This window comes from Amycolatopsis jejuensis, assembly GCF_000717335.1.
Taxonomy (GTDB): domain Bacteria; phylum Actinomycetota; class Actinomycetes; order Mycobacteriales; family Pseudonocardiaceae; genus Amycolatopsis; species Amycolatopsis jejuensis.
Genome location: NZ_JNYZ01000008.1, coordinates 57,672 through 114,526, shown reverse-complemented (window position 1 = coordinate 114,526; position 56,855 = coordinate 57,672). Strand labels below are relative to the sequence as shown.

Genomic DNA, 56,855 nt, shown 5'->3' with positions numbered 1-56,855 from the left:
CGACCGGCCGGGTGATCGTGGGGCTGGAGCGGGCGACCGGCGGCGCGGTGACGTTCGCCGGGCAGGACCTCGTCCGGCCGGGGCGCAAGGAACGCCGGGCGCTCAGCCGGGAGATCCAGCTGGTCTTCCAGGATCCGTTCGCGTCGATGGACCCGCGGATGCGCGTCGGGTCGATCCTGGCGGAACCGCTGGCGATCCAGGGCACGCTGTCGCGCCCGCAGCGGCTGGCCCGGATCGCCGGCATCCTCGACGAGGTCGGCTTGCCCGCCACCGCGGTACACCGCTACCCGCACGAGTTCTCCGGCGGCCAGCGGCAGCGGCTCTGCCTGGCGCGGGCACTGATCGTGGAGCCGCGGATGATCGTCGCGGACGAGCCGGTGTCCGCATTGGACGTTTCGGTGCAGGCGCAGGTGCTGAACATGATGAAGGACCTGCAGGACCGCCGGGGCCTCACGTACCTCTTCATCTCGCACGACTTGTCGGTGGTGCGCTACGTCGCGGACACGATCGGCGTGATGTACCTGGGAAAACTGGTCGAAACCGGCCCGGCGGAGGACGTATACCGGCATCCGGCGCACCCGTACACCCGCGGCCTGATCGACGCCGTCCCGATCGCCGACCCGGCCGCGGAGCGAGGCCGTGCCACGCCGGGTGTTTCGGGAGAGCTGCCGTCGGCGATCACGCCGCCGTCGGGGTGCCGGTTCCGGACGCGGTGTGCGTTGGCGCAGGAGGTTTGTGCGCGGGTGGAGCCGGAGCGGCGGGTGGTGGGGGTGGCGGGGCATGAGGTTGCGTGTCATTTCCCGTTGGAGGGTGTTCTGGCCGGGTAGGTCCGCGCGGAACTTCCGCCGGTGATCGCGGTGCGCGAGGCTGCTCAGGCCGGGTGGGTCCGGTGCAGTGCTCGGTTTCCGGGGGCTGCCGGGTTGCCGCTGCTGTGGGTTGTCTCAGGTCGTGCCGGAGCGGGTGTTGCCACTCCGGGTGTTTCGGGCGGTCACGCGGCCGCCGAGGGCCGGGTGCTGAACTTCCGGCGGTGATCGCGGTGCGCCGACGCTGCTCAGACCGGATAGGTCCGTGCGGCCGGGTCGGCGAGGCGGCGCCGGAGTTCCGCATCCAGAACTTCCGGATCGTAGACCCCCGCCGGGTCCTCCCGGGTGGCCATGTACGTGCGCGCGGCGGCGAAATCCAGCAGCCACTGCCCGTAGATCCGGTGCAGTTCCGCGATCGGGTCGGGATGGTCGTCGACGCGCAGCGACAGGTCCGGGTACTCCTCCTTGCCGTACACCAGGATTCCCGCCGATTGGCGGCCGCGCGCGTCGCCGCCGGCGTCCTGGCCTGCCTGCAGGGCGGCGAGCAGGCGCTCGGGGAACGGGCGGTCCTCGTCGAGGTACGCGGTGAGGGTCTGCTCGACCACCTGCGGCCCGGCCAGGACGTTTCCGGCCACCGACACACCGGGCCGCGTCGTGTGGCCGGACCACGGCCCGCATGCCGGACCGGTGTGTGCGGCGGTCTCCCCGGTAACGTCGACCACGTGTACCTGCCGGTGATCGCGTCCGTGGTCGGTGGCGCACAGGTCGCGGACGACGGCGGGCGCCGGGCGGTCCGCGAGCAGCCGCAGGCCGCGTGGTCCATAAGTCGGGTTGATCGTGGCCTGGGTGGCGACTGCGCCGACCCCGCTCGCCACGTTGAGGCACAGCCCGGCAGCGGCGACGAACCTCGTCGCCACCGCGGCGCCGAAGGCCCCGGTCGCCGGGTCACGCGCGATGATCGACCACGTCATGGTGCACCTTCCGGATCTGTGCGGTCCGTGAAGGGAACCATCAGGGAATCTGATTCCGTGATGGTTCCCTTCACGGACCGCGGGGGTAGCGGGGCAGGGTCAGGAACGGTCGGAGCGGACGACCTCGCCGCCCTTCATCACCCAATGCAGCGATCGCAGCGCCGACACGTCCTGGGTCGGGTCGGCGTCCATCGCGATCAGGTCCGCGTGCTTGCCTGCCTCCACCGTGCCGAGCGATTCGCCGGCACCCAGCCAGCGCGCCGGGACGATCGTCGCGGCGCGCAGGGCGTCCAGCGGGGTCAGCCCGAAAGCGGCCATGTACTCGAGTTCGCGCACCGTGGCGGTCGTCCCGTCGACCTCGTGGAACGGCGGCAGATCGCTGCCGAGCATCGTCTCCACCCCGGCGGCCAGCGCCAGCCGGTAGCTCTCCTCGTGCCGCGGCCCGGCGCCGAGGGACCGCTGCTGCATCCATTCCGGCACGCCCAGCTCGTCGAAGAATCCCTTGCAGCGCGTGACGATCAGCGTAGGTACAAGTGCCGTGCCGTGCGACGCCATCAGGCGTGCCACCGGTTCGGTGAGCTCGTAGCCGTGTTCGACGCAGTCGAGGCCGAGGCGCACCGCTTCCTCGATGATCGGCGCCGGACCGGCGTGCGCGGTCACCTTGCGGCCCCACGCATGCGCGGTTTCGACGACCGCGGCGATCTCGTCCGCGGTCAGCTGCGGGGTGTCGATGGCCTCGTGTTCCCCGGCGATCCCGCCGGAGATCATCACCTTCACCAGGTCGGCACCGGCGGCGATCTGCCTGCGGGTACCGCGGCGGAAATCGTCGGCGCCGTCGCATTCCAGCGTGTCGGTGCCCTCGTGCCCGTGGCCGCCGGAGCACACGAGGGCGCGGCCCGCGGTGAAGATCCGCGGACCGGGCAGCCAGCCGTCCTCGATCGCCTTGCGCAGCGCGAAATCGACGTGGTCCTTCTCGGCGACGCACCGCACGGTGGTGACCCCCGCGTGGAGCGTTTTGCGGGCGCCCCAAGCCATGTACAGCGCGAGCTCGGGTGCCGAAAGCCCGCTGACCGCGTCGCCGCCCGGCCCGGGCAGCGACAGCGACAGGTGGGTGTGCATGTTCAGCAGCCCGGCGGTCACGTAGCTGCCCTGCAGGTCGATTTCCCGTGCTCCGGCGGGCACTTCCGCCGCCCCGACGGCGGCGATCCGGCCGTCGCGGACGAGGATGCTCGTGTCCCGGTGCGGCTCTTCGGAAACCCCGTCTACGACGGTGCAGTGCGAAAGGACGGTGACGCTCATGACACTCCCTGGTCGGCGACGGTGTTCACTATAGACGAATAGTGTTTAGTATTGCTATAGTTGCGATCGACGATAAGAGGCGCGTCCTTCGCCTGAGGAGCTCGGAGAAGATCGCACGATGTTGAGCGAACGATTGCGCGAACTGCGCATGCGCCATGGGCTGACGCTCCGGGAACTCGCCGCGAAGGCCGAGGTGTCCCCGGCGCTGCTCAGCCAGCTGGAGAACGGGGTCACCGACCCGAGCCTGGCGACTTTGCGCAAGCTGGCCACGGTGTTCAAGGCCGAAGTGTCCACATTGTTCAGTGAGCCGAACGCGCCGCTGGTACACCTTTCCCGGCCCGGCGAGCGGATGCAGCTCACGGCGCCGACCGGCGAGATCACCTACGAGCGGCTCACGCCCGGCCGGGGCGACCTCGAGGTACTGCGCGCCACGATGCAGCCCGGCGACGTCAGCTCGGCCGAGCCGCGCGGGCACGAGTCCACCGAATGCATCGTGGTGCTGGAGGGCGAGGTCGTGGTGGAGGTCTCCGGGGAGCGCCACGTGCTGGCCACCGGCGAGGCGCTCACGTTCGATTCGCGGCTGGAGCACCGGTTCTGCAACGAGAGCCCGAAGGTGTCGGTGTACCTGCTCGCCGTCACCCCGCCGGTACCGTGAGCACGTCGGTCAGCCTCGGCTTCCAGACGGACAAGACCGCCGCGGACTACGCGCGGCTCGCGGTCAAGGCCGAACTGCTCGGCTTCGACGGCGTTTCGGTCTTCCACGACTTCGGGTTCCAGCCGTCGTTGTTCCCGCTCCTGGAAATGGCCCGGGTCACCGACCGGGTCCGGCTCGGCGCCGCCTGCCTCAACCCGTTCCTGGTGCACCCCCTCGAAATCGCCGGACAGGCAGCGGCGCTCGACCTGGCTTCGGGCGGGCGGGCGTACGTCGGGCTCACCCGGGGCGCCTGGCTCGACCGGGTCGGGGTGCGCCCGGCGCGTCCGCTGCGGGCGCTGGAGGAGAGCGTCGAGGTGATCCGGCGGCTCCTGCGCGGTGACGATTCCCCTTACCCCGGCGAGGTTTTCCCGTTGTCGGCGGGCACCGCACTGCAGTACCCGCGGGCCCGCGACGGGCTCGACGTGCTGCTGGGCACCTGGGGTCCGCGGGGTCTCGCGCTGGCCGCCCGGGTCGCCGACGAGGTGAAGCTCGGCGGATGCGCGAACCCGGACATGGTGCGGTACGCGCGCGGCGAACTGGATGCGGCCGGGGGAACGGCCGTCGGGCTGGTCGCCGGTGCGGTCACCGTGGTGCACGAGATCGGGGCGCTCGCGAGGGCGCGGGCGCGCACGGAGGTCGCGATGTACCTCGACGTGGTCGCGGCGCTGGACGTCACGGTGGAGGTGCCGGACGCGGTTCTGGTGCCGCTGCGGGCCGCGCTGGCGGCAGGCGACGCGGAGGCCGCCGGACGGCTGGTGCCGGACGACCTGCTGGACCGGTACGCCTTCGCCGGTACGCCGGAGGAGATCGCCGCGCGCGCGTCGACGCTGGTCGAGGCCGGGGCGAGCCGGATCGAATTCGGGACCCCGCACGGCCTTTCCGACGACGACGGCGTCGAACTGCTCGGCAAGCGGGTACTGCCCGCGGTCAAGGAAGCGAAGTAGCGACATGGCCGAGATGGAGTTGTACGACCTGCGCGTCACGGTCGAGCGGATCGAGGGCCGGTCGGTGTGCGGCCTTGCGGTGGGGGACTGGTTCGAACTGGTGAACAGCGCCGAGCTGCGCATTCCGGCGGGGAAGCACTTCTGTGTGTACGCCCTGCAGTCGGTGCTGCCGTTGCTGCCCGCGAAACAACGTCGGCTCCCGGACGCGGACTGGCTGGAGCGGGATTCGCTGGTCTGCTGCCCGGATCCGGAGGAACGGGTCGTGATGCGGATCGAGCGGATCGGCACGCGGGTCCTTGAGGCGGACGATCTTACCTGAGGTTTCGGGCGAGCAGGGTTTCCCGCAGGGGGCGTAGGCCGAGTGGGCCCAGTCGTAGTGCTTCGCGGTGGAATTCTCGTACCGTGATGCCCGGACGTCGCTCGGCTGTGGTGCGGATTTCCTGCCACAGTCGGGCGCCGATCCGGAAGGAGAGTGCCTGCGCGGGCCATCCGAAGTATCGCTCCACTTCGAACCGTGCCGGTTTCTCCGGCATCCCGGAAGCCGCCCGCAGCACCGCGACCGCGAGGTCCGGCGTCCACCGGTCGGCGTCGCCGAGTTGTCCTGGCGGGATCGGGAGATCCAGGTGCAATCCCAGGTCGAGCACGATGCGGGCGGCGCGCCAGCGTTGGCCGTACAGCATCCCGAGATGCTCGCCGGGAGTGCGCAGCAAACCCAGTTCCGCGCAGAGCCATTCTGCGTAATGCGCCCAGCCTTCGGCGTACCCGTGCACGTTCGCGAGCGCGCGCTGCCACGGGTGCAGCCCGGGTTCGGCGAGGGCGGTGGCGATCTGGAGATGGTGCCCGGGAATGCTTTCGTGGTGCACAGTGGTCACGTCACGCCAGATGTGCGTCGACTTCGCGGGCGACCAGACCACCCGCCCGGGCCGGGTGAAACCGGGATCCGGGGCGCTGTAGTACATCACCCCGGCCGACGCGTCGCTGATCCGGCATTCGGGACGCCGCGCCTGGGCGGGGAGATCGAAGAACACGCCGTCGGTGGCTTCGGCCGTTTCGGCGACGCGGCGGTCGAGCCAGTGCAGCAGTGCATCGTGGCCGGTGAGGGTCTGTGCCGGGTCCGCGTCGAGGGCAGCTGCGGCTTCTTCGATCGACGAAGCACCGATTTCCGTTGCCACTGCCTGCATTTCTTCGGTGATCCGGGTCAGCTCGTGCCAGCCGAACTCGTAGGTCTCGTCGAGGTCGACGTCGTCGCCCAGGAATGCGCGGGCGGTCACCGAATAGAGTTCCCGGCCCACGCCGTCACGTTCTCGTGCCCGGGGCGCCAGTTCTTCGCGCAGGAAGCGGGCGAACCCGGCGGTGGCCCGGGTGGCGTTGTCCGCAGCCGTTTCCAGGCCGGGCCGGGCGGCGGCGAGCCGGTGGTAATAGGCGTCCGGCCCGATCCAGGTTTCGCATTGGGCAGCCGCGCCGAGCACTTGACGGCGGGCGACGACGTGGTCGCTTTCCCGGAGCGTGGCGGCATAATCGGCCAGCGCGCGCGGTACCCGGTCCAGGTGGGCGGCGATCCGGTCCCAGTCGGCGTCGGTGCCGCGGGGGAGGTGGTCGAACACTGCGCGCACGGCGTGCACCGGCGTGGCGAGTGGGGCCAGGAGTGACCGCGTGAAGCCGGCTTCGTCGAGCGAGATCTCGCTTTCGAGCCGTTCCGCGAGCGCCGCCGTCAGAACCTCCTCGCCAGGCTGGACCACGGCGTGGGCGAGCGCGGTCGCCGCCCGGTCGTGCGCCGCCCGGCGGGCCGCGAAGTCCTCCGGCGCGAGCGCGGGCATGATCGACTCCGGCTCGGCCCCCATGGCGGCCGCTGCATCGGGTTCCACGGCCGCCAGGTCCTGCACCAGCTGGTCGGCGATCGCGGTGACGGTTCCCGGTGCAGCGCTCACGTACGAACCTCCCGTTGTGGTCACCGCGGCGAGTCTAGCTGTACTGAACTTGATTCGCCACTGATGAACACTGGGAGGTGGGTGCTGCGGGTCCTGGGTCATGCTACGGTCGCGGTATAGAAATACCGGTACGGAACGACGTGAGGCTTGCGTGATCGAACTGAAGACGCCTGCGGAGATCGACCGCATGCACGTGACCGGGCGGTTCGTCGCCGAGGTGCTCACCGCGGTCACGCGGATGGCCGACGTCGGGGTCAATCTGCTGGACCTCGAGCAGCACGCGCGCGGCATGATCAAGCGGCGCGGGGCGGAGTCATGTTACTGGGACTACTCGCCGTCCTTCGGCAAGGGGCCGTTCCGCAATGTCATCTGCCTCGCCGTGAACGACGCGGTGCTGCACGGGTTGCCGCACGACTACGTCCTGCGCGACGGGGACGTGCTCACCGCCGATTTCGCGGTCACCATCGACGGCTGGGCGGCCGATTCGGCGCACACGGTCGTCGTCGGGAATCCTGCCGAGGAAGACCTGCGGATCGTGCGCGCCACCGAGGAAGCGCTCGAGGCGGCGATCGACGTCGCGCGCCCCGGCAACCGGATGGGCGACATCTCGGCCGCGATCTACGACGTGGCCAGCGCATACGGGTACCCGGTGAACACCGAGTTCGGCGGGCACGGCATCGGCCGCACCATGCACGAGGACCTGCACGTGTCCAACAAGGGCAGGCCGGGCCGCGGGATGAAGCTCCGCCCTGGCCTGACGCTGGCGCTGGAGCCGTGGTTCGCCCGCACGACGGACCGGATCATCTACGACGACGACGGCTGGACGATCCGCTCCGCCGACGGCTCCCGCACCGCCCATTCGGAGCACACGATCGCGATCACCGAGGGCGACCCGGTGGTCCTCACCCGGCGCGAGGGGGAAATCCCGGCGACCGGACGGGGTCCGTCTACTTAGGACGCCCGGGTGCCGGGTCGCGCTGGTGGGGCGATCGTGAAGGAACCGGCCGCGGGTTGCCCGACAGTCCTGATACCCGTTCGGTATCGGGCCAACCCGATCGATCTTGGACGGGCGCGGCGAACGCGGCTTGGCTGGAAGCAGACCAGAAGTGCTTCCGAGGAGCCGTTCCCATGCCTGAATACCCTTACCCCGACCCGGATGTCCAGACCTCAGAGGTCCGCGAGCTCGCCCGCGACCTCGTCGTGATCCCGGACCGGCGCGTCCAGCTGGTGCCCAACATCGGCGTGATCGGCGGGTCCGAGGCGGTGCTGGTGGTCGACACCGGGATCGGCCGCGCGAATGCGGCGAAGGTGCTCGAATTCGCGGCCGAGTACGCGAAGGGGCGCAAGCTTTACCTGACGACCACGCATTTCCACCCCGAGCACGCCTTCGGTGCCGAGGTGTTCGCGGGCGAGGCGACGTACGTCGTCAACCGCGTGCAGGCCGACGACCTGGCCGCCAAGGGGCAGGGTTACCTGGCGATGTTCCGCGGCCTCGGCGAGCCGGTCGCGCGGGCGCTGGAGGGGGTCGAGCTGGCGACGCCGGACGTCGTGTACGACGGGGACCACCACGACCTCGACCTCGGCGGCCGCGTGGTCCGGCTGCGGCCCACCGGCCGCGCGCACACCAAGGGGGACCAAGTGATCACGGTCCCCGACGCGGACGTCCTCTTCACCGGCGACCTCGTCGAGCACAGCCAGTTCTCGTTCTTCCCGTGGTTCCCGCCGCACGACACCGACGCGTCCGGCACCGGCTGGATCTCGGTGATGGACCGGCTGTCCGCGGACCGCCCGAAGACGGTCGTGCCCGGCCACGGTGACGTCGCGGGCCCGGAGCTGCTCGCCGAGGTCCGCGACTACCTGACCGTGCTCCGCGACGAGACCTGGCGCCGCCGCGACTCGGCGCTGGACGACGAGACGATCGCCGCGGAGGTGGCCGAGGTGGTGACCAAGCTGCACCCGGACTGGGTAGGGCACGAGTGGATCGGCCGCGGGGTGGCCTGCCTGTGCTCGGAGCACCACACCTGACCCGCCTGCCCCGCCCACCCGGCTGGTGCGGGGCCGGGTTCGAAGTCCGTGAAGGGAACCATCACGGAATCAGATTCCCTCATGGTTCCCTTCACGGACATGGGGGCGGGGAGGGTTCGGGCCGTTGAGCGGCAGCTGTGCGCGGAAGCGTTCCGGCGGGGGCGGGGCGGTGGGCTGGGGAAGGTTCGCGTGGGTGGGTTCAGGTCGTCCACTCCGGGACCCGGCTCGGGTGCCAGCCCAGCGTGGCACGGGCACGGGTGTTCGCGGCGCCTCGCTGTGCGGTCATCTGGTGGGCCGCCGGCCAGCCCAGCATCCGCTCCACCATCGGCGCCGGGAGGACCCGCGGCGGCGGCCCACCCACCCGGGCGGCGAACGACGGTAGCCACGACGACGCCGGGACCGGGTGGTCGTCGGTGATGTGGAAGACCCCCGTCGCCGCACTTTCCACGGCCGCGGCGACGGCCTGGGCAGCATCCGAGACGTGCAGGAACGACGTCATCCCGGCACCGTCACCGGCCAGCGGATACCGGCCGCGGGTCAGGGCGGTCGCGAACGGGCCGTCGAGCGAGTACTGCGTTCCCGTGCCGTACAACGCGCCGTAGCGCAGGACGGTACCGCCGACCGACAACACCTGCCGTTCCAGATCGGCGACCGCCCCGACCGTCATCGCCCAGCCAGGATCGGGCGCGTCCAAGTACAGGGGGGCGTCCTCGTCGACCACCAGGGCACCGACCGGCGCATGGGCGAAAGCGATGCTCTGCGCGATCACCCGCCGCACACCAGCTTCCCGGGCCGCGGCGATCAGGGAAGCGGTGCCCTCCCTGCGCAACCGGGCCGTCGACTCGAAAGCCGTCGGGCTGCGCAGCGCGGACAGCTGATGCACCAGGATTTCCGGCCGCGCGGCCGCCACCGCGGCGCGGACGGCGGACGGGTCCAGGGCGTCGGCGGTCAGGACGGCATCGGCGTCCACCGAAGCCGGGTCGCGGACCAGGGCGGTCACGTGATGTCCGGCCGCCCGCAACACCGGTACCAAAGCACGGCCGACGACCCCCGTCGCTCCGGCCACTGCGATCCGCATCAGTCCCGGACCCGCATCAGCAACCGGCACGCGCGGTCGCCGTGGCGGAGGCAGCCGGTCGCGCGGTTCTCCGCCAGTTCGACGCCCAGTCCCTCCGACCAGCCCGCGTGGATGTCGGTGCACGGGCATTCGTAGCCGTCCAGCGAACCGGCCATCCGGACCATCGTCACGGCGAAGTTCTGCCGCATGGTCAGCTCGACGAGATCGTCGCCGAGCACCTCGACCCCGCCGTTGCGCAGTTCCTCCGGGAACATCCGGGACGCGCACGTGTCATACCGGTCCCGCAGCTCCTCGATCCCGGACGGCAAGCCGTGCTGCCGCGCCACCCGCTTCCCGACCTGCGTGGCGACGAACCGCAGCGCCTCGGCGTTGATCTCGTTCGCCACCTCGGGCCCGAACCGCTTCGCGACGCCCTGGTACCAGCGGGCGTCGTGCAGCCACCACTGCCGGTAGACCTCCATCGTCTCCGGATCGGTCACCGGACCTCCCCGCCGGCGACCCGGAACCGCTCCCGCAGCTCCCGTTTGAGCACCTTCCCGGTCGCGCCCTTGGTCACGTCCTCCGCATTCAGCCGCAACGCCTTGGCCACCAAGGGGAAACCATGCGCGGCGAGCACGTCGTTGACCCGCTGAGTCCAGTCGGCATCCCCATCGGCGACCTGGAGCAGCACGTACGCCTCGCCCTCGCCGGTGCCGTCCCAGCTGGCGTCGACGCCGTCCGGCGCCACCGCGACCACCGTGCAATCGTCCAGTTCGGACAGTTCACGCAGCAGCAGTTCCTCGGTCCGCGTGCTGAACACGATCCCCGCCGCCGTACGGACCGCGTCCGGCGCGCGGTCGAGGTGGTAGAAGTTGCCGTCCTCGTCCCGATAGGACAGATCGCCGGTGAGCCAGTACCCGCCCAGCCGCAGCCGGTGGAAGGCGAGCGAATCGTTCCAGTACCCCGGCGTGAGCGTCGGCGACCGGACACCGAGCCGCCCGATTTCCCCCGGCGGCAGCGGGCGGCCGTCCTCGGACAGCACCGCGGCCTCGGCGAAGCTGATCGGCTTGCCGATGCACCGCCCGTACGCCTCGCTGCCCAGGTGGTGTCCATTGTGGAACAGCGAGTACCCGGTCTCCGACGACCCCAGCCCGTCGGTGAACACCGACCCGGGTGCCCGGTGGCGCTTGAGATCCCGGCCCACAGTTTCGTGGCTGCCCTGCGCGATCAACGCGCGCACGTGTGCCTCGTGCGCGGCGTCACCCGTGTTGTACCAGGCTTCGATACTGGACATCTCCCGCTTGCTCAGGTCACTCGTGGCCATCTCGCCGTAGGTACCGGCGAACGCGAACACCGTGGTGGGCTTGAATTCCTCGATCGCGTCGAGTACGTCGGCGCCGCGCTGGCTGGACAGCATCCGCACCGGCGCCCGCAGCAGGAACCCGAACAGCATCACCGAAATGGCCGCATTGTGTGACCCGGGCAGCGCGACGAGCAGCCGCCCCATCCCCGCCCCGATGGACAGCCGAAGCCGGTACAACTGGGCGTACAGCAGGGTTTCGTGCGTGTGCGGCACGGCCTTCGGCATCCCGGTGGTACCCGAGGAATGCGAGATGATGATCGGGTCGGTGGCGTGATGGCGGTACGGGTACGTGCCCGGCAGCGGCTCCCGGTGGACGTCCGCCGCGGTCACGCAGAACCGCAGCCCCAGCTCGGCCAGATCGCCGTGATGCGTGTCGTCGGCGACTGCTCCGGCCACGCCTTGGCGGCGGATGTACTCCCGCGCGATCTCCGGCCGCAGATTCCCGTTGACGAACGACGGAATGGCGCCCAGCGACGTCAGCGCGAGGTAGTTCACGGCGAACTCGGTGCTGGAGAACGTCTGGATCGCCACCGGATCGCGCGGCCGCACCCCCTGCGCGTGGAACCAGCCCGCATAGGTCTCGACGATCTCGTGCAGCTCGCCGAGCGTGAGAACCTCCGGCCGCGTCCCGTCCGGCGCGAGCCAGGTCCCGCCGGTCCACAATGCGGGTTCGTCCAGCGGGTACCCGTATTCCTTGACCCGGTGCAGCACGTTGCCCGCGCCGAGCTCCCGGTCGGCCAGTATCCGGGCACGGTCTTCCTTGGTGATCATCGAAGGACTCCTGGGGTCAGGTCGAGCAGGCGGCGATGGTCGGCAAGCGGTTCGGCACCCCGGCTGACCAGCACTCCGGCGGCCCGATCTTCGGACGGCGGCGTGCTCCCCAGCTCGGCACAGACGGCCTCGACGCGGTCCCCGGCAGCCAGCTCCACGTTGATCAGCAACACGTGGTCCACGTCGCCGTCGTCGAGCAGCAGATCGGCGACGGAGAGCAGCTCGTCCGCGGAATCGTTGGCGGACAACGACATCAGCGGTCCGGTGAGAGAGAACTGCAGGCTCACGTGACCGAGAATCGCATTCGCGGTGGCCTGCATGAACAGCAGCGCGTTGTGCACGCGCCCGGCGACGAGCTGACGGCTGGCGACGTCCGCGGTGGTCGCGTCGCCGAATCGGCTGGCCAGCACGACAGCGGTGCGGGCACCGTCGAGGTCGCGGCCGCTGAGACACTGCCACGCGACCCGGTGCACGAGCGGGTTGAACTCGGACTCGATGAAGCCGGTCAGTGCAGGGGCGTCGTCGGTGTCGTGCGGCGTGGCGAGCCCCGAAGCCAGCACCTGCAAGCGGAGATCGGTCATCGGCGCTCCAGCAGCAACGCGGTGTTGGCGCCGCCGAAGGCCGCGTTCACGGTCAGCGCCCGCCACACGTCCGCGCGGCGCGCCTGATTGGGTACGACGTCGAGGTCGCACGCGGGATCCGGTTTCGTGTACCCGGCGGTGGGCGGCAGCACCCCGTCGAGCATGGCCATCAGCGTGATCACGAACTCGACGGCACCGGCTGCCTCCAGCAGATGCCCGGTCGCGCCTTTGGTGGAGCTGACCGGTACCGGGCGGTTGCCGAAAACCGTGCGCAGACCGGTGGTTTCGGCCGGGTCGTTGGCTTTGGTCGCGGTGCCGTGCGCGTTGACGTAGTCGACCCAGCGGCCGTCCGGGTCCCCGGCGCGGCGCAGCGCCTGCCGTGCCGCGGACGCCAGCCCGTGGGCCTGCGGGTGCGGCCGGGCGATGTGGTGCGCGTCGGCAGCCATCCCCCAGCCGATCACTGCGGCGAGCGGCCGGGCGCCCCGGCGCCGTGCGGTGTCGCCTGCCTCCAGCAGGATCGCCGCCACGCCGTCGCCGAGCAACAACCCGCTCCGGCCCGCGCTGAACGGCCGGACCACGCCGTCGCGCGAGAACGCCATGCCGGAGTCGAACTTCGCGAAGTTCTCTTCCTCCACCAGGTAAGCACCCGCGCAGACGGCCGAATCGAGCCGTCCGCTGGCGATGAGGCGGCACGCGTGCATGATCGCGACCGCGGACGCGACGCACGCGTTGGTGAACGCAAGCCGCGGCCCGCGCGCGCCGAGGTGCTCGGCGACCAGGTCGGCCAGCCGGACCGGCACCGTGTCGCCCGCCGCGGTCCCGGACCGCCAGAATCCCGTTACCCCGGTGAAGTCCCCGGCCGTGCCGAGCAGTACGGCGGTGTCCTCGCGATCGGGCAACCCGGCTGCCGCGTCGGCGGCACAGGCATTCAGCGCGTCCCGCAGCGAACCCGGCCCCGGGGTGCCGTCGGTTGCCGCTGCGGACGCGCGGAACGGCGCCGTGTCGAATCGCGTGACCGGCGAGAAGGCCGAACCGCCGCCGAATACGCCGTCCCGCGTCGCAACGCGACCGCCGAAAGCCGTGTGCACGGCGAAGCCGGTGACCACTACCTCACGGCTCATCGCGGCCCGCCTGCACGCCCTGCAGCCACTCGGTGATCCCGCGCACGGACGTGCATTCGGCGAATGCCTCGTCCGACGGCGGGACCACCAGCCCGTGCCGCTGTTCGACCAGGTGCAGCAGCCACACGAGGCTGAGCGAATCGAAGGTGAGCTCCGTGTCGTCGGTGAGCTCGGCCGGGAGATGCGCCACCAGTTTCTCGTCCTGCAGCAGGTCGCGCACGGCGCTCGTGGTGAGCTCTGCGGTCATGCGGAAGCCCCGCGCTGCACCAGGTCGGCCACCAGTTCCTGCAGCGTCATCGCCCCGAACGGCTCGATGCTCGTTTCCGGGAACTCGACGCCGAAGCGCTGCTCCAGCCGGATGGTCAGCTCGATGAGGCTGAGGGAGTCGAGGTCGATCCCGCCCGCGCCCATCGGGCTGTCGTCGCCGGCCGAGCCCTCGGGCACGGGATGGTTCATGTCCTTGGCCAGCGTGGTGAGGACGAACTCGCGGATCTCGGTTTCGAGGTTGACGGGCATGTTCGGGCCTTTCGTGGGGAGGTCAGCGGGCGGCGGCCGGTTCGGCGGCACGCAGCGCACCGGCGTGCCGGACGAGCTTGCCGTTGGACGTGCGGGGGAGCGCCGGGAGCACGTGCAGCAGCTTGGGATGTTTGAACGCGGCGAGCCGTTCCCGGCACCAGCGCAAGAGGTCCACTTTGGACGGTCCCGCCGCGGAAACCGAGACGTACGCCTCGATCGTGCCGGTGTGCACGACGACCGCCTCGGTGACCCCGGGGTGCTCGCGCAGCACGGCCTCGACTTCGAGAAGGTCGACCTTCAGTCCGCCGACCACCACGAGGGAATCACCGCGGCCCAGCAGCGAGACCGTGCCGTCGGCGGTGATTTCGGCGCGGTCGCGGGTACGCAGCCAGCTGTCGACATAGCGGTCGCCGCCGGACCCGTGCAGATACGGCGAACCGTCCGGCAGGTGCACTTCCAGCTCTCCGTCGGCGATCCGTACCTCGATGCCCGGCGCGGGCGGCCCCACCGACGGGCGGTGCGCAGGCGCGGTGTCCATCGCGATCACGCCCGTCTCGGTGGTGCCGTACGACTCGCCGATCCCGACGCCGAACCGTTCCCGGAAGGCTTCGGCGACCGCCGGGACCATCAGCTCGCCGCCGGACACCGCGACCCGCAGCTTCGGCAGCGGCGGCACCGACGCGGCCGTGGTGAGCAGCTCGTAGTGAAATGGCGTGCCGAAGATGGCCGCGACGTCGTTTTCCGCTGCGGTGGCCAGCATGTCGCGCGCCGACACCCGCGGGGCGAACACCACGGTGACGCCGTGCGCCAGCGCGTACAGGAGTCCCGCGATCAGGCCGAAACTGTGCGCGGTGGAACTGAGCAGCAGCACCCGTTCGCCCTGCACCGGCATCCCCGGGATGGCGGCGAACCGGGCGATCTCCGCAGCCACCGACTCCGGCGTCCGGCCGATCACCTTGGGCACGCCGGTGGACCCGGAGCTGAACTGCACGAGCCGGTGCGCGCTGTCCGCCGCCCGCCCGCCGGGAAGGCGAGCGGTGACCAGCTCGTACCGTTCCTGGAAGCCGAGCACCGATTTGCCCGCGACCCCGCCGCGCACCAGGAACTGCGGACGGCACAACCGGCGCAGCTGGTCGACTTCCGCGCCGGTGAGCCGATGGTCGACCAGCAGCACCTGCGCACCCACCCGCCACAGCGCGAGCAGCACTTCCACCTGCGTGCAGCTGGGCGGAATCTGCAGCAGGACCGTCGATCCTTCCCCGATGTCGTAGGCACGGAACACCGCCGCTTCCTCGGCGGAATCGGCGTCGAGCGCGGCCCGTGACACCGATCCGTGCGCGTGGACCAGGTACGGCAGATCGCCGGGCCGGGCCGCGAACAGCTCGCTGACCAGGTCTCCCATCCGGTGTGCGGCCATCAGCTTTCCTTGCAGAACTCACCGATGGGATGGCCGACGTGCCGCTGGTCGGTGGCGAGGTGCCCGAGCAGCTCGTCCCCGAGCTGGAGTTCGGTGACGTTGCGGACTTTCCCGCCGGGCCCGAGCACCCGCACGTGCCAGTCGTCCTGCACGGTGAGGCTGACCACCGTCCCGTCACCCGCGTGCGCGGTGATCATCAGCAGTGGCCGGGATTCCAGCTTCGCCCGCCCGACGAGCACGCGGCGGGTACGGCCCTCGGCGTTCACCGCGAGCACGGTGCCGCCGGAGCGCAGCTCGCTGAGGTAGTTGGTGTGGTTGTCCGGGCCGAGGACGTACGAGTGCAGCGCGCCCGCGTTGACCCGGAACGGCCGGGTCGGCATGTACGGCAGCGGATGGGTTTCACTGCAGCACAGGATGAATCCGGTGGAGAACGACCCGACGAGAATGCCTTCGTCCTCGGCGAAATGCGAGCACGTGTCGACGCAGACCCGGTCACCGAGGCCGAGATGCTCGATGCCGTCGACGGTCAGCGTGGTGAGCGGAACCTCCGGGGAGGCCGCTCCCAGGAGCCGCGCCAGCGCGAACACCTCGGCCGCGTTCGCCGGGGCCAGCAGGACGCCTTCGGACCCGCGTTCGAGCACGTCGAGCACGATCCCGGCCTCTTCGAGGTCCGCGCAGACGGTGACCAGGCTGCCCGGTGCCCGGTCGGCTGCGGCGAGCACGATCTCCAGCGGGATCTTGGTCGGATCGGCGAAGCGCACCACGGTGTACGGCAGTGCGACGGCGGCCGCGCACGCGAGCTGGAGCGTCCGGTCGTCGCGGACGTCGACCCAGCCCGCGGTCTCGTTCTCGGGAGACTGCGGCAGCCGGTCCAGCTCGCCCCGGTCGGCGATTTCTGTGACGGTGACCCGTCCCGGCACGCGTTCTTCGGTGCCGCTGCCCGGGACGAAGACGCCGGTGATGGTGGGCGGCAAGGTGGCGAGCACGGCCGCGTCGTCGGAAAGGACGCCCGCGAGCCTGCTGTGGATGGCGGCGTCGACCACCGCCTCGCGCTGCTCCGCCGGGGTGCTCCGAAGGTCGATCCAGGCGAATTTCATGCGGCACCACTCCGAACGGTCGGGTACGAGGTTCCGGCCGCGAGGACGGCCGGGTGGACGACATTCGCGAGCTGCGCGACGGCCTGCGCCGGCTCGGCGGCGGTGAAGACGCGGCGGCCGACGGCAAGACCCTGGCAGCCCGCCGCCATCAGGGCCGCGCCGTACTCCGCGAGGTCGGAGCCGTCGGACGGCCCGCCGGCGGCGAGCACCGGAATGGGCGAGCTGGCGACCACCTCGGCCATCTGCCCGGGGGAGCGGGTGACCGAGGTCTTGACCAGATCGGCGCCGAGATCCGCCGCGATGTTCACGAGGTGCGCGAGCAGCGCCGGATCGTGCGGATCGGCGATCCGCGGGCCACGCGGGTAGATCATCACCAGCAGCGGCATGTGCCACGTCTCGCACGAGCTCGCCACGACGCCGAGGTCGCTCAGCTGCCGTTGTTCGGTGTGCGATCCGATGTTCACGTGCACGCTGACCGCGTCCGCACCGAGCCGCACCGCGTCCTCGACGTCCCCGACCAGTACCTTGGCGTCGGCGTCGGCGGCGAGGGAGGTGCCCGCGCTGAGGTGGACGATCACCGCGCACTGCCCGAGCAGCGCCGGATCCAGTGCCCTGGCCCGGCCTTTGTGCACCACGACCGCGTCGGCACCCCCGGCGGCCAGTGCGCGGACCAGGCCGTCCCAGCGGTGCTGCGGGACCACCGGTCCGTCGGACACGCTGTGGTCCAATGGGACGAACAGATACCGGCCGTCGCCGGGCGGGGAAAGCCGCCGCAGCCGGAATGCTTTTCCTGCATTTCTCATGGAGGCTGGTTCACTTCCGCTCCGGGGCTTGCGGTTGGGTTCCCCCAGGCTGCCGTAACGCATCGCGGTGCGGCAGCGACAGTTTCCGATAACTCCGCGGTTATGCCCGGCTCTGAGAATTTCCTGATTTTTCCCGGCTAGCCTCGCCGCACGTGCCCGGAAACGTCAGGGAGGTCCCCAGTGCCGTCGTTGCAGATCACCGTCGCCATCGCCTGCCACGGCGGGCGCGGGCACACGGCGAGGCTGGCCGCGGCGGTCGGATCCGGGCTGGAAACCGTGCCGGACATCGAAGTCGTCCCCGTCCCGGTCACCGAGATGACCCCGGCGCAGTGGGGGAAACTGGACGAGGCGGCGGCGATCGTCTTCGGGGCGCCGACGTACATGGGCACGGCCTCGGCGGCATTCCACGCCTTCGCGGAAGCCAGCAGCCGTCGGCAGTTCGTGCGCCGGTGGCACGACAAACTCGCCGCCGGTTTCACGAACTCCGGTGCCAAAGCGGGCGACAAATCCGGAACGCTCGGCTATTTCGCGACCCTCGCCGCGCAACACGGAATGACCTGGGTGAACCTGGGTTTACCGGCGGGCTGGAACCGCGTTTCCGGCGCCGAATCCGACGTGAACCGGCTGGGCTTTTTCGCGGGCGCGGCCGCGCAGTCCAATGTGGACGAAAAACCCGAGGCCATGCACGAATCGGATCTGCGGACGGCGGAACACCTCGGCCGCCGGGTCGGGGAGCAGGTGCGGATCGTGGTGGCCGGACGGCTGGCCTTGGCGAACCGGGAAGCCGCCGCGCGGTGACCAGGTGATCACTGCCGTCACCACCGGGTCCCGCTGGGCGGTCGCCGTCGCGGTGGCCGGGCAGATGCTCGTCTTGCTGGACAACACGATCGTCAACATCGCGGTCGAATCCCTGGCCGACCCGGTCCGCGGCCTCGGTGCGAGCGCAACCGAGCTGACCTGGGCGGTGAGCTCGTACTCCCTGGTGTTCACCGCCGTCGCGCTGGTCGGCGGTGCCCTGACCGACCGGATCGGGCCGCGGGCCGCGCTGGTCAGCGGCCTGCTGGTGCTGGCGGGGTCGGCCACAGTCGCCGCATTCTCCGCCACTGCAACGGAACTCGTCGTGGCGCGGTGCTTCATGGGGGCGGGTGGCGCGCTGGTCACCCCGGCGACGCTGGCCGTCGTGACCCGCTGCAGCACCCCGGCCGGACGTTCGCGCGCGATCGCGGTGTGGGCGTCGTCCGGCGGGATTGCGGTCGCGCTCGGCCCGGTGCTGGGCGGGCTGCTGCTCGCGCGGTTCTGGTGGGGGTCGATCTTCCTGGTCAACCTGCCGGTGGCGGTGGCCTGCCTGATCGGGGTCGTGCTCGTGGTACCCGGGCGCGGCGGGCACGGGCAGCGGCCGCTCGATCCGCTCGGCCTGGTGATGTCCGGGGTAGGGCTGGCCGCGCTCGTGTACGGGATCGTCGAGGCGGGCGACGGCAGGTTCGGCTTCGACGTGCTCGCCGCGTTGGCGATCGGGGTGTTGCTGCTGATTGCTTTCGTGGTGCAGCAACGGTTCTCGGCCAAGCCGAGTCTCGACCTCAAGCTCTTCCGCCGGGCCGCGTTCGGCGGTGGCAGCGCCGTGTTGCTGCTGGCCTTCCTGTGCCTGGCCGGTCAGCTGTACTACTGCGCGTTCTACCTGCAGGGCGTGCGTGGGCTGTCGACCCTGGCCGCAGGCGGCGTGATGGTGGCTGCGGCGGCGGGGATCATTCCGGGCAATCAGATGTCTCCGGCGCTGGTCCGCCGTTTCGGCGCGCGGCTGACGGTCGCGGCCGCGCTCACCGCCACCGGGGCGACGTATGCGGCGTACCTGCTATTGGACCAGTCCACTGCCCTGGTGTGGTTCATCCTGCTCCTTTTCGTGCAGGGGCTGGGAATCGGGGTACTGCTGCCCGCTCTGACCGAACAGATGATGACGGCGCTGCCCGGGTCGATGGTGGGGGCCGGGGCGGCGGTCAACTCGGTGACCCGGCCGCTGGGCAGCACGCTGGGGGTCGCGGTACTCGGGTCGATCCTCGCCGCCGGGTACCGGCAGGGGGTTGCGGTGCCGGGATTGCCGCCGGACCAGCAGGATCGGGCCGCACAGTCGATTGCCGGGGCGAAGGCGCTCGGCCGTCCGGAGGTGGCCGCGCTCGCCGACCATGCCTATCTGCACGCCATGTCCGTCACCGCGGGCTGGACCGTGCTGCTCACCGCCGCTGGGGTCCTGATCACCGTTTTCGTGTTCCCCCGCCCCGGCTCACAGTGAGGTACCCGTGGATCTCGGACTGCACCACCTGCGGATCGTCGTCGTGGTCGCCGAAGCAGGCGCGATCAGCCGGGCGGCGACGCGGCTCAAGGTGGCCCAGTCCGGGCTCACCGCCCAGCTGCGCCGGATCGAGCAGGGCTTCGGCGCGCCGCTTTTCGACCGCAGCCGCGACGGGGTCGTCCCGACCGAGCTGGGCAGGCACGTGATCCTGCGGGCCGAGGAGCTGCTGCGCGGGTTCGCCGACCTCATGGCCACCGCGAAACTGCTGGTACCGGACGAGCAGGAGCATTCGGAACTGCGCCTCGGCGGCGGCGACAACCCGTGGGTCCCGGTGATCGCGACGGAGGTCCGCCGCCTGCTGCCCGACCGCGACCAGATCACCTACATCGAGGCCACCCCCGCCACCGTGGTGGACATGCTCCGCGACGGAAAGCTGGACGTCGCGGTCCTCACCGACTACCCCGACGTCCCCCCGGCCGGCCACGAGGAGTTCGACGGCCGCCTGCTGGGCGTGGAGCCGCTGGTGATCGGACTGGGCGCGGTACACCGATTCGCCGGCCGCGACGAGGTCGACCTGGCCGAACTCGCGGACGAGGACTGGGTAGCCCCACCGGACGCCGCCTCCGGCCTGCGGCTGAGCCTGCGCCTGGCCTGCGAGCGGGCGGGATTTTCCCCGCGGTTCCGCCATTTCGGCGCCGACCGCGCAACGGCGGAGGCACTCGTCGCGTCGAGCCACGCGGTGACGGTGCTGCATCGGACGGCGGCGCAACGCAAGGATGTCCGGTTGGTGCGGTTGGCGGATGAGCCGTTGTGGTCGCGTACGACGGTGGTGTGGCCTGCGGAGTCTCCGATGGCTTCGATCTCCGACGCGTTCCATCCGCGGCGGTTGTGATCACCCACGAAGGACACTGACCGTAATCGCCTAAATCACGGAATGTTCACTCACCTTCGTGAGGGTTGTCGTCCGGCGGGGACCGGGGCGGCCCCGCACACTGGCCACACCCGGCGGGCCGGTCAGCGCTGACGAGGTGGTGGGCATGACGAGCGTGGCAACGCAGCCACCGATCCTGCGCGAGCTCGCCGCGTGCCTGCTCGATCGCGTGCCCGAGCTGACCGACCGGCTGCACGAGGTCCTGCTCGCCAAGGACGACACCTACCGCACGACCGCAGCGGTCACTCCCGCCGAGCTGACCAGGTCGCTGCACGACAACCTCACCCGCTGCACCCAGTTCCTCGCGGACCGGGTCCCGCCGGGGGTGGATTTCCGGGACGCGGCCCGGCACACCGCGCGGCAGCGGGCGCAGGCCGGGTTTCCCCTCGAATCGCTGCTGCACGCTTACCGGCTCGGTACCGAGGTGCTGTGGGCGGCGCTGGTGGAGCAGGCCCGCAGTCGCCGCCCGGAGTCGATCGGGGAGCTGCTGGACAGCGCGGTGCTCGTCCTCGAACTGATCGACACGATGTCGCAGACCGCGAGTGCCGAGTACCGCGTGCAGGAGACCGCCGCGATGCGCCGCAGCATCGAGCGGCGGCAGGCGATGCTCGACGGTCTCCTCGACGGCCGCGGGGCGGACCCGGAGGTCGCGATCGAGGCGGGCACCCTGCTGGAACTGCCTGCGGACGGCCGGTTCGTGGTGGCGGTGGTGCGGCGCGACACGGCGTCGGCCGCGCCGCCCTGGCCGCCGCGGGATGCGCTCGCCGTGCACGGGTTCCGGTCGGAATGGTGCCCGCGCTCGGACCAGGACGTCGGGCTGGTTTTGCTGGGTGACGCGCCGGTCGAGCGGCTCACTGCGCGGCTGCGGGCCGTCGTCGATCGGCCTGCGGGGGTGTCCGCCGAGGTCGCCGGGCTGGCGGAGGTGGCGTCCGCGTTTAGGATGGCGCAGCTCGCGTCGGACACCGTCCCGGCGCAGCAGCCGCAGGTCGTGGCGTTCGAGGAGCGGCTGCCGGAGGTGCTGCTCGCCGCGAACCCGGCGGTGGCGCAGCAGATCCGGCGGCGCGCGTTCGGCGCGCTGCCGTCGCTCGCCGGTGACAAACAGGCCGTGCTCGTGGACACGCTGCGGTCGTGGTTCCGGCACGACGGGTCCGCGGCCGAGGTAGCCGCCGAACTGCACTGTCACCGCAACACGGTGCTGCACCGGATCGCCCGGATCGAGCAGCTGACCGGCCGCTCGGTGGCCGACGAGCGCGATGGGCTGCTGCTGCGTCTCGCCCTGCTGGTCCCCTGAACCACCGGCCGCCGGTTGGGCAGCTGCCCACCGAACTGGGCCGAATGGAGTAAGAACTGCCAATGTTCCGCGGCGGGCGGACGGGAATGCTTGGCGGACCCTCGTCCCGTACTGCTGGAGATGCCGTGACCGCACCCGAATCCGACCGCCGCACGTTCCTCGCCCGCATCGGCGTGCTCGGTGCCGCGCTGGCCGCCGGTGGGCTGGTCGGCCCGCTGGCGCGCGGCCAGGCACCGCTGGCCGGGGCGTCCACAGTGGATGATGTCGTCGGCCTGCTCCGGCCGGTGCTCGCGGAACTGGCGCGCGACACGCTGAACGGGCTGGTCGTGATGACGTGTCCCGGACCGGATGCGTACTCCCGCGCGCAGGGCACGCCGCGCCGCGAGCCCGGGGCGATGGAGGCGAAGGCGACTGATTTCATGATCGCGTCGCTGGACGATTTCGTGCCGTTCCCGGACCAGCTCGGCAAAGCTCTCGGCCAGGGCCTCGCCGCGGGGCTGAGCGGCACCGGCATTCCGCTCCCGCTCCCACCGGTGACGACCCTGGACGACGCCCTCGCCACCGTCCTGCGCAATGACGCGACGTTACCGCTGTCCTCGGTGGTCGCAATGCTGCTCAATCTCACCGCGACGCAGGTGAATCCGGCCGCGGTGAACGGCGTTTTCCTGTCGCCGTTCGCCCGGCTGTCCTACCGGGACAAATGCCGGGTGTTCGAACAGCTCGAAGGTCCGGACCCGGATCTGCTGGCCACGCTCGACGCGAACGTCCCGCCGCCGTTCACCGAAACGCTGTCCGGCGTGCTGCGGTTCCTCGCCGGTGCGCTGCTCGAATTCTCCGCCTACGGCAGCTACAACGAGTGGAGCGTCTACGACCCGCAGTCCAAGACCCTCCGCGCGCGCCCGGTCGGCTGGCAGCTCACCGGGTACCAGCCGGACGGCGTCGTGCACGGCTGGGACGAACTCAAGGGCTACTACCAGGGCCGGAAGAAGGTGGCGAACTGATGCGGGACGTGATCGTGGTCGGGGCGGGCGGCGGTGGCCCGGTCGTGGCGAAGGAGCTCGCGGCGAAGGGCCTCGACGTGCTGCTGCTGGAAGGTGGACCACGGCACGCCGACCTGGACAAGGAGTGGACGCACTACGAGAACGACGCCAACAACCCGCTCACCGGATTCCTCCGCTTCGGCCCCGCGGACCGGGCGAAACCCGCGTGGTACCGGGAAACGCCGCAGAATTCGTTCCTGTGGCAGCTGTCCGGCGTCGGCGGGACCACCCAGCACTACTTCGGCAACTGCCCGCGTGCGTACCCGGGTTCGTTCGCCGGATACGCGGGCGCGGACCGGAACGCTTACGACGTAGCGCATCCCTTTCCGTTCAGCTACGAGGAATTCGTGCCCTACTACGAGTGGGTCGAGGCGACGCTGCCGGTGCAGACCGCCGCGATGGGCACCAAGGAGGAAGTGTTCTTCCGCGGCTGCGAAAACCTCGGGCTGCCGGTGCAGACCGGCAAGACCACCACGCGGAACTCCTTCCGCCCGCAGGAAAACGCGATCCTGCAGCCGGGCGGGTTCGCGGGCAAGGTCGCCGGGAACGACCGTGAGCTGCGGCTGGCGTACCCGCAGTCGACCGGCTGCACGCTCTGCGGGTACTGCATCATCGGCTGCAGTCATCCGGTCAAGGCGCCGCGAAACCAGATCGCGAAGCGGTCCACCGACAACAGTTACGTGCCGATGGCGTTGACCGCCGACCGCTGGTCGCCCGGCGGCAAGCGGGTCGAACTGCGCACCGACGCGTTCGTCACGCAGGTGCACACCGAGCAGCGCAACGGAAAGACCACCGCGACCGGGGTGACCTGGCGGGTCGGCGCCACCGGCGAGAAGCACCGGGAGGACGCGAAGGTCGTCGTCCTTGCCGGTGGCTGCACGGAAAATCCGCGGCTGTGGCTCAACAGCGGGCTGCCGAACCCGAACGACTGGGTCGGCCGCGGGTACACCGACCACCACTTCGACTGGGTGTTCGGCACTTTCGACGAGTACACCGGGTCGAGCAAGGGGACCGGCTCGTCGGCGCGTTCGGACTGGCCGGGCCGCGGCGGCGTGATGAACGTCGGGATTCCGCCCGCGCTGCTGAGTTTCACGATGGCGATGTCCGACAGCGGAATCCGCGGTGCGTATGCGAACGGCCGTGGCCCCACCGGAACCTGGGACGGCCCGGCCGGGCGCGTGCTGGGCAACGAACTGAAAGACGTGATGACACACGGCATCGACCGGATGTTCGCGATGCTGATCATGACCGACGACGACGTCGAGGCCCAGAACCGCACCTCACTGTCCGCGCTGCCCGCCGACGAGCACGGGTCCATCGCGAAGCTGGAGATGCATCAGCGCAACCGCAGCGCGCGGACGGTGGCGAACCGCGAGTTCCTGGTACACCGCGCGGTCGAGATCGCCCGTGCGGCCGGGGCGGCGAAGGTGTACCGGATGGACTGGGCGCCGATCATCCTGCACGTCCAGTCGAGCATGCGGATGGGGCATTCGGAGACGAATTCGGTGCTGGACGAGAACGGCGCCGCGCGGTGGGTGGACGGGCTGTACATTGCCGACAACTCCGCGTTGCCGAACAGCGTGAGCGGGGCGAACCCGACGTTGAGCATGCAGGCGCTTTCGACGCGGACGGCGGAGAAGATCTTCACGTCCCGCTTCGGCGGCGACCCGTGGGTGGGGCGGGAGGCGCCGGTGGTGTCGACGGATCCGCGGGTGGGTGCTTGACGCGAGCGGTGACGGCGGCCTGGAAATGCGGGCAGGCGGCGAGGTCGTCGTGAGTACAGGCGAGGGCGCAGTCGAGCATCTCGAGGGACGCTTGCGCAGCGGCGATCCAGGCGGTGACCTCGGCCCGGCGCCGCTGCAGGAGCCCGGCGCGCTGCCCGGGTTCGCGGGCGGTGAGCAGTTCGCGGATGTCGCCGAGCGGGAAGCCGATCTCCTTGGCCTGCAGGATCACCGCGATCCGGATGAGGTCGTCCGCGCTGTACCGGCGCCGCGACGCGGCGGAACGGGCCGGGGCGAGCAGGCCGACCGACTCCCAGTGCCGTAGGACGTGCGTGGCCAGGCCGAAGCGGTCGGCCACCTCGCCGATGGTGAGCTCGGTTGACTTCATGTGCACATTAAGTCGCAGCATGGCGGGTATGTCCACTCTGCTCGACCGCCTCGACCTCGCCGACGCCCAGCCGGGCGCGGCCGAATTCCGCGCTGCCACTTACGATCTGCTCCGCCTCCGCGCCGGAGCGACGGTGGTGGACGTCGGCTGCGGCGCGGGCCGCGCGGCCGGGGAACTCACCGACCGCGGGGCCCGGGTCCTGGCCGTGGACCCCGATCCGGCCATGCTGTCGGCCGCCCGCCTGCGCCGCCCGGACGTCGATTTCCGCCCCGGCACGGCGGAATCGCTGCCCCTCGCGGACGGCGCCGTGGCCGGGTACCGGGCGGACAAGGTGTTCCATGAGGTCGCTGACCTGCCTGGCGCCGTCGCCGAGGCGTTTCGGGTGCTGATGCCGTCGGGCCGGATCGTGCTGTCCGGCCAGGACTGGGAGGCCTTCGTCATCGACTCGGACGCGCCAGGGCTGACCCGCCGGATCATTCGGGCCCGAGCCGAGCGGGTGACCAGCCCGCGCGCCGCCCGGTCCTTCCGGGCCCTGCTGGTGGACGGCGGGTTCACGGACGTCACGGCGTCGGTGCGGACGGCGGTGTTCACCGGGGAGGCGGCGCTGCCGATGGTGCGCGGGCTGGCTCAGCCGTCGGGGGCGGTCAGCGGCGGTGAGGTGGACGGGTGGATTGCGGAGCAGACCGCCCGCGCCAAGGCTGGCCGGTTGCTGGTGGCGGTTCCGGTGTTCGTTGCAGCCGCGACTCGTCCCGGGTAGGGGATGCCGGAGGTTTGGGCGAGTGCACGCCCGGGTTCGGGCGCATGCCGGTAATGCCTCCCGCGTGGCGTCGACCGGCCCGCACCGGAGCAGTTCACCACACCCGCCGCAACCGGCTCACGCAAGCAACGGCCCCAGCCGCCGCGCGTGTTCCTGTAAAGCTGTCAACAGAGCCTCGTCCAGCTGCGCGATCCGCGGCGGTGGACCGCACAGCGCCAGCCCCGCGACCAAGCGCCCCGCGGTGTCGCGGACCGGGACGGCCACGCAGCCGCGGTCCGGACGGAGTTCGCCGCACTGCCGGGCCACGCCGGTTTTCGCCGTTTCGGCCAGTGAGCGGTCAAGGCGGCCGGAGTCGATCAGGGTTTTCCCGGTGAACCCGCGCAGGTCGCGGACCAGCGCACGCCAGTCGGGTTGTTCGGCCAGCAGCAGTTTGCCCAGCGCGGATGCATGCGGGTACCGCGACAGGGTCGCCTCGTCGGTCGGCGGGTGGTCCGGATCGGGGTCGACCAGGGTGAGCCGTCCGGTGGTGAACGACGCCAGGTGCACGCCCCACCGGACCATGCCGCGCAGGTGCTCCACCACCGTCCGGGCGGCGGTGCACGGCAGGGTCGCCGCGGGTACCGTCAGGCGGCTGGCCCGGCGGCCGAGCGCGAAGCCGCGCAAGTCGGGCAGCCGCACCAGATATTCCTCCGCGACCAGCAGGTTCAGCAGCCGGTACGTGGTCGCGGGCGGCAGGTGCAAGGCCGCCGAGATCTCCTTCGCGGTGACCCCGGGACCGGCGGCGATCACCTCTTCGAGCACGGCCAGCGCACTGCGGACCGCCCGCGGCTGCCGTCCCGACAAGGGCGCCGACCCCCCGCTCGGCGTCATCAGCGGGCGTCCTGCGATGCGCCGAGCAGGTCGTCGCGGCTCGTTTCGTCGTAGATGCCCACCTCGGCGACCTGCGCGCGACGCCGCAGCAGCAGCCAGCCGAACCACGCCCCGGCGACCACCACCAGCCCGGCCCAGACCAGCAGCATCCGCCCGCTCACCCCGGACGTCACGAAGAATCCCAGCACCGCCACCAGCACCAGCGAGCTGATCGCCGCCGCGAGCACCGGGCCCGGCGTCAGCTCGCCGATCCGGCGCAGGAACACCGGCGCCGCCACGCAGACCAGCAGGTACGCCACGAAGTACCCGAACACCGCGGTGGTCAGCAGCACCTGCAGCACCTGCGCCGACGAGGGCCCGGACACCAGCAGCACCACCGCGATCACGCCCGCCGTCGGCATGGCGACCGCGATCGCGACGTACGGGGTGCGGAACTTCGGATGCGCCGAGCCGAACGTCCGCGGCAGCACGCCTTCGCGCCCCATCGAGAACAGCACCCGGACCAGCCCGGTCCCGGTCGCCAAGGCGCACGCGAAGAACGACATCGCAATCCCGACCTTGAGCAGCGCGGAAAGCCACGGCAGATGGGCCGCGACCGCCAGCGCTGCCACCGGTTCGCCCTGTCCGGCCAGACCGCCGGGCGTCGTCGCGAAACCGAGCTCCTGGACGTAACACGCGAAGAGGTACAGCACGCCCGAGCCGTACGCGGTCCACACGACCGCCCGCGGGACCGTCTGGAACGGCCGCCGCGCCTCCACCCCGAGCGCGGCGGCGGCTTCGAACCCGATGAACGCACCGAGCGCGGGCAGCACCCCGGACGCCACCCCGCGCAGCTCGAAGGGTGGCACGCCGAGCTGGGAAAACTGGCCGGTCCGGATCAGCAGCGCGACGAAAATGACCAGCATCATCGCAATCGACACCGCTTCCACCACGAAAACCACCCGTGTGGACAGCCGCACGCCACGGGCGATCAGCACCGTCGCCACCGCGGTCACCACGACCACGAGCGGCAGCGTCACCGGCCATCCCGGCGGCAGCAGCGCGGCCAGATAAGCGGCCGCCCCGGTGAACGCGGCGGCGGTGAGCGCGCCGTACCCCAGCAGCAGCGCACCGCCGGACGCGAGCCCGGCCGAAGGGCCGAGGCCCTTCGCGGTGATGCTGTACAGCGAACCGGCGGCGGCCATCCGCCGGGTGAACTGGCCGATGCAGGTACCCACGAGCAGCGCGAGCACGGTGGCCACGACGAACGACCAGAACGCGGCCCGCCCGGCGGTGACCGCCGCGATGGCGGGGGTGGCGGCCATCGCCGCGGTCGGCGCGGTCGCGGAAACGGACTGCCCGAGCACCTCGGCGAGGCCGAGCTTGCGCCGGTCGAGCCCGTCGACGGGGGAGTGGCGGCGCAGCCGGTGCGGTCCGGTCGTCGCTGCCGCGGCGAGCTCGGGATACGCTGCCAGGTCGGGCCGCCGGTGGTCCGCCATCGCCGGCCTCCCGGTGCTGCTCGGCGCAAAGGGTGCCGGGGCACGATAACCCGCGACGGCCGGTCCGGCCCAGCCGCGGAAGCTCGAATGAGAATTCCGGTACCCGCGTTCTCCGGCTGCGGGAATGCCGTGCGGCCCGGTGCCGCGGAACGGGAATCCGGCCCGGCCCGGTGTCGCGGAACGGGAATGCCGCCTGGCCCGGTGCCGCGGAACGGGAATCCGGCCCGGCCCGGTGTCGCGGAACGGGAATGCCCCGCCCGGTTTTCCCGGCGGCCCGGGTCCGGCCGTTGAACCGCGGGCCGCCGCGGGTGACCGTCTCTTCCCATCCGTACCCCCGGGAGGACGAGATGGACCCTTCGCCGACGACCGCCCCCGCCACCGGAGCCCCGCCGGGAACGCTGTCCGGCACCCTCGGTGTCGGGTCGATCGTGTTCATGGTCGTGGCCGCCGCCGCGCCGCTGACGGTGATCGCCGGAGCCGTACCGCTCGGCATCGCGCAAGGCGACGGAGCGGGCTTCCCGGCGACGTTCGTGCTGTGCTGCGCCGTTCTGCTGTTGTTCGCGGTCGGATTCTGCGCCATGACCCGGCACGTGCCGAACGCGGGGGCCTTCTACACGTATATCCACAAAGGACTCGGCCGCAGCACGGGCCTGGGTTCGGCCTTCCTCGCGCTGGCCACGTACACCGCGGTGCAGCTGGCGGTGTACGGCTACCTCGGCGCGACCCTGTCCGGCCTCGTCGCGCAGTACGGCGGCCCATCGCTGCCTTGGTGGCTGTACGCGCTGGGTGCGCTGGCGATGGTGTCCGCGCTCGGGTACCGGCACATCGAGCTGTCCGGCAAGGTGCTCGGGGTGCTGCTGATCTGCGAGGTCGGCATCGTGCTCGTCTTCGACGCGGTGGTGAACATCCGCGGCGGCGCACACGGATTGTCGACGGCGTTCCTGCAGCCCGCGCAGGTCGGCTCCGGTTCGCTGGGGATCGGGATCATGTTCGCCATCGCGAGTTTCCTCGGTTTCGAGGCGACCGCGGTGTACCGCTCGGAAGCCCGCCGCCCGGAACGCACCGTGCCGCGTGCGACCTACCTCGCGTTGCTGCTGATCGGCGGCTTCTACACGCTGTCGAGCTGGTCGCTCATCTCGGCCTGGGGCGACGGCGAGGCGATCACGCAGTCCAACCAGGACCCCGGCGGCATGCTGATCACGTCCGTCACGCGATATCTGGGCGAGGCGGGCGGGGACGTCGTCCAGATCCTGCTCGTGACCAGCCTGTTCGCCGCCCTGCTGTCGTTCCACAACGTGATCGCGCGGTACACGTTCTCGCTCGGGAACGCCGGTGCGCTGCCGGCCTCGTGCGGCCGCAGCCATGTGCGGCACGGTTCGCCGCACGTCGCGTCCGTGGTGCAGTCGGCGAGTGCGGTGGTGCTGCTGGTGCTCTTCGCGCTGGCCGGGATGGACCCGGTCACGCAGGTGTTCGCCTGGATGGCCGGTACCGCGACGCTCGGCGTCCTGGTACTGATGGCACTGACGTGCTTGGCGGTGCTGGTCTTCTTCCGCCGTTCCACGGTGGACCGCCGGTGGTGGCACACCGTCATCGCGCCCGTGCTCGGCCTCGCCGGGCTGCTCGGCGCACTGGGCCTGACCGTCGCGAACTTCCCGACCCTGATCGGCGGGTCCGACCGGCTCGCCGCTGCGATCGGGCTCGTGCTGGTCGCCGTTTTCGCCCTCGGCACGGGCCTTTCGCTGACCCGCCGCCACCTGCTCGTCACCCTTCCCGCCTGAGACAGGAGCCCGTCATGACCATGACCGAACCCACCACCGGCCACGCGCTGCACCCGGTCCGCGAGGAGGAGGTACACGCGGTCCGGGAGATCCTCACCGAAGCCGGGTTGCTCACCGACACTGTGCGCTGCTGCTACTTCGGGCCGGAGGAACCGGAGAAGTCCGTCGTGCTTTCGTCGGCGCCGGTGGATCGCCGGTTCCGGGCGCTGCTGCTCGACCTGCCGACCGGGGGGTCGCGGGACGTCGTCGTGTCGGTCACGCGGTCCACTGTGGACAGTGTGACAGACCTCGACCCCGCGCGGACCGGGCAGCTGCCGATCATCGACACGGAGTTCGAGCTGATCGAGGAAATCCTGTCCGGGCACGAGGAATGGCGGACCGCGCTCGCTGGACGCGGACTCGACCCGGCTCAGGTCAGGGTCGTGCCGCTGTCCGCGGGCTCGTACTTCCCGGCCGAGGCGGGGCGCCGCGTGGTCCGGACGCTCGGCTTCCACCAGGAGCACGAGAAGGACCACCCGTGGGCGCGTCCGGTGGACGGGCTGGTCGCGTACGTCGATCTGACCACGCACGAGGTGCTGGAGGTGCTGGACCATCGGACGTACCCGGTGCCCGCCGAACCCGGCAACTTCGACGACCCGGCACAGACCGGCCCCGCCCGCACCACGTTGAAGCCGATCGAGATCACCCAGCCCGAGGGAGTCGGGTTCACCGTCGAGGACGGGTTGCTGCGGTGGCAGAACTGGGAGCTGCGGATCGGGTTCAACGAACGGGAAGGCCTGACGCTGCACCAGATCTCGTTCGACGGGCGGCCGATCGTGTACCGCGCGTCGATTGCGGAAATGGTGGTGCCGTACGCCGATCCGTCGCCGGTACGATTCTGGCAGAACTACTTCGACTGCGGCGAATACATGTTCGCCCGCTACGCCAATTCCCTCGAACTCGGCTGCGACTGTCTCGGCGAAATCCGTTACCTCGACGCCGTGATCGCCGACGACCAGCTGCAGCCGCAGGTCCTCCGCAACGCGATCTGCCTGCACGAGGAGGATTACGGCGTACTGTGGAAGCACAGCGACCTGTTCACCGGCTCGCACGAAACGCGCCGGCAGCGGCGGATGGTCGTCTCGTTCTTCACCACGGTGGGCAATTACGATTACGGTTTCTATTGGTACCTCTATCTCGACGGCACCATCGAATGCGAAACCAAGGCGACCGGGATCGTGTTCACGTCGGCGTATCCGGGGGAGGGGCATCCGTACGCGAGTGAGGTCGCCCCGGGCCTCGGCGCGCCGTACCACCAGCACCTGTTCTCCGCCCGGCTGGACATGATGGTGGACGGCCCGCGCAACGCCGTCGACGAGGTGGAAGCGGCGGCGGTCCCGATCGGCCCGGAAAACCCGTACGGCAACGCTTTCACCGAACGCCGCACGCGGCTGCGCACCGAGGGGGAGGCGCAGCGGCTGGCCGACCAGAGCCGGGCGAGGGTGTGGCAGATCGTCAACCCGGAACGGCAGAACCGGCTGGGCCGCAACGTCGGGTACGCGCTGTACCCGCAAGGGCAGCCGACCCTGCTCGCCGACGAGTCGTCCGTGATCCACTCCCGCGCCACCTTCGCGACGCGCCATCTGTGGGTGACCCGGTACGCGGCCGGCGAACGTTACCCCGCAGGCGATTTCGTGAACCAGCACCCCGGCGGGGCGGGCCTACCCTCGTGGACGGCTGCGGACCGCACGGTGGACGGCGAGGACATCGTGCTGTGGCACACGTTCGGCCTGACGCACTTCCCGCGCCCGGAGGACTGGCCGGTGATGCCCGTGGATTACGCGGGTTTCACCCTGAAACCGGTGGGTTTCTTCCCGCGGAACCCGACGCTGGACATCCCGCCGAACACCTCGGGACACTGCCACCACGAAGGGTGACCCCCTGGGGTGCCCGCTCCGGTGCGGGCATTTGCGGGGCTGCCCTGGTTCTTCGCGCGCCGGGGCCGGTTCGGCACGGCCGGTCTTCGCGCTTCGGGGCCGGTTTCGCAGGTGCGATCGGCCGGTTCGTGGTCCCGGCTCAGACCTGGCCGACGGCGACGTGATCCGGGCAGGGCATTCGTCGCTGGCGGCACGCCCACTCGGGTGTGCCGCCAGGGCCGGTTCGGCGGGATGGTGGTGCGGCAGGTGACGTGATCGGGCGGTGTGTGATGCGCAGTGTGACAGCGTCGCGGGCGCTGGAAGGCGCGACCTGGCGGCGGCATGTGCCGCATGTCGTCATGGCGGTTGCGATGGTGACCATGCACCTCGTGCCCATCGCACCGCTCTCGCCACCGGTCTGGTTCGTCACGCTGGGTGGGGTTGCGATCTGGCTGGCGCGCACCGAGGAGGTCGCTCCGGTCCGCCACCACGGGGTCTACGACCTCGCCGGGATGGCCGTGGTGATGCTCGCCCTGCCGATGCCGGGCATGCCAGGAATGTCCGGCGGATCCGGCGCCGCCCCCGCCAGTGGAGCCGCCCTGGTGCTGCTCGGATGCTGGCTCGCCGGGAAACTGCTCCTGGAGGTCCGCCATCCCCTCCGCGACCCGTGGAACGCCGCAATGGTCGCCGTGATGGGGCTGATGATCGCGTAACCTGAACGTTCCGGGCATTTTCCGCCAGCAGTTCATCGTCACGGGCCTCCCCGGTGGAGTACCGGGTGACGAAACCGGAGGGCTTGGTGAACGAACATGACCTGGATACCGTCCCGTATGCGCCCGGCGCGGTCGAGGAGCTGGCCGACCGGCACGGGGAACGCGCGCTCGCCATGGTCGGCAGGCACGGATTCCCCCGCGCGGACGCCGAGGCGATCGTCAGCGATGCGTTCCTCGCTCTCATCAAGAGCTGGCAGCAGCGCGGCTCGTTGGCCGAACCCGAACGGCTGCTGTTCATCACGGTCAAGCAGCGGATGGCGAACGAGTTCCGCCGGCGCAAGCGCAAGCCCGTCGACCGGATCGACAGCGACGAAGGCATTGCCGCGGCGGCGGATGCGTTGTGGCAGCACCACTTCGCCGATCCGCTGATCGACCGGATCGACGTGCAGAACGCACTGCGTGAGCTGCCCCATCGCCAGCGTGCTGTGCTCGTCCTGAGGTTCCTGGACGACCTGGAGATCACGATCGTCGCGGCGCTGCTCGGCTGCAGTGCCAACGATGTGAAATACGCGCAGAAGGTCGGGCTGCGTGAGCTGCGGAAGTCCCGGTGGCTGTCCGGGTACGCGACGACGCCGGAGGTGCGCCAGTGAAGAACGAAACCGCGTGGCTCGACGTCGCGAAGCTGATCGACCAGGCCACCACGGAAAACGCTGCCGGGCACCGGCCCACGCTCCTCGACGAGGCGGAGGTGTCCTACCGGAGCTTCAAGATCGGCGTGTGGCACCTCTCGCAGGACGACCCCGCCGAGGCCCGGCGCTGGCTGCGCGACGCGGCCGACCGGGGGATCGTCGAGGCACAGTCGCTGCTGAGCATCTGCGGACCGGCCGCGGAAGCGGTCGACGAAGAAGTGGTCACCGTGCAGGCACAAAGCGACGCCGAGGTCGACCGGATCCTGGCCACCGACCTCCACGTCGACAGCATCCCCACCGGCGACGGGACGGTCGCGGTCGCCACCCGGCTGCGCGCGGCCGCCGAGGTCACGCGCGGCGAAGGCGTGCCGGGCCCGAAGGAGCTCGACCAGGCAGTCGCGGCTGCCCGCACCGGTGATCCGGACGCGATCGCCGCGCTGCTGAAGCTCATCCGGCCGACCGCCGTGCGTTACTGCCGCGCCCGGATCGGCGATCGCGACCTCACCGGCGTCTCCGCCGACGACATCGCACAGGAGGTGTGCCTCACCGTCCTGAAGAGCTTGCCGGACTTCGAAAAACGCGGCGGTTCGTTCCTGTACCTGGTGCGCTCCATCGCGGCGAACAAGGTCGCCGACGCCTTCCGCGCGGCCGGGATCGACGAGCACTGGTCACCGGTCAGCGAGCTGGAACCACGCGTGCGGCAGATGCTCGCGTCACTGCCACCGCTGTACCAGGAAGTGCTCCGGCTGCGGATCATCGTCGGCATGACTGCCACCGAAACGGCCGCCGCACTGGGCATCTCGGCCGGAGCCGTCCGCGTCACGCAATACCGCGCGCTCACCCGCCTCCGCACCTTGATGGGCGGTTCCTGACCGCGGTCCGTGAAGGGAACCATCACGGAATCAGATTCCCTGATGGTTCCCTTCACAGACTTGACCGTTGCCTACACACTGTCGACAGCGTACTGTCGACAGCTATGCCGACCGCGACTGCTCTGGACTCGAGCCCGTTCTGGAACCTGCTGGACTCCACCGACGACGGATACGCGGACGCGGTCTACGCCGGGAAACTGGCGAAGTCCACCGTCAACGCGATCAACCACACCGTCGCCGCCACGGACGGGATGCATCGGGCGATGCAGTCGATCGTCCGGTGGCAGCGGTTCTACCGGGACACGCCGTCGGTCTTTCAGGCGTACTCGTCCGGCGATGCGCTGAAGGCCCAGGCCGACGGGCGCACCGCGATTTTCATGGGCTTCCAGGGCATCGACCCGCTCGAGGGTGACCTGAACATGATCGAGGCCTACCACTCCATGGGCCTGCGTTTCCTGCAGCCGACCTACCAGCGCCGGACCCTCGCCGGGGAGGGCTGCGGCGAGCCCACGGCGGGCAGTGTCGGGTTGAGCTCGTTCGGGCGCGACCTCGTCGGCATCTGCAACGATCTGGGGATCGTGCTCGACATTTCGCACGTCGGGGAACGCACCTCCCTCGACATCATCGAGCGGTCGGCCAAGCCGGTGATCGCCACGCATTCCGCGGCGCGCGGGCTCGTCGACTGCGTGCGCAACAAAACCGACCGGGAAATCACCGCGCTGGCGGAAACGGGCGGGGTGATCGGAATTGCCGGGAAATCGTTGTTCCTCACCCCCGAATATGCCACCAAAGGCAGCACTCTCGACGACTATCTCCGGCACATCGACTACATCTGCTCGCTGGCCGGTGACGATGTCGTCGCAATCGGTACCGACATTTCCGACGAGCGGCGGTACACGCCCGAAATGCTCAGGAAATTCGGCGAAGCCTATCCGGAGATCCCGCTCGGCGGCGACACCTTCCGGGCCGAGATCGCGAACACCCGGGACATTCCCACGCCGGCCGACACCAAGAACATCCTCGCCGAGCTGACGGCCCGCGGTTATGGCCCGGATACGATCGACAAGATCAAGGGCCGGAACGCGCATCGGGCGTGCGCGGCCAACTTCTGAGCGGGAGAGTCATGACAGAGGGCGACACCGGCAGCCTGGACCTCGGGCTGCAGCACCAATCGCTGGCGGAGCGGATCGCCGCGCAGCTCAGCACCCGCATCTACGAGGGTGACCTGGCGCCCGGCGTCACGCTGAGCGAGGCGGGGATCGCGCGGCAGCTCGGGGTCAGCCGGTCTCCGGTCCGCGAAGCGATTGCGTTGCTGGCCGCCGACGGCCTGGTGCAACGGCCTTCGCGCAAACAGGCCTTCGTCTCCCGGTTCACCGCGGAGGACTGCATTGCCCTGTACGACACCCGCGCGCTCATCGACGGCTACCTCGCCGAGCAGGCCGCGCGCCACGCCACCGAAGAAGACCTCGCAGCCCTCGACGACCTGCTCGCGCAGCTGCTCGCCGCGGCCGGGGCAGGTGGCCGGGACTACCGGGTCGCGCTCGAACCGCTGAAATTCAAGATCTACCTCACCTCGCGCAATGCGGTGTCCGCGGAAATCGGCAAATCGCTGTGGTACCGCAGCCTGCCGTTTCGCTCACTGGTGCCGATCGACCAACGACTCGGGCAATCCCTCGAAATGCACCGCGACGTGATCGAGGAAATCCGGAAACACAATCCGGAAGGGGCCCGCGCCGTCGTCTTCGACGGGCTTCAGGACTACAAGGAGGCTGTGTTGAAAAGGGTCGCAAAAGACTGAAGTAACTTCGGGGGGAATTTTTTCCAAAGGGGGCCATTCCGGCTGCGCCCGATCATTGCCGCGCGCCGGAAAAGAATTCCACTCGGCGAATGGGAGCTTGTCGTGAAGAAATGGCTGGCCGGCGTGTGCGCCGTCACCACGTCGCTGACGATGGTGGCTTGCGGATCGGGCGGGTCGCCCGCCGCGGGCCGCACGAGCATCGTCGTCGCGGACACCAGCGGGATCCGCGACTGGAACCCGCTGTCGGCGACCGGCGACACCACCATCCAGCGGCAGCAGCAATGGCCGCTGTACCCGCATCCCTTCCTCCCGCAGGCCGACACCAGCCTCAAGCTCAACGACGCGCTGCTCGCCAGCGCCGCAATCACTTCGACCAGCCCGATGGTCGTCACCTACAAGATCAAGGACCAGGCGAAGTGGTCCGACGGCACCCCGATCACCGCCGCCGACTTCGAGTACACCTGGTCGGTGCAGAACCCGAAGGTGTGCAAGGAATGCAAGGCCGCCTTCACCGAGGGCTACACCTTGATATCGAAGGTCGTTGCGCAGGACGGCGGCAAGACCGCCGAGGTGCATTTCGACAAACCGTTCTCGCAGTGGCAATCGCTGTTCACCTTCCTGCTCCCGGCGCACGTGGCCAAGCAGTACGGCTCGATGGCGCAGTCGTTCAACGACGGCTTCACCAAGAACCAGCCCAAGGTCACCGGCGGTCCGTACCAGGTGAAGGAGTACCAGCCGGGCGTCTCGCTGACGCTCAGCCGCAACGAAGCCTGGTACGGCACCAAAACCGGGTACGAGACCGTCGTCTTCCGTGAGATCAAGAGTGTCGACGAGCAGCTGACCGCGTTGCGCAACGGCGAAATCGACGTCATGTCGGCCGCGCCGTCGGTCGACACCATCGAACAGCTGAAGGGCATGGCCAAGGTCGAGACCCGCGTCGGCCCCTCGCTCACCTACCAGCACCTCGGCATCCAGACCAGCGGCGGCCCGCTGCGCGACCCCGATCTGCGCAAGGCCGTCGCCACCGCCCTCGACCTGAACGGCATCCGGGCCCGGACCCTCACGCCGGTGGCGCCGAATGTCCCCGCGATGAACAGCGCCGTGTACGTCCCCGGCCAGAACATCGACGGAATCGAGGCGTACCACGACAATCTGGCGGCGGTCGGCGTCGGACGCGGCGACTTGGCGGCAGCCAAGCAGATCCTCGCCGGGAAGGGGTACACGCAGAACAACGGCGCACTTCGCGGTCCCGGCGGCGCCGACATCCCGCCGTTGGTCTTCGTCACCGAAGCGGCGAACTCGTCACGGGTCGAGACCGCGCAGATCGTCCAGCAGCAGCTCGCGCCGCTCGGCCTGAAGGTCGCCATCCAGTCGCTGGACGCCAACCGGTACGCCTCGACGATCTTCGACGGCAAGTTCGACCTGATGGTCACCGGCACCGCGCTCGACCTCGGCCCGATCTCGGTCCAGCAGTGGTACGGCTCGGACGGCGGCCGGAACTTCGGCTATCACAACGCCCGCGTCGACGAGCTGTTCGCCACGGCGTACGCGGCCACCGATCCCGCGACTCTCGTCAAGGCCATGAACGACGTCGACAAGATCCTCCTCGCCGACCTGGTCGTGCTGCCGCTGTTCCCGGCGCCGCGGATGATCGTGTACCCCAAGGGCGTCACCGGGATCGAGCTCAACCCGAGCAAGTACGGCATCACCGTGAACGTCGAGAACTGGGCCGGTGCGCAATGACCGCTCCACGCCTGCGGGCGAGCGGCGCCATGCCGTCGATCACCGTCGACGGGGACGCCTACCGGCAGGGATTCCAGCACGGCCGGGCATTCGCCGGGCTGATCCGGGCCAACGTCGCCGAGATGTACGCCGAACGCAAGCGGATCACGACCCTCGGGCGGACGTGGGACTACGACGGGCTCGTGGAACGGAACTTCGCCTTCGCCATGGACCAGCGGCCCGAGCTGGCCGACGAAATCGACGGCCTGAGCGCCGGCAGCGGCATCGACCGCACCGACCTAGTCCACCTCAACGTGCCGCTGTACCTCGTCGCCACGTTGCTGCCGCTGGAATGCACCGTGCTGCTGTCCACCCACGAGTCCGCGAGCACCCTCGGGAAAACCCGCGATCTGCCCAATGCGATGACCAACGTCCTCCTGCACCGGTGGCATCCGGACGGCGCCGAATCCGTCGAGCTGATGCACGCGGGTGCGGTCACGATGCCCGCGGCCGGGCTGAACTCGGCGGGGCTGATGTGGGCGTCGACCGGGGTGTGGGCCAAGTCCACGACCATCGACATCGAGGAGCTCGCCGATCACTGGCTCATCGTCGACCTGGCCGGGATGACCCGGGACTGCGTGGACACGGCGGCGCTCGCCGAGGAGCTCGAAGCGGCGAGGTCGGTCACGAACCTCATCGTCACCGCGGTCGATGCGCAGCAGCAGGCCCGGCGGATCGAATACTGCCCTGGCCGCACCGAAATCCTCCCCGCCGTCAGTCGTGCCGCCGTCGCGACCAACCACTTCTCCGCCCCCGCACTGGTCAGCGAAGCGCCGACCCGCGAGGAGTACCCGTCCACCTACACGCGGGCGGAACTGGGAATGGCCAGTCTGGCCGGGCAGGAAGACCATGGCGCAGAAGGGATCTGGGCGCTGCTGGCCGACCACGGAGCCGGGGACGGCCTCGGCATCTGCCGCCACCACGCGGTGAGTGCCCAAGGCAACCGGACCCAGTGCGGCACGGTTTCGACCTGGCCGGAAGGGGTCCTGGAGGGCTGGCTCGGCCATCCGTGCGAGCGGAACCCGGTCCGATCGTGAAGGGCCGGTTCCGATGATCCGTTACCTGGTCGCCCGCGCCCTCGGTGCGCTGGGCATCCTGCTGCTGGCGTCGATGACGATCTTCGTGGCCGTCGCGGCCTCCGGCGATCCGCTCGCCCAGCTGCGCGACCACCAGCCGCCGGTACCGCAGTCGGTACTGGACGCCGAAGCCGTGCGCCTCGGACTGGACGACAACCTCGCCGTTCGCTACCTGCATTGGCTGCTCCGCTTGGTACAAGGCGATTTCGGGCCGTCGGTCGTGGTGAACCGTGACATCTTCACCGAGCTGACGACCCGGGTCGGGGTCACGCTCCGGCTCGTGGTCGTGGCGCTCGTGCTCGCCCTGGTGCTGGCCCTCGTCGCCGGTACCGCAGCCGCGGTGCGCAGGGGACGGTGGTTCGACCGGTTCTTCACGCCGCTGACGTTCCTGCTGCTCGCGCTGCCGTCGTTCTGGCTCACCGTGATCGCCAAACAGGCGGGCATCCTGCTCAACGACGCGGTGGGGGAGAACGTCCTGCCGACCGTCGGCGCCGGGCCGGTGGCCGCCGCCGACGGGTTCTGGGACCAGTTCTTCGGCACCGCGGCACACCTGGTGCTGCCGACGCTGGTGCTGTGCCTCGTGCATTTCTCGATCTGGAGCCGGTACCAGCGCAGTGCGGTACTCGAAAGCCTGCAGGGCGACCACGTGAAGTTCGCCCTCGTCCGCGGGCTCGCGCGGAAACGGGTGATCCGCAGCTACGCGGTCCGGACGAGCCTGGTGCCGATCGTCACGGTGGTCGCGCTGGAGCTGCCGGTGCTCGTTTCCGGGGCCATCGTCACGGAGACCGTCTTCCAGTGGGAGGGCATGGGTGCCTTCCTGCTGGACTCGATCTCGCACCGCGACATGAACGCGATCCTCGGCTGGCTGATGATCGCCGGGGTCGCCGTCGTGCTGTGCAACCTCCTCGCCGACGTGCTCTACCTGGTGATCGACCCGAGGATCCGCCATGCCGCCTGAACGAACTGCCGTGGTCCCGAACGGGGTCGCCCGGAAATTCCTGCGTGACCGGTCCGCATTGGCCGCGCTGTCCGCGATCCTGCTGCTCGTGCTCACCGCGATCGTCGTCCCGATGTTCTGGCGGTACCGCTTCGAGCAGCTGTCCGACGACATCTCCCAGGCTCCGTCGTGGTCGCACCCGATGGGGACCGACACGCTCGGCCGCGACCTGTTCGCCCAGGTCCTGCGGGGGCTGCAGCAGTCGCTGGCCATCGCCGGGTCGGTCACCGTGCTCGGGGTCGTGCTCGGTGTGGCACTCGGGCTCGTCGCCGGGTACTCCGGCGGGTGGGCGGACAACGTGGTGATGCGCCTCGTCGACCTCACGCTCACCTTGCCGGTGCTGGCGATCGGTGCGTTCTTCGGGTCGATCGTCCCGCCGGGCGGCACCTCGTGGCTCGCCTTGTCGCTGGTGCTCGCCTTGCTGATGTGGGTGAGCGTGGCGCGGCTGGTGCGCGGGGTCGTGCTGAACCTCAAGGAATTGCCGTACCTGCAGGCGGCCGAGACCATGGGCGCCGGGCGGGTGCGGATCCTGGTCCGGCACGTGCTGCCGAACGTCAGCGACCACCTCATCGTCGCCGCGACCCTGCTGTTCTCCGGCGCGATCATCGCCGAAAGCAGCCTCAGCTTCCTGGGGTTCGGCGTGGTCCCGCCGGACACCTCGCTCGGCCTGCTGGTCGCCGAAGGGCAGTCGACGATCCACTCGCGCCCGTGGCTGTTCTTCTTCCCCGGCGGCTTCATCATCGCGCTGGTGCTGTGCGCCAACTACCTCGGAGAAGGCTTGCGGCGCGCAATGAATCCCCGCTCGCACATCTCGCATCTGCTGCCACGCGGCCGCCGTTCGCGTCCGGCTACGGTCGCCGCCCCGGTCGAGGACGGGCCCTTGGTGGCAGTCCGGGACTTGACCGTCTCGTTCGGCCAGGCGACGCCGGTCGCCGGGGTGTCGTTCGACATCCACCGGGACGAGACCGTGGCGCTGGTCGGCGAGTCGGGCTCGGGGAAGACCCTCACCGCGCATGCGCTGATCGGGATGGTCCCGCCGCCCGGCGTGGTCGGCGGGAACGTGGTCATCGACGGCCGTTCCTGCACGGGCTGGTCCGAACGGGAATGGGCGGAGCTGCGCGGGACCCGGATCGCGATGATCCTGCAGGACCCGTCGACCGCGCTGAACCCGGTGCTGTCGATCGGGCAGCAGTTCGCGCACTCCTACGAGGACGGCCGCGCGAACGCGCGAGAGATCCGCGACCGGTGCGCACGGCTCCTGGACCTCGTGTCGATCGCGGACCCTGAACGCGTGCTGCGGCAGTATCCGCACGAGCTGTCGGGCGGAATGCGGCAGCGGGTGGCGATCGCGATGGCGCTGGCCCACGACCCGGAGCTGATCATCGCGGACGAGCCGACGACCGCGCTCGACGTGACGGTGCAGGCGCAGGTGTGTGCCACGCTGCTCGACGTCCGGGAACGCCTCGGGACGAGCATGCTCTTCATTTCCCACAACCTCGGCGTGGTCGCCGGGCTCGCGGACCGGGTGGTGGTCATGAAGGATGGCCAGGTCCGGGAGAGCGGCACCGTGGCGGACGTCTTCGCGAATCCACAGGACGCGTACACGCAGATGCTGCTGCGCACCGTGCCGACGATCCCCGCCGGAGGTGCTGCTCGTGGCTGACCTGCTGACCGTGACTGACGTCGTCAAGCACTACCGTTCGCGTTCCCGGTGGCTGCGCCGCGGTGCACCGGCGGTCGTGCACGGGGTGTGCGGGGTGTCGTTCACCGTCCCGGCCGGTTCGTCGTACGGGATCGTGGGCGAATCGGGGTCCGGGAAGACGACGGTGCTCAAGCTGATCCTCGGGCTGGAACGGCTCACCCGCGGCACGATCACCTGCGACGGGGTCGTGCTCGCGGACACGACGGGGCCGTACAACCCGTCGTTCCGCGATCGCATCGCCGTCGTGTTCCAGGACCCGATGACGTCGCTCGACCCGCGGATGACCATTCGCGACAGCCTGCGCGAGCCGTCGGTGATCGCCCGGAACCCGGCCACCGAGCACGATCTCGTTGCCCTGCTGGAGAAAGTGCTGCTGCCCGCGCAGTACCTGAACGTCCATCCGCACGAGCTGTCCGGCGGGCAACGCCAGCGCGTGGCCATCGCCCGCGCGCTCGCCCGCCGTCCGCAGCTGGTCCTGCTCGACGAGCCGGTGTCCGCCCTCGACGTGTCGGTGCAGGCGGAGATCATCGCGCTGCTGAAGGAATTGCGCACGGAGACCGGGGTTTCGTACCTGATGGTGTCGCATGATCTCGGGGTCGTCGCGGAACTGTGCGACCACCTCGGCGTGATGTGGCTCGGCCGGATGGTGGAGTCGGGCCCGGCGGCGGAGGTGCTGTCCGCCCCCGCGCATGCCTACACGCAGCGGCTGGTCGAGGCGATCCCGGTGCTCGACCCGGCCGTCCAGCGCGAGCGGCTCCGCACCCTCGCCGCCCGCCCGCCGCTGATGGCCGCCGACCGCCCCGCCTGCCCTCACCCCGGCTGACCCCGGCGGTCCGTGAAGGGAACCATCACGGAATCAGATTCCCTCATGGTTCCCTTCACGGACTTCACGGACTTCACGGACTTCACGCCGAGGGGGTCAGGCTCGGGCGGGGTTCACCGCGACGGTGGTGTTCGGCTCGGCGTCGACGGAGCTGCGGCGGGCGGCAGCGCAGCCGAGAGCGCTGACCACACCCAGACCCAGCAGCAGGGTCGCCACTGGCCAGGACGCGTTCGTCTGCGCCAGCAGGAACGTCGCGATCGCCGGGGTGAAGCCGCCGATCAGGCTCGCGCCTTGGTAGCACAGCGAGATCCCGGTGTAGCGCAGATGCGTCGGGAACTGGTTGGCCAGCAACGCGGGCAGCACCGCCCACAGTCCGGTCTGGAACATCGTCGCCACGGCCTGCGCGAACCAGATCCAGCCCGGCGTGCCGGTGTTGAGCAACGCGTACAGCGGGAACGCCCACGCGGCCACGAGTGCCGAGCCGATACACGCGATCAGCCGCGGTTTGCGGTATGTCGCCCATCGGCCGACCACCAGGATCAGCGACGCCTGCACCGCCGCGGTGATGAGCTGCCCGGCCAGCCCGATACTGCTGCTGAGCCCGAGTTTGCTCACCGCGTAGGTGATCGTGAACGTGTTGACCAGGTAGTACCCGCCGCTGGTCAGCATGGCCGCGGCGATGCCGATCAGCAGTGGCCGCCACGCCAGGCGGAGGACGTCCAGCAGCGGTACCCGCGAGCGCTCCCCGGCCTTCTTGACCTTCTCGAACGCCGGGGTTTCCTGCAGCCGCAACCGGATCACGAGCCCGACGACCAGCAGGATGCCGGAGAACAGGAACGGGACCCGCCAGCCCCAGGCGAGGAACACCGAGTCCGGCATGCCCTGGAACATCAGCACCATCAGCGACGACAGCATCAGCCCGGCCGGGGATCCGAGCTGCGGGATGGCCCCGAAGAACGCCGCCCGGCCCTTCGGCGCGTGTTCCACTGAAACCAGCGACGCGCCACCCCATTCGCCGCCGAGCGCGAAGCCCTGTACGCAGCGCAGCACCACCAGCAGAATCGGCGCCCACACCCCGATCGTCGCGTACGACGGCAGGAAGCCGATCAACATCGTCGCGCCGCCCATGAGCATCAGCGTGAGCACGAGGATGCTCTTGCGCCCGACGCGGTCGCCGAGATGCCCGAACACGATCGCGCCCACCGGCCGCAGCAGGAACCCGGCGGCGAACGTGGCGAACGCGGCGAGCGTACCCGCGGCCGGGTCGTGCGACGGGAAGAACAGCTTGCCGAGCACCAGCGCGGCTGCGGTGCCGTAGAGGTAGAAGTCGTAGTACTCGATGCTTTGCCCGATCAGGGCGGCCCAAGCGGCACGTCGGTGCTGCGGGCGGTGCGCGGTGCCGGTGCTCGTGGCTTCGGCCATGGCCTGCTCCGTTCCGGTGAGGCGGGGGGATTCAGGAAACGCGGGTGGCGAGCTGGGCGAGGAATTCGAGGATGACCCGGCCGGCGAGGTTGCCGGTGAGGCCCTGGATGTCGTGCGGCGGGCTGACGGTGTTGAGGTCGAAGAGCACTGTCCGCAGTGGAGCGAGCGCACGCAGGAGCGCGAGCCCTTCCCGGGCGGTCGCGCCGCCCCATTCCGGCATGGCGACGCCGGGTGCCGCGGACGGGTCGAAGAAATCCATGTCCCAGCACAGGTACACCGGCCGCCCGCCGATCGCGGCGACCACCTCCTCGGCGACCTCGGCGACCCCCTGGCGCACCACGTCGTCCATCGGGATGACCCGGTGGCCCACTCCGGAGATGTTGCTGCGGGTCCCGGTGAGCGCGGACAGGGTGCCGCGCGCGCCGAGGTGGAACGTCAGCTCCGGGTCGACCAAGCCTTCCTCGGCGGCACGCAGGAAGGTGGTGGTCGTGGTGTACCGGCCGGTGCCGGGGACGTCCGACGTGTCGGTGTGGGCGTCGCAGTGCACCACCGCGAGCGTCCCGTGCTGCCGGTGCGCCGCGCGGAGCTGAGGCAGCGTCACCGAACCGTCGCCGCCGATCGCGATGGGTACCGTACCCGCTCCCAGCAATGCGGTGGTCGCGGTTTCGATGTGTTCGAAGGCTTCCTCGATCTTGCTCGGCGTGAGCGCGACGTTGCCGAGGTCGACCACGCCGAGTGCGGACAGGAAGTCTTCATCGGAATGGAAGAGGAAGCGGCGGTCCGGCAGCCAGCTGTGCCGGACGTGGTCCGGGCCCTGCCGGCAGCCGATCCGGAAGCCGTTCGTGCCGGTGTCGAACGGCAGCCCGAGGATCGCGGCCCGCGCACCGGGCGCGCGGCGGGGGAGCCCGGCGAAGGTGCCGGACTCGAACCTGCTGAGGACGCTGAGGGCATCGTCAAGGGAATGCGTCATGAAGCTGTCTCGACCTGCTTTCGGACGTTGGCCGGTCCCGGGGATCGGGACCTTCACCTGCTCGCGCATCTGGTGCTATGGTCGGACCAAGTCACCAAGTTCTAGCACCGGGCGGCGCTGATCGCAAGACGCGGGATTTCCGCGCGGACGGCCGCCGCCGAGGTCCTACCCCGAGGATGTGCCCGTGGACGCGGCAAAATTGCTGATCGTGGCGGTTGTGGGAGTGCTCGCCGGAGCCGCGAACAGCGTGGCCGGCGGTGGCACGCTGCTCACGTTCCCGGCGCTGCTGGCCGTCGGGCTGCCGCCGATCCCGGCGAACGTCACGTCCGCGATCGGCCTCGTGCCCGGTTACGCAGGCGGCGCGTACGCCTACCGTGCGGAAATCCGGGACCAGCGGTTGCGCCTGCGGCAGCTGGCCGCGGTGTGCGTGGTCGGCGGGATCGTCGGCGCGGTGCTCCTGCTGATCACTCCGCCCGCGGCCTTCACTCGTCTCGTGCCGTACCTGGTCTTGCTGTCGACCGCGTTGCTGTGGGCGCAGCCGTGGCTGTCCGCGCGCGTGACGGCTTTGCGGCAGGGCAAGGAAACCTCGGGCGGGCTCGGGTTGGTGACGCAGCTGCCGGTGCTCGTCGCGTCGGTGTACGGCTCGTATTTCGGGGCCGGGCTCGGGGTGCTGCTGCTGGCGGTGCTGGGCATCTTCATCCCGGACGGGCTGCAGCGGCTCAACGGGCTGAAAAGCGTACTGTCGCTGGTGATCGTGGTCGCCGGGGTCGGGGTGTACCTGCTGTCGGGGCAGGCGAGCCCGGTGGTCGTCGCGGTGCTGCTGGTGATGTCGTGGCTGGGCGGGTTCGCCGGCGGGCTGCTCGCGCGGCGGGTGCCGGCGGGGGCGCTGCGGATCGTCGTGTGCGTGCTGGGGGTGGCGAGCGCGATCGTGCTGTTCGTCCGCGGCTGACCTGGTAGGGTTGGGTTGTTGGACAGACCAAAGGAGGGGCCGTGGCGATCGAATGGTCGGGAGCCGGGCTGCGCCCCTCGTCCATGAGCACCGAGGTCGCCGCGTACCTCGAGCAGCTGATCGTCACCGGGGAGATCCAGGTCGGCGAGAAAGTGCCGCCGGAGCGGGAAATCGCGGCCAAGCTGGGCGTGTCGCGCAGCACCGTGCGCCAGGCCATGCACGAGCTCACGCTGAAGGGACTGACCGACCGCAAACCCGGCCGCGGCACGGTGGTGCTTGGCCCGGGCGCGAGCGTCGGGTCGCTGCTGGGCGCACTGAACCAGGCCGAACGGGAACCGATGCAGGTCACCGACCTGCGGCAGGTGGTGGAACCGTCGGTGGCGAGCCGCGCCGCATTGCGCGCGACCCCGGCGGATCTGCGGCAGCTCGAACGCGCGTGTGACGAGGTCCGCGAGGGCATTTCGGCCGCGGAATCGGTGCGCCTGGACGAGAAGTTCCACCTGCTGGTCGCGCGGGCCACGCAGAACCCGCTGCTGGTGAGCATGGTCGAGGTGATGCAGGACTGGTTGGGTGAGCTGCGCCGCGAGTCGCACGCCACGGCGTCGGGTCGCCGTTCTTCGCATGCCGGGCATCGGCGCATTCTGGAGGCGATCCGGGCCGGTGACCCGGAAGCCGCGGAGGCCGCGATGCACGAGCACATTTCGGGGATCGGTGACCTCGTGGCGGGACGGCATACGGCGGTGAAGGGGCGGGGTTGATCCGCTGGTGCCGCCGGGGCGGGCTCGGCTGACGCGGTGGTGTCGCCGGGCCGGTTGCGATGGGCCTCCGCTGACGGCCTGGTGCAGGGGAGCCGGGTCGGTCACGATGGGGGCATGTGGGTTGCGCCGACGACGACGGCCGGGTTGCTGGCGAATGTCGTGCGGGGGGCGGAGCGGGCCGGGTTCACCGGGCTTCTCGTGGTGCTGGCCCGCACTGCCGACGCGCCGGTGCAGCTGCACGAGCTGTCCGACGAGTGGACCAGCGTGCACGACGTCACCGGGCAGCTGATCGCGGTGCTGAGCCCCGATCCGCGGGCGCGGGTGCCGCCGGTGACCTCGATTCTGGAACGGAGCACCCTCGTGCACGAGTCCGCGGCGATGCACGACCTGCGCCTGTTCTCGAGCCGCGCCCGTGATCGGGCGTTCTCCAGCGGCTTCGTCCGTTCGGCGGCAAGGGATGCGTCGTGCCGCGGGATGGCCGAACCGCCGCGTCCTCCCCGGGAACATCGCACTGCGTGGACGGAGGCGGTTTCGCGGTGTGCGACGTACTTCGGCATTGCCGAGGCACAGCTGCCCGCGGTGCTGGTGCTGAGCTTCGCCGAGTCGGCTGCGGTGCTCGTGCGGTTGCGGCCGCGGTCGGAACTGTCGGTGTACGACTTGTGCAAACAGGTCGCGGCGAATCTGGGGTACACGAAACGTGCCGCGGAACTGCGGGCGACGCGGCGGGTGCTCCGGGCACGACATTCTGCTTTGCCGCCGGTCGAGGGGGCCGGGCCGAGGCCGTTGCCGTTGGATGCCCGGATCGGGGCCGAACGGTCTCGCCGGATGCGAGACCTGTACGACGGGCTCGCTGAGCAGCTCGGGGCCGTCGGCGGGCTCGATCCTGAGCTGGTTGTGCGATGGCAGGCGGAGCTGGCCGAGGTGCGTGCGCGGGGTACGGCGGAGGGGATGTACCGGTTGTTGTTCGAGATCCGCCGGTACGTGGCCGGATCGGGGGAGGAGTCCTGGCAGCGGCTCGCGACGCGGGTGGGCACGGTGACCGCGGCTACGGACCGGGCGTTTCTCGGTGGGCGGGTGGAGTGGGACCTCGAGAGTGCGGATCCGCTGGTTGCCGAGGTCCGTCGGCGGGAGGGCGAGTGGCGGGAGCAGCGGGTCCGGGAGGCGCGGATGGCTGCGGAGTTGCGGGAGGTCGATGCCGAGCTGGCCGAGGTGGTGGCGGGGGAGAAGAGGGAGGCAGGGCTGGCCGGGGCGGTGGAGGTTGCCGCTCGGGAGGCCTTGGGGCGGGCCGAGGTGGAGACTGCCGCGGGGACGGCGGGGTTGGCCGGCTATGTCGTCCGGGTGGTTCGGCCGGTCGGGGAGCAGCCGGTGGAGGGGAATGTGGTTGCGGGGGCGGTGTCCGGGCAGGTTGTGCAGGCTCGGGATATCGGCGGGGATGTGTATTTCGGGCGGCGGCCTGGGTGGTGGGATCGGGTGTGGCGATGGGTTCTTCGGCGTTGAGGAACTGTTGCGTGGGGGCACCCCGAAGCCGGAATTGTGACCGTGTTCAGGCGTCGTATCGGGGTGCAGGGCTGGGTTTCGTGGGTGCACGGGTGGGCCTGCGTCGAACCTGGCGATGGTGACTTTCCCGTCTTACCTGCTTGCTGGACGCCGGGGTCTTTCTTGGCTGCGTCGGCGAATCCTCGGGTGTGTTCCTGGCTCGTGCCGATTCCGGGCTGATTGTCGATGACCAGAACTTCTCCGCCGGACGGGCCAGTTTCCGGATTGCCTGGAAGGCTGCTGCGCCGCCTTTGCTGTCCGACGCAATTGACGAGGACCTTCGTCGCGGGGGCCGAAAGCCTGCGCCGACCTCGCCGGACCCCTTGACCGCACCGGTCTGGGCCTGTAGAAACCTATATCACGCTGTGGTACTAACGTTTCGTTAGACGAAACAGGGCACGCAGGTGACAAACTCATCGCAACGGGGCGGGAGGAGTGGGCGGATGGTTCAAGCACAAGATCCGGCAACGGGGCCGCCGAAGCTCAAGATGGCCAAGGTCGCCACGGCGGCGCTGACGGCCTCGAGCATCGAGAATTACGACTTCTTCATCTACGGCACGGCGGCGGCGCTGGTCTTCCCCCAGCTCTTCTTCCCGGGACAGAGCCCGCTGACCGGGGTCCTGCTCAGCTTCGCCACGTTCGCGGTGGGCTTCGTCGCCCGTCCGCTCGGCGGCATGCTCTTCGGGCACATCGGCGACGTGCGCGGCCGTAAGACCGCGCTGATCGGGGCACTCGCCGGAATGGGGGTGGCCTCGACCCTGATCGGGCTGCTGCCGACGCATTCGGTGATCGGCGTCGCCGCCCCGATCCTGCTGGTGCTGCTGCGTTTCCTGCAGGGCATCGCGGTGGGCGGGCAGCTCGGCGGCGTGGTGCTGCTCGCGACGGAGAACGCCCCGGCGCATCGCCGCGGCTACTTCTCCAGTTTCGCGCAAGCCGGTGCGCCGGGCGGGATCATCCTCGGCAACCTGGCGTTCCTGCTGGTCATCCGGGTCACCTCGCCCGCGGCCTTCGAATCGTGGGGATGGCGCGTCCCGTTCCTGGTCAGCGCACTGCTGATCTGGCTGGCCATCCACCTGCAGCTCAAGCTCGAGGACACCGACGCGTTCCGGCACCTGCAGGAGGTCAAGAAGCAGCGGGCCGAGGCCGACCTCCCGCCCGAGCCTGCCGTGGAGGTCAAGGGTTCCCCGGTCATCCGCGCCTTCAAGGTGCACTACCGGCAGATCGCCTTGGTCGCGTGCGCGTACATCGGCATCAACGTGACGTACTACCTCTTCATGACCTTCGCGGTGTCGTACAGCACGAACCCGAAGATCCTCGGCCTGTCCAAGAATTCCATCCTGCTGGCGGTGCTCGTGGCGGCCGGCGTGCAGCTCGTGCTGCTGCCGCTGTCCGGTGCGCTGTCCGACCGGTTCGGCAGGCGCACGATGCTGCTGGCCGGGTCGGGCATGCTGGCGGTGTTCTCGTTCGGCTTCTGGCCGATGCTGAACACGAAGTCGAGCGTGGTCATCCTGGCGGCGTTCATCATCGGGCTCGGCCTCATGCACACCACGATGTACGGGCCGCAGGGCGCGTTCTTCGCGGAGGTGTTCTCCACCGGGCTCCGCTATTCCGGGGTATCACTGGGAGTGCAGCTGGGTTCGGTGCTGGGCGGTGCCTTCGCGCCGTTGATCGCGACCTCGCTGTACGCCGCGACCGGGTCGTCGGTGTCCGTCGCCGCCTACATGGCCGGGGTTTGCGTGATCACGTTCGTGGCGGTGTTCCTGATGCCGGAAACCCACCGGAAGAACATCAACGAGCCGGTTCCGGCCACCGCGCCGCCGGTCCGGCACAACACCATGGAGGAAACCGGATGACCTTGCCTGTTCGGCAGCTGGGCGGCCTTGCCGTCGGCAAACAGGGGCTCGGATGCATGGGCATGAGCGAGTTCTACGGCGGCGCCGACGAAACCGAGTCGCTGGCGACCGTGCACCGGGCGCTCGAGCTGGGCGTGACCCTGCTCGACACCTCGGACATGTACGGGTACGGGGCCAACGAGGAGCTCGTGGGCCGCGCGATCGCCGGACGGCGCGACCAGGTCGTGCTGGCCACGAAGTTCGGCGTCGTGCGGTCCGATGACACGATGAAACGCGGCGTGCGCGGCGACGCGGAGTATGTGCGGCAGGCGTGCGACGGATCGCTGCGGCGGCTCGGGGTCGACCACATCGATCTGTACCAGCAGCACCGGGTCGACCCGGAGGTCCCCATCGAGGAGACGGTCGGTGTGCTGGCGGAGCTCGTCGCGGCCGGGAAGGTGCGGCACCTCGGGCTGTCCGAGGCGTCCGCCGACACGATCCGCCGGGCGCACGCGGTGCACCCGATCACGTCGGTGCAGTCCGAATGGTCGTTGTGGGAACGGTCGATCGAGAGCGACGTCGTCCCGGTGTGCCGCGAGCTCGGCATCGGCATCATGCCGTACTCGCCGCTCGGCCGCGGGTTCCTCACCGGCCGGTTCAGCTCGCCGGACGACTTCGACAAGGACGACTTCCGGCGGACTTCCCAGCCGCGGTTCGAATCCGGGAACCTCAAGCGGAACCTGGAATTCGTCCGTGCGCTCGAAGCGCTGGCGGAGGACCGCGGGGTCACGGCGGCCCGGCTGGCGCTGGCGTGGGTACACAGCCGTGGCGACGATGTCGTGCCGATCCCGGGTACGAAGCGGCGGAAATACCTCGAAGAGAACGTGGCGGCCGCGCACCTGGAACTGTCCGAAGAGGACATTGCCGCGATCGAGAAAGCGGTACCTGCTGACCAGATCACCGGCGAGCGGTACTCGCCGGACCGGATGACGTTGCTCGACTGAACCTGCTCGACTGACCTGACTGAGGTTTGCGCTATGCGTTTCACGGACCAGGTGGCCATTGTGACCGGCGGAGGAGGGACCGGGCTGGGCAGTACGCTGGCGCACCGCTTCGCGGCCGAGGGGGCCGCGGTAGTGGTCGCCGACGCGAACGGCGAGGCGGCCGGCGAGGTCGCGAAGTCGGTGCGGAACCAGGGCGGGCAGGCCCTTGGCGTCCGCACCGACGTGCGCCGCGAGGACGACGTCGACGCGATGCGGAATGCGGCGGTGCGTGAGTTCGGGCGCATCGACGTGCTGGTGAACAACGCGTTCACGTCGAATCCGGCCAGTATCCTCGACGCGCGCATCGAGGACTGGAGCCGCGACATCGACGTCATCCTGAAGGGCACTTTCCTGTGCTCCCAGCGGGTGCTCCCGACGATGATCGGCCAGGGCAAGGGCGTGATCATCAACATTTCGTCGGTGAACGCGCACACGCACGTCGGCGCGTCCGCGTACAGCGCGGCCAAGGCCGGGGTCGAGTCGCTGACCCGCAATCTGGCCGTCGAGCATGCGCCGGACGGCATCCGGGCCAACGCTTTGGTACCGGGCACGTTCCGCACCGACGTCTGGAACGAGCGCGAGAAGCTCGTCCCCGATCTCCTGGAGCGCCTCGGCAGCTGGTACCCGCTCGGGCACGTCGGTACCACTGACGACATCGCCACCGCAGCGCTTTTCCTTGCCTCGGACGAGGCTTCGTGGATCACCGGCGCGCTGCTTCCGGTGGACGGCGGGTTGCTGGCCGGGAATCCGCGGTTCGCCCGCGAGGTGCATCCGGAGAACGACCGGTGACCGATCTCGCGAAGCTGACCGCGGCCCAGCTCAGCGCCGCGTATGCCGCGGGTGAGCTGTCTCCGGTGGAGGCGACCCGGGCGGCGCTGCAGGCAATCGACACGCACAACGACGCGTACCGGGCCTTCGCGCACGTGGACCACGAAGGCGCGCTGGCGCAGGCGAAAGCTGCCGAGCAACGCTGGTCCGAGGGGCGGTCGCTGAGCGCCCTCGACGGGGTACCCGTGTCGATCAAAGACCTGTTCCTCACCCAGGGAATGCCCACGCTGGCCGGTTCGCCGAGCACCGATCCGACGCAGCCGTGGGACACCGACAGCCCCGCTGCCGCGCGCCTGCGCGAGAACGGGCTCGTGCTGCTCGGCAAGACCACGACGGCGGAGTTCGGCTGGAAAGGCGTCACGGACAACGCAATCGACGGCATCACGCGCAATCCGTGGGACCCGTCGCTGACCGCCGGTGGGTCCAGTGGCGGCAGCGCGGTGGCGGTGAGCACGGGCATGGGCGCGGTGTCGGTGGCGACCGACGGCGCCGGGTCGGTCCGGATTCCGTCGGCGTTCTGCGGGATCGTGGGCTTCAAGCCGACGTACGGCCGCATCCCGATGTACCCGCCGAGTGTCCTCGGAACGCTCGCGCACGCGGGACCGATGGCCCGTACGGTCGCCGACGTCGCCGCGATGACGGACGTGCTCGCCGTCCCGGACCACCGCGACCCGTCCGCCGATGGGGCGGAAACGGAGAGCTACCGCGCTTGGCCGGACGTCCGCGGGGTGCGGGTGGCGTTCTCGCCTGCGCTGGGCCGGGTGCAGGTCGACCCGGAGGTCGCCGCGGTCGTCGCTGCTGCGGTGGCCGACCTGGCTGCTGCCGGGTTCGCCGTGACGGAGACCGATCCCGACCTGCCGGACCTGCTCGGGGCGTTCGAAGTGTTGTGGTCCATGGGTTTCGCGCACCGGCTGGAGCGTTCGCGGCGGGAGCGCGGGGCGGCGGCGGAACCGGCCGACCCGGGGCTGCGCCGGATGGCGGCTCAGGGCGCGCGGCTCACGGCGTACGACTACCAGGCCGCACAAAGCGAACTGGCCGGGCTCGGCATCCGGATGGGCGAGTTCCACACCCGGTACGACGTGCTGATCACGCCCACCGTGCCGATTCCGCCGTTCGCCGCGGGGTACGACGTCCCGCCGGGCAGCGGCCTGCGCAGCTGGGCCGAATGGTGCCCGTTCAGCTTCCCGTTCAACATGACGCGGCAGCCCGCGATCAGCGTGCCGGTCGGCTTCACGGCGCAGGGGTTGCCGGTCGGCCTGCAGATCGTCGGCGCGCGGCACGCCGACCGGCTGGTGCTGGCGGTAGCGGCGGCGGTCGAGGCACTGCAGGCGGACCGGCGCGGAAATGCGGAGGCGAAATGAAGTTCGGGGTCAACACGTTCCTCACCGACGAAGGGATCCAGCCGGGTGCGCTGGCCCGGGCGCTGGAGGAACGGGGGTTCGAAACGCTCGTGGTCACCGAGCATTCGCACATCCCGGTGAAGCGCGAGAGCCCGTGGTCCGGCGGTGACGTGCTGCCCCGCGTGTACTACCGCACGTACGACCCGTTCGTCGCACTCGCCACGGCCGCCACGGCGACGTCCACGCTCACCATCGGCACCGCCGTCGCGCTGCTGGCCCAGCGCGACGTTTTCCACACCGCCAAGGAAATCGCGACCCTGGACCGGCTCTCCGGCGGCCGCGTGCTGTTCGGCGTAGGCGTCGGCTGGAACCGCGAGGAAATGCGCAACCACGGCGTCGACCCGCGCCGGCGCGGCCCGCTGCTGAACGAGAAACTGGCCGCCTTGAAGGAGCTCTGGACCCACGACGAGGCCGAATTCCACGGCGAGCACGTCGACTTCGATCCGGTGTTTTCGTGGCCGAAACCGGTGCAGCAGCCACACCCGCCGATCTACATCGGCGGCGAAAGCAAGGCGGCATTGGACCGCCTGGTCCGCTACGGCGACGGCTGGATGCCGCGGGTGAAGACCCCACCGGAGGAACTGCGCCGCGTCCGGTCCTGGCTGGCCGACCAAGGCCGCCCCGATGTCCGCACCACGCTGTGCGGCGCGACTACCGATTTGGCGGCGATCGAGGCTTATGCGGAGGTGGGCGTGGATCGGGTGACGTTCACGTTGGACACCGCTCCGGAGGGGGAGACTTTGCGGTTGCTGGACGATTTGGCGGCTTTCGTGGAGCGGACCGGGCAGGCTTAGCCGTCCTGGGCGAGGGGAAGGACGAGCTCGTCGACGATCGACCGGATACGGGCGGGCTTCACGGGTTTGAGGTCCATGACCAGGTCGTGGCGGACCAGATCGAACGGCAGGGTGAGCACTGCGGAGGGGATCCGTTCCAGGTCGATCTCGCCGCGGTCGTGGGCGCGCTGATAGAGGGTGGCGATCCGCGAGGTCCGTTCCTCGCCCAGGATTCGGTCGCGGATCTGGGCCGGGGTCAGTCCGGAGCCGGCCAGCAGCCCGGAAAAGGCGGTGGCCGTCGCCACGGCGAAGAAGGCGGCGCGGGCCTCGCCCATGGCGGTCAGCGCGGCGAGGAGGTCGCCGCGCAGGGTGCCGGTGTCGGGCAGGCCGATCGGGTGGTCGATGCGGTAGCGCTCGAGCGCGGAAAGCGCGAGCTCGTCCTTGTTCGCCCAGCGGCGGTACAGCACGGCGACGCCGGTTCCGGCGCGGGCAGCGACGGACTCCATGGTCAGTTTCGCGAAGCCGACCTGGACCAGCTCGTCCCACGCTGCCTCCAGCAGCGCGGCCTCGAGCGCGGGCCCGCGCCGGCGATGCCGGGTGGGTGACTTGGCGGTGGGGGTCACGACTCCATTATAAGGAAGATTTGCATTCCCTAGCGAGCGGGCCTACTCTCGTTGGAGATGAATCCACCTCTTATCGGCGGGGTGGTGGCGAGAAGCAGAGATGGCGGCAAGCATGCGCACCGCAACGGAGACAGGTACGCGTTCCGGGTTCTTCGCCGACGCGAGGATGAACTCGATGGCCAGGGCGATGCTGGGGCGGGTGTACACCGCGGCGGCGGATACCGGTGAGACGTTGACGACGATCGACCGCATCGTCGACGGAGACCTTGGTTCATGGGCGGCGGAGTGGGAGGCGACCGCCGGCCGCGTTGCGGCGATCGGGGACGACTGTGTACGCCGAGGGCACCGCGTGAGCGGCCGCAATGCACTCCTGCGCGCGGCGACCTACTACGCGGCGTGTGTCCTGGTGGCCGACGGGTGCAGGGAACCGGATGTCGTCCGGGCGCGGACGTTCGCCGCCTACCGCCGGTGCTGGGAGCAGTACCTCAGCCTGCTGGACAACTCGCCCGAGCCGCTGGAAATCCCCTACGAGGACACGACGATGCCCGGCTGGTTTTTCGCCGCCCCCGGCGATGGGCCGAAACCGACGCTGGTCATGGTCAACGGTGCGGACGGCGCGGCCAGCTACTTGTGGCCCGGCTACGGCTCCGAGGCGGCGCAGCGGGGTTACCACGTGGTGGTGTTCGACGGGCCCGGCCAGCAGCGCATGCTCTTCGAGCGGGGCATCCCGTTCCGGCCGGACTGGGAGCACGTCCTCACTCCGGTGGTCGACCTGACGCTGGGTCTCCCGGGCGTGGACCCGGAGCGGCTGGCTCTGTACGCGGTCAGCCAGGGTGGTTACTGGGCTCCGCGGGCACTGGCGTTCGAGCATCGTTTCGCGGCCGCGGTCATCGACGACGGCGTGGTCGACGTCTCCGCAGCCTGGCACGCGATGCTGTCGCCCGAGCTGCGGGAACTGCTCGCCAACGGCGAGCGGGACGCCTTCGACGCGGCGATCGAACTCCTCCCGGCACCCGTGAAGCTGATTTTCACCTGGCGGGCCAATCCGTATCGCTGCCCCACTTTCTACGACACGTTTCTCGAGGCCGCCCGCTACGAGATCACGCCGGAACTCGCCGCGCGGATCACGACGCCGGTGCTCATCGCCGATCCCGACCAGGAAGGCTATTTCGCCGGCCAGCCCGAGCGCCTGTACGACATGATCCCGGGCGAGAAGGTGCACGTCCGCTTCACCGAAGCCGAGGGAGCGGCCGGGCACTGTGAGCCGATGGCGCGGTCCCTGGCCGCGCAGCGGTTCTTCGACTTCCTCGACGACCACGTCGGGATCACCGGCTCCTAGCACTCCGTCCTTTGTGGACGGTCAGTGCGGCTGGGAGACGTCCCCCGGGCGGAAGGTGTCCAGGCTGGCGCTGACCGGCGCGTCGAGCTCGGCCTTGTGCTCCCGCGGGTACACCCAGCGCAGCACGGCCTTCGACTTGCTGCCCGGGTACCCGCGTTCGTAGAAGATCTTTCCGTCGCTCAGGTAGCCGGACACCGAGTAGTGGTCGCCTTCGTCCTTGCGATACGTGACCTTGCCACCGGCTGCTTCCGCCCGGGCGACCACCCCGGCCAGCGTCTCCGACGTCCGCTGCCCGCCCGTATTGGCGCCCCACACGGTGAGGGTGGCGTCGAGATCGGCATTGGTGAACGTCATGCCGTCGCCTTTCTCCGGGGTGTACGGGGTCGCGACGTAGCCCGCCGGGACGTGCGCGGAGAAGCCGAACCGCTGGTTGGTGTACGTGGTCTCACCACTGGCGGGAACCGAACTCGACGGCGTGCTCGGCGGCGCAGTTGATGGCGCACTCGACGGCGTGCTCGACCCGGTTTGGCCGAGCGAGGCCAGGAACCGCGGCAGCAGCAGGTTGCCGATCTCGGCATACGGCAGCGTCACGGTCTCCTTCCCGGACGCCGTGTCGCATCCGAGGTCGTACCACAGGATCTCGAACTCGGCCCCGGCCGCGGTGAACCCGATTGCCGCGCCCGGGACGTGCTCGCCACCGGAGGTGCGGTCGGCTGCATCGATGGTGACTTTCCGCCCGACGCCGGTGACGGCTGGGGTCCGGCAGAAGCCGTTCCGCGTGTGCGGTTCGAGCAGCTGGGTGAGCGTCCGCATTCCGGTCGCGGTCAGCACCTCGGGCCGGAACATGTCCTTCGGACCCAGCACCTGCCCGGTGACCAGGTCGACGTTGACGGTTTCGGGGAACCGCCAGGTGGTGTGCGAAAGCACGGACGAGTCGAGATCGTGGTCGTAGCGCACGGACAGCAACGTCGGCGTCTGCAGCAGGACCCGCGCCGTGGACCGGGCGACCGCTGTCTCAGCGGTTTCGGTGAACCGCGGGCTCCAGTCCGGATTGGCGACGGCGTCGCGAATGGTCTTCAGCCGTTTGTCGATCGGGGCCCGCAAGGC

General features: G+C 70.1%; 54 protein-coding genes (2 of these 54 cut by a window edge). 34 read left to right on the top strand and 20 right to left on the bottom strand.

The genetic code is table 11. The annotated features are described in order from the left end of the window. On the top strand, positions 1-827 hold the end of the coding sequence (locus OO71_RS12020) for an ABC transporter ATP-binding protein (protein WP_033289787.1). 1,192 nt of this gene lie to the left of the window's left edge; 827 of the gene's 2,019 nt are visible here — the last part of the coding sequence; its start codon lies off the left edge, out of view; it ends in the stop codon at positions 825-827. Between the two features lie 224 nt (positions 828-1,051). Here OO71_RS12020 and OO71_RS12015 read toward each other — a convergent pair whose 3' ends face one another. Then, positions 1,052-1,774: a DUF1028 domain-containing protein gene (locus OO71_RS12015; protein WP_033289786.1), complete on the bottom strand. Its 723-nt coding sequence runs from the start codon at positions 1,772-1,774 to the stop codon at positions 1,052-1,054. 99 nt (positions 1,775-1,873) lie between these two features. After that, complete coding sequence (locus OO71_RS12010; protein ID WP_033289785.1) at positions 1,874-3,073, bottom strand: amidohydrolase family protein; 1,200 nt, start codon at positions 3,071-3,073, stop codon at positions 1,874-1,876. Between the two features lie 118 nt (positions 3,074-3,191). On the opposite strand from OO71_RS12010, the gene OO71_RS12005 reads away from it, so the two are divergent. Genes OO71_RS12005 through OO71_RS11995 form a run of 3 tightly spaced genes read left to right on the top strand, consistent with a single transcriptional unit; the run spans position 3,192 to position 5,030 of the window. Beyond that, positions 3,192-3,728: a helix-turn-helix domain-containing protein gene (locus tag OO71_RS12005; protein WP_033289784.1), complete on the top strand. Its 537-nt coding sequence runs from the start codon at positions 3,192-3,194 to the stop codon at positions 3,726-3,728. Beyond that, positions 3,725-4,711 (top strand): LLM class flavin-dependent oxidoreductase, encoded by a 987-nt coding sequence (locus OO71_RS12000; protein WP_033289783.1) that lies wholly within the window; start codon positions 3,725-3,727, stop codon positions 4,709-4,711. The genes OO71_RS12005 and OO71_RS12000 overlap by 4 nt, the downstream gene beginning before the upstream one ends. Before the next feature lie 4 nt (positions 4,712-4,715). Beyond that, complete coding sequence (locus tag OO71_RS11995; RefSeq protein ID WP_033289782.1) at positions 4,716-5,030, top strand: TIGR04076 family protein; 315 nt, start codon at positions 4,716-4,718, stop codon at positions 5,028-5,030. On the opposite strand, the gene OO71_RS11990 is transcribed toward OO71_RS11995, so the two are convergent. Further along, on the bottom strand, positions 5,023-6,663 hold the full coding sequence (locus OO71_RS11990) for a DUF885 domain-containing protein (protein ID WP_211260499.1): 1,641 nt from the start codon (positions 6,661-6,663) through the stop codon (positions 5,023-5,025). The genes OO71_RS11995 and OO71_RS11990 overlap by 8 nt on opposite strands. Positions 6,664-6,790: 127 nt before the next feature. Between OO71_RS11990 and map the strand changes: the two genes are divergently transcribed. Together map and OO71_RS11980 are read left to right on the top strand one after the other, a co-directional pair. Then, positions 6,791-7,594, top strand: coding sequence for a type I methionyl aminopeptidase (gene map, locus OO71_RS11985; protein ID WP_033289780.1), 804 nt, complete (start codon positions 6,791-6,793; stop codon positions 7,592-7,594). A gap of 173 nt (positions 7,595-7,767) precedes the next feature. Next, on the top strand, positions 7,768-8,664 hold the full coding sequence (locus tag OO71_RS11980) for an MBL fold metallo-hydrolase (RefSeq protein ID WP_033289779.1): 897 nt from the start codon (positions 7,768-7,770) through the stop codon (positions 8,662-8,664). Between the two features lie 199 nt (positions 8,665-8,863). Here OO71_RS11980 and OO71_RS11975 read toward each other — a convergent pair whose 3' ends face one another. Genes OO71_RS11975 through OO71_RS11930 form a run of 10 tightly spaced genes read right to left on the bottom strand, consistent with a single transcriptional unit; the run spans position 8,864 to position 17,390 of the window. Further along, positions 8,864-9,742: an NAD-dependent epimerase/dehydratase family protein gene (locus OO71_RS11975; RefSeq protein WP_033289778.1), complete on the bottom strand. Its 879-nt coding sequence runs from the start codon at positions 9,740-9,742 to the stop codon at positions 8,864-8,866. Then, entirely contained in the window at positions 9,742-10,221 is a 480-nt protein-coding gene (locus tag OO71_RS11970) for a hypothetical protein (RefSeq protein ID WP_033289777.1), read from the bottom strand. Before OO71_RS11970 ends, OO71_RS11975 begins: the two co-directional genes overlap by 1 nt. Beyond that, on the bottom strand, positions 10,218-11,855 hold the full coding sequence (locus OO71_RS11965; protein WP_033289776.1) for a class I adenylate-forming enzyme family protein: 1,638 nt from the start codon (positions 11,853-11,855) through the stop codon (positions 10,218-10,220). The genes OO71_RS11970 and OO71_RS11965 overlap by 4 nt, the downstream gene beginning before the upstream one ends. Beyond that, on the bottom strand, positions 11,852-12,436 hold the full coding sequence (locus tag OO71_RS11960) for a beta-ketoacyl synthase N-terminal-like domain-containing protein (protein WP_051791469.1): 585 nt from the start codon (positions 12,434-12,436) through the stop codon (positions 11,852-11,854). The genes OO71_RS11965 and OO71_RS11960 overlap by 4 nt, the downstream gene beginning before the upstream one ends. Further along, a complete protein-coding gene (locus tag OO71_RS11955) occupies positions 12,433-13,557 on the bottom strand; it encodes a beta-ketoacyl-[acyl-carrier-protein] synthase family protein (RefSeq protein ID WP_033289775.1) in 1,125 nt (374 codons plus the stop codon). The genes OO71_RS11960 and OO71_RS11955 overlap by 4 nt, the downstream gene beginning before the upstream one ends. After that, complete coding sequence (locus OO71_RS11950) at positions 13,547-13,804, bottom strand: acyl carrier protein (protein ID WP_033289774.1); 258 nt, start codon at positions 13,802-13,804, stop codon at positions 13,547-13,549. The genes OO71_RS11955 and OO71_RS11950 overlap by 11 nt, the downstream gene beginning before the upstream one ends. After that, positions 13,801-14,073, bottom strand: coding sequence for an acyl carrier protein (locus OO71_RS11945; RefSeq protein WP_033289892.1), 273 nt, complete (start codon positions 14,071-14,073; stop codon positions 13,801-13,803). Before OO71_RS11945 ends, OO71_RS11950 begins: the two co-directional genes overlap by 4 nt. Before the next feature lie 22 nt (positions 14,074-14,095). Beyond that, on the bottom strand, positions 14,096-15,490 hold the full coding sequence (locus tag OO71_RS11940; protein ID WP_033289773.1) for a class I adenylate-forming enzyme family protein: 1,395 nt from the start codon (positions 15,488-15,490) through the stop codon (positions 14,096-14,098). Next, a complete protein-coding gene (locus tag OO71_RS11935) occupies positions 15,490-16,587 on the bottom strand; it encodes a 3-dehydroquinate synthase II family protein (RefSeq protein WP_033289772.1) in 1,098 nt (365 codons plus the stop codon). Before OO71_RS11935 ends, OO71_RS11940 begins: the two co-directional genes overlap by 1 nt. Further along, on the bottom strand, positions 16,584-17,390 hold the full coding sequence (locus OO71_RS11930; protein WP_084144887.1) for a 2-amino-3,7-dideoxy-D-threo-hept-6-ulosonate synthase: 807 nt from the start codon (positions 17,388-17,390) through the stop codon (positions 16,584-16,586). Before OO71_RS11930 ends, OO71_RS11935 begins: the two co-directional genes overlap by 4 nt. Before the next feature lie 180 nt (positions 17,391-17,570). Here OO71_RS11930 and OO71_RS11925 point away from each other — a divergent pair, with 180 nt between their 5' ends. The 6 genes from OO71_RS11925 (at position 17,571) to OO71_RS11900 (ending at position 24,660) form a co-directional block, all read left to right on the top strand. Next, a complete protein-coding gene (locus tag OO71_RS11925) occupies positions 17,571-18,188 on the top strand; it encodes a flavodoxin family protein (protein ID WP_084144886.1) in 618 nt (205 codons plus the stop codon). A gap of 4 nt (positions 18,189-18,192) precedes the next feature. Continuing rightward, entirely contained in the window at positions 18,193-19,674 is a 1,482-nt protein-coding gene (locus tag OO71_RS11920) for an MFS transporter (RefSeq protein ID WP_156096263.1), read from the top strand. A gap of 7 nt (positions 19,675-19,681) precedes the next feature. Continuing rightward, the gene (locus OO71_RS47290; protein WP_051791468.1) at positions 19,682-20,566 is read left to right on the top strand and encodes a LysR family transcriptional regulator; all 885 of its coding nucleotides are present in this window, start codon (positions 19,682-19,684) and stop codon (positions 20,564-20,566) included. 145 nt (positions 20,567-20,711) lie between these two features. Next, positions 20,712-21,896 carry a PucR family transcriptional regulator gene (locus tag OO71_RS11910; RefSeq protein WP_033289771.1) on the top strand — a complete coding sequence of 395 codons (1,185 nt, stop codon included), beginning with the start codon at positions 20,712-20,714 and terminating at the stop codon, positions 21,894-21,896. A 125-nt stretch (positions 21,897-22,021) separates the two neighbouring features. After that, a complete protein-coding gene (locus OO71_RS11905) occupies positions 22,022-22,897 on the top strand; it encodes a hypothetical protein (RefSeq protein ID WP_033289770.1) in 876 nt (291 codons plus the stop codon). Next, positions 22,897-24,660 carry a GMC family oxidoreductase N-terminal domain-containing protein gene (locus tag OO71_RS11900; protein ID WP_033289769.1) on the top strand — a complete coding sequence of 588 codons (1,764 nt, stop codon included), beginning with the start codon at positions 22,897-22,899 and terminating at the stop codon, positions 24,658-24,660. The genes OO71_RS11905 and OO71_RS11900 overlap by 1 nt, the downstream gene beginning before the upstream one ends. Here the strand turns inward: OO71_RS11900 and OO71_RS11895 are convergent. Beyond that, positions 24,581-25,045, bottom strand: coding sequence for a MerR family transcriptional regulator (locus OO71_RS11895; protein WP_033289768.1), 465 nt, complete (start codon positions 25,043-25,045; stop codon positions 24,581-24,583). The two genes, OO71_RS11900 and OO71_RS11895, sit on opposite strands and share 80 nt — an antisense overlap. A 28-nt stretch (positions 25,046-25,073) precedes the next feature. Here OO71_RS11895 and OO71_RS11890 point away from each other — a divergent pair, with 28 nt between their 5' ends. Then, a complete protein-coding gene (locus tag OO71_RS11890) occupies positions 25,074-25,802 on the top strand; it encodes a methyltransferase domain-containing protein (RefSeq protein ID WP_211260498.1) in 729 nt (242 codons plus the stop codon). 117 nt (positions 25,803-25,919) lie between these two features. On the opposite strand, the gene OO71_RS11885 is transcribed toward OO71_RS11890, so the two are convergent. Both OO71_RS11885 and OO71_RS11880 read right to left on the bottom strand, forming a co-directional pair. Next, positions 25,920-26,672, bottom strand: a complete 753-nt coding sequence (locus OO71_RS11885) for an IclR family transcriptional regulator (RefSeq protein WP_033289766.1) — start codon at positions 26,670-26,672, stop codon at positions 25,920-25,922. Beyond that, positions 26,672-28,150, bottom strand: coding sequence for an APC family permease (locus tag OO71_RS11880; RefSeq protein ID WP_084144885.1), 1,479 nt, complete (start codon positions 28,148-28,150; stop codon positions 26,672-26,674). The genes OO71_RS11885 and OO71_RS11880 overlap by 1 nt, the downstream gene beginning before the upstream one ends. A 347-nt stretch (positions 28,151-28,497) precedes the next feature. Between OO71_RS11880 and OO71_RS11875 the strand changes: the two genes are divergently transcribed. The 12 genes from OO71_RS11875 (at position 28,498) to OO71_RS11820 (ending at position 42,275) form a co-directional block, all read left to right on the top strand. Continuing rightward, a complete protein-coding gene (locus tag OO71_RS11875; RefSeq protein ID WP_051791497.1) occupies positions 28,498-29,928 on the top strand; it encodes an APC family permease in 1,431 nt (476 codons plus the stop codon). A 14-nt stretch (positions 29,929-29,942) separates the two neighbouring features. After that, positions 29,943-31,844, top strand: a complete 1,902-nt coding sequence (locus tag OO71_RS11870; protein WP_033289765.1) for a primary-amine oxidase — start codon at positions 29,943-29,945, stop codon at positions 31,842-31,844. Positions 31,845-32,113: 269 nt separating this feature from the next. Next, positions 32,114-32,536, top strand: a complete 423-nt coding sequence (locus tag OO71_RS11865; RefSeq protein ID WP_033289764.1) for a hypothetical protein — start codon at positions 32,114-32,116, stop codon at positions 32,534-32,536. Positions 32,537-32,601: 65 nt separating this feature from the next. After that, positions 32,602-33,186, top strand: coding sequence for an RNA polymerase sigma factor (locus OO71_RS11860; protein WP_033289763.1), 585 nt, complete (start codon positions 32,602-32,604; stop codon positions 33,184-33,186). 368 nt (positions 33,187-33,554) lie between these two features. Further along, positions 33,555-34,097, top strand: a complete 543-nt coding sequence (locus tag OO71_RS11855) for a sigma factor-like helix-turn-helix DNA-binding protein (protein WP_051791496.1) — start codon at positions 33,555-33,557, stop codon at positions 34,095-34,097. Then, positions 34,052-35,209 carry a membrane dipeptidase gene (locus tag OO71_RS11850; protein ID WP_281178408.1) on the top strand — a complete coding sequence of 386 codons (1,158 nt, stop codon included), beginning with the start codon at positions 34,052-34,054 and terminating at the stop codon, positions 35,207-35,209. Before OO71_RS11855 ends, OO71_RS11850 begins: the two co-directional genes overlap by 46 nt. 11 nt (positions 35,210-35,220) lie before the next feature. Beyond that, complete coding sequence (locus tag OO71_RS47285) at positions 35,221-35,895, top strand: GntR family transcriptional regulator (RefSeq protein ID WP_051791466.1); 675 nt, start codon at positions 35,221-35,223, stop codon at positions 35,893-35,895. 102 nt (positions 35,896-35,997) lie between these two features. Beyond that, positions 35,998-37,638: an ABC transporter family substrate-binding protein gene (locus tag OO71_RS11840; RefSeq protein WP_033289762.1), complete on the top strand. Its 1,641-nt coding sequence runs from the start codon at positions 35,998-36,000 to the stop codon at positions 37,636-37,638. Then, positions 37,635-38,714, top strand: a complete 1,080-nt coding sequence (locus OO71_RS11835) for a C45 family autoproteolytic acyltransferase/hydrolase (protein WP_033289761.1) — start codon at positions 37,635-37,637, stop codon at positions 38,712-38,714. The genes OO71_RS11840 and OO71_RS11835 overlap by 4 nt, the downstream gene beginning before the upstream one ends. Before the next feature lie 13 nt (positions 38,715-38,727). Then, positions 38,728-39,711, top strand: coding sequence for an ABC transporter permease (locus OO71_RS11830; protein ID WP_033289760.1), 984 nt, complete (start codon positions 38,728-38,730; stop codon positions 39,709-39,711). Further along, positions 39,701-41,413, top strand: coding sequence for a dipeptide/oligopeptide/nickel ABC transporter permease/ATP-binding protein (locus tag OO71_RS11825; protein ID WP_051791465.1), 1,713 nt, complete (start codon positions 39,701-39,703; stop codon positions 41,411-41,413). The genes OO71_RS11830 and OO71_RS11825 overlap by 11 nt, the downstream gene beginning before the upstream one ends. Next, positions 41,406-42,275 carry an ABC transporter ATP-binding protein gene (locus OO71_RS11820; protein ID WP_162186066.1) on the top strand — a complete coding sequence of 290 codons (870 nt, stop codon included), beginning with the start codon at positions 41,406-41,408 and terminating at the stop codon, positions 42,273-42,275. The genes OO71_RS11825 and OO71_RS11820 overlap by 8 nt, the downstream gene beginning before the upstream one ends. 96 nt (positions 42,276-42,371) lie before the next feature. Here the strand turns inward: OO71_RS11820 and OO71_RS11815 are convergent, their stop codons facing one another. Then, entirely contained in the window at positions 42,372-43,697 is a 1,326-nt protein-coding gene (locus OO71_RS11815; RefSeq protein ID WP_051791463.1) for an MFS transporter, read from the bottom strand. Between the two features lie 31 nt (positions 43,698-43,728). Continuing rightward, entirely contained in the window at positions 43,729-44,736 is a 1,008-nt protein-coding gene (locus tag OO71_RS11810) for an arginase family protein (RefSeq protein ID WP_211260497.1), read from the bottom strand. 115 nt (positions 44,737-44,851) lie between these two features. Between OO71_RS11810 and OO71_RS11805 the strand changes: the two genes are divergently transcribed. The 8 genes from OO71_RS11805 (at position 44,852) to OO71_RS11770 (ending at position 53,807) form a co-directional block, all read left to right on the top strand. Next, positions 44,852-45,616 (top strand): sulfite exporter TauE/SafE family protein, encoded by a 765-nt coding sequence (locus OO71_RS11805; RefSeq protein ID WP_033289759.1) that lies wholly within the window; start codon positions 44,852-44,854, stop codon positions 45,614-45,616. A 41-nt stretch (positions 45,617-45,657) separates the two neighbouring features. Then, positions 45,658-46,374 (top strand): FadR/GntR family transcriptional regulator, encoded by a 717-nt coding sequence (locus OO71_RS11800; RefSeq protein WP_084144883.1) that lies wholly within the window; start codon positions 45,658-45,660, stop codon positions 46,372-46,374. Between the two features lie 114 nt (positions 46,375-46,488). Beyond that, positions 46,489-47,871, top strand: coding sequence for a hypothetical protein (locus OO71_RS11795; protein ID WP_033289758.1), 1,383 nt, complete (start codon positions 46,489-46,491; stop codon positions 47,869-47,871). Between the two features lie 482 nt (positions 47,872-48,353). Further along, on the top strand, positions 48,354-49,763 hold the full coding sequence (locus tag OO71_RS11790) for an MFS transporter (RefSeq protein ID WP_033289757.1): 1,410 nt from the start codon (positions 48,354-48,356) through the stop codon (positions 49,761-49,763). Further along, a complete protein-coding gene (locus tag OO71_RS11785; RefSeq protein ID WP_033289756.1) occupies positions 49,760-50,746 on the top strand; it encodes an aldo/keto reductase in 987 nt (328 codons plus the stop codon). The genes OO71_RS11790 and OO71_RS11785 overlap by 4 nt, the downstream gene beginning before the upstream one ends. Positions 50,747-50,779: 33 nt before the next feature. Next, positions 50,780-51,574: an SDR family NAD(P)-dependent oxidoreductase gene (locus OO71_RS11780; protein ID WP_033289755.1), complete on the top strand. Its 795-nt coding sequence runs from the start codon at positions 50,780-50,782 to the stop codon at positions 51,572-51,574. Then, positions 51,571-52,974, top strand: a complete 1,404-nt coding sequence (locus tag OO71_RS11775; RefSeq protein ID WP_033289754.1) for an amidase — start codon at positions 51,571-51,573, stop codon at positions 52,972-52,974. Before OO71_RS11780 ends, OO71_RS11775 begins: the two co-directional genes overlap by 4 nt. Then, positions 52,971-53,807, top strand: a complete 837-nt coding sequence (locus tag OO71_RS11770) for an LLM class F420-dependent oxidoreductase (RefSeq protein ID WP_033289753.1) — start codon at positions 52,971-52,973, stop codon at positions 53,805-53,807. Before OO71_RS11775 ends, OO71_RS11770 begins: the two co-directional genes overlap by 4 nt. Here the strand turns inward: OO71_RS11770 and OO71_RS11765 are convergent. Further along, complete coding sequence (locus OO71_RS11765) at positions 53,804-54,409, bottom strand: TetR/AcrR family transcriptional regulator (RefSeq protein WP_033289752.1); 606 nt, start codon at positions 54,407-54,409, stop codon at positions 53,804-53,806. The genes OO71_RS11770 and OO71_RS11765 overlap by 4 nt on opposite strands. Positions 54,410-54,521: 112 nt before the next feature. Here OO71_RS11765 and OO71_RS11760 point away from each other — a divergent pair, with 112 nt between their 5' ends. Continuing rightward, positions 54,522-55,748: an alpha/beta hydrolase family protein gene (locus tag OO71_RS11760; RefSeq protein WP_033289877.1), complete on the top strand. Its 1,227-nt coding sequence runs from the start codon at positions 54,522-54,524 to the stop codon at positions 55,746-55,748. Positions 55,749-55,769: 21 nt separating this feature from the next. Here OO71_RS11760 and OO71_RS11755 read toward each other — a convergent pair whose 3' ends face one another. Then, positions 55,770-56,855, bottom strand: partial view of a protein kinase domain-containing protein gene (locus OO71_RS11755; RefSeq protein WP_051791459.1) — the end only. 1,191 nt of this gene lie beyond the right edge of the window; 1,086 of the gene's 2,277 nt are visible here — the last part of the coding sequence; the start codon falls outside the window, past its right edge; it ends in the stop codon at positions 55,770-55,772.

Excerpts from the sequence above, each read along its gene's own strand:
- OO71_RS12015 (WP_033289786.1), bottom strand. The coding sequence starts at position 1,774 with ATGACGTGGTCGATCATCGCGCGTGACCCGGCGACCGGGGCCTTCGGC.
- OO71_RS12010 (WP_033289785.1), bottom strand. The coding sequence starts at position 3,073 with ATGAGCGTCACCGTCCTTTCGCACTGCACCGTCGTAGACGGGGTTTCC.
- OO71_RS12005 (WP_033289784.1), top strand. The coding sequence starts at position 3,192 with ATGTTGAGCGAACGATTGCGCGAACTGCGCATGCGCCATGGGCTGACG.
- OO71_RS11995 (WP_033289782.1), top strand. The coding sequence starts at position 4,716 with ATGGCCGAGATGGAGTTGTACGACCTGCGCGTCACGGTCGAGCGGATC.
- OO71_RS11980 (WP_033289779.1), top strand. The coding sequence starts at position 7,768 with ATGCCTGAATACCCTTACCCCGACCCGGATGTCCAGACCTCAGAGGTC.
- OO71_RS11975 (WP_033289778.1), bottom strand. The coding sequence starts at position 9,742 with ATGCGGATCGCAGTGGCCGGAGCGACGGGGGTCGTCGGCCGTGCTTTG.
- OO71_RS11965 (WP_033289776.1), bottom strand. The coding sequence starts at position 11,855 with ATGATCACCAAGGAAGACCGTGCCCGGATACTGGCCGACCGGGAGCTC.
- OO71_RS11960 (WP_051791469.1), bottom strand. The coding sequence starts at position 12,436 with ATGACCGATCTCCGCTTGCAGGTGCTGGCTTCGGGGCTCGCCACGCCG.
- OO71_RS11955 (WP_033289775.1), bottom strand. The coding sequence starts at position 13,557 with ATGAGCCGTGAGGTAGTGGTCACCGGCTTCGCCGTGCACACGGCTTTC.
- OO71_RS11950 (WP_033289774.1), bottom strand. The coding sequence starts at position 13,804 with ATGACCGCAGAGCTCACCACGAGCGCCGTGCGCGACCTGCTGCAGGAC.
- OO71_RS11945 (WP_033289892.1), bottom strand. The coding sequence starts at position 14,073 with ATGCCCGTCAACCTCGAAACCGAGATCCGCGAGTTCGTCCTCACCACG.
- OO71_RS11940 (WP_033289773.1), bottom strand. The coding sequence starts at position 15,490 with ATGGCCGCACACCGGATGGGAGACCTGGTCAGCGAGCTGTTCGCGGCC.
- OO71_RS11935 (WP_033289772.1), bottom strand. The coding sequence starts at position 16,587 with ATGAAATTCGCCTGGATCGACCTTCGGAGCACCCCGGCGGAGCAGCGC.
- OO71_RS11930 (WP_084144887.1), bottom strand. The coding sequence starts at position 17,390 with ATGAGAAATGCAGGAAAAGCATTCCGGCTGCGGCGGCTTTCCCCGCCC.
- OO71_RS11910 (WP_033289771.1), top strand. The coding sequence starts at position 20,712 with ATGACGAGCGTGGCAACGCAGCCACCGATCCTGCGCGAGCTCGCCGCG.
- OO71_RS11900 (WP_033289769.1), top strand. The coding sequence starts at position 22,897 with ATGCGGGACGTGATCGTGGTCGGGGCGGGCGGCGGTGGCCCGGTCGTG.
- OO71_RS11895 (WP_033289768.1), bottom strand. The coding sequence starts at position 25,045 with ATGAAGTCAACCGAGCTCACCATCGGCGAGGTGGCCGACCGCTTCGGC.
- OO71_RS11890 (WP_211260498.1), top strand. The coding sequence starts at position 25,074 with ATGTCCACTCTGCTCGACCGCCTCGACCTCGCCGACGCCCAGCCGGGC.
- OO71_RS11885 (WP_033289766.1), bottom strand. The coding sequence starts at position 26,672 with ATGACGCCGAGCGGGGGGTCGGCGCCCTTGTCGGGACGGCAGCCGCGG.
- OO71_RS11880 (WP_084144885.1), bottom strand. The coding sequence starts at position 28,150 with ATGGCGGACCACCGGCGGCCCGACCTGGCAGCGTATCCCGAGCTCGCC.
- OO71_RS11875 (WP_051791497.1), top strand. The coding sequence starts at position 28,498 with ATGGACCCTTCGCCGACGACCGCCCCCGCCACCGGAGCCCCGCCGGGA.
- OO71_RS11870 (WP_033289765.1), top strand. The coding sequence starts at position 29,943 with ATGACCATGACCGAACCCACCACCGGCCACGCGCTGCACCCGGTCCGC.
- OO71_RS11865 (WP_033289764.1), top strand. The coding sequence starts at position 32,114 with ATGCGCAGTGTGACAGCGTCGCGGGCGCTGGAAGGCGCGACCTGGCGG.
- OO71_RS47285 (WP_051791466.1), top strand. The coding sequence starts at position 35,221 with ATGACAGAGGGCGACACCGGCAGCCTGGACCTCGGGCTGCAGCACCAA.
- OO71_RS11835 (WP_033289761.1), top strand. The coding sequence starts at position 37,635 with ATGACCGCTCCACGCCTGCGGGCGAGCGGCGCCATGCCGTCGATCACC.
- OO71_RS11830 (WP_033289760.1), top strand. The coding sequence starts at position 38,728 with ATGATCCGTTACCTGGTCGCCCGCGCCCTCGGTGCGCTGGGCATCCTG.
- OO71_RS11825 (WP_051791465.1), top strand. The coding sequence starts at position 39,701 with ATGCCGCCTGAACGAACTGCCGTGGTCCCGAACGGGGTCGCCCGGAAA.
- OO71_RS11815 (WP_051791463.1), bottom strand. The coding sequence starts at position 43,697 with ATGGCCGAAGCCACGAGCACCGGCACCGCGCACCGCCCGCAGCACCGA.
- OO71_RS11810 (WP_211260497.1), bottom strand. The coding sequence starts at position 44,736 with ATGCGCGAGCAGGTGAAGGTCCCGATCCCCGGGACCGGCCAACGTCCG.
- OO71_RS11795 (WP_033289758.1), top strand. The coding sequence starts at position 46,489 with ATGTGGGTTGCGCCGACGACGACGGCCGGGTTGCTGGCGAATGTCGTG.
- OO71_RS11790 (WP_033289757.1), top strand. The coding sequence starts at position 48,354 with ATGGTTCAAGCACAAGATCCGGCAACGGGGCCGCCGAAGCTCAAGATG.
- OO71_RS11785 (WP_033289756.1), top strand. The coding sequence starts at position 49,760 with ATGACCTTGCCTGTTCGGCAGCTGGGCGGCCTTGCCGTCGGCAAACAG.
- OO71_RS11780 (WP_033289755.1), top strand. The coding sequence starts at position 50,780 with ATGCGTTTCACGGACCAGGTGGCCATTGTGACCGGCGGAGGAGGGACC.
- OO71_RS11770 (WP_033289753.1), top strand. The coding sequence starts at position 52,971 with ATGAAGTTCGGGGTCAACACGTTCCTCACCGACGAAGGGATCCAGCCG.
- OO71_RS11760 (WP_033289877.1), top strand. The coding sequence starts at position 54,522 with ATGCGCACCGCAACGGAGACAGGTACGCGTTCCGGGTTCTTCGCCGAC.